This window comes from Nocardia sp. NPDC050175 (assembly GCF_044459885.1).
Lineage (GTDB): Bacteria > Actinomycetota > Actinomycetes > Mycobacteriales > Mycobacteriaceae > Nocardia.
Genome location: NZ_JBITJI010000006.1, coordinates 575727 through 616648 on the forward strand (window position 1 = coordinate 575727; position 40922 = coordinate 616648).

At 64.8% G+C, this 40922-nt stretch carries 22 protein-coding genes and 1 pseudogene; 6 read left to right on the top strand and 17 right to left on the bottom strand.

Going from position 1 to position 40922, the window contains the following annotated elements:
• Positions 1-842 precede the first annotated feature (842 nt).
• Together ACIBK2_RS23655 and ACIBK2_RS23660 are read left to right on the top strand one after the other, a co-directional pair.
• Positions 843-1967, top strand: a complete 1125-nt coding sequence (locus ACIBK2_RS23655) for an FAD-dependent oxidoreductase (protein WP_396969822.1) — start codon at positions 843-845, stop codon at positions 1965-1967.
• Between the two features lie 55 nt (positions 1968-2022).
• Entirely contained in the window at positions 2023-3042 is a 1020-nt protein-coding gene (locus ACIBK2_RS23660; protein WP_396969824.1) for a GlxA family transcriptional regulator, read from the top strand.
• A 150-nt stretch (positions 3043-3192) separates the two neighbouring features.
• On the opposite strand, the gene ACIBK2_RS23665 is transcribed toward ACIBK2_RS23660, so the two are convergent.
• Positions 3193-4104, bottom strand: a complete 912-nt coding sequence (locus ACIBK2_RS23665) for a LysR family transcriptional regulator (RefSeq protein WP_396969826.1) — start codon at positions 4102-4104, stop codon at positions 3193-3195.
• A gap of 133 nt (positions 4105-4237) precedes the next feature.
• Between ACIBK2_RS23665 and ACIBK2_RS23670 the strand changes: the two genes are divergently transcribed.
• Positions 4238-5434 carry an FAD-dependent oxidoreductase gene (locus ACIBK2_RS23670; protein WP_396969828.1) on the top strand — a complete coding sequence of 399 codons (1197 nt, stop codon included), beginning with the start codon at positions 4238-4240 and terminating at the stop codon, positions 5432-5434.
• 111 nt (positions 5435-5545) lie between these two features.
• Positions 5546-6565 (top strand): GlxA family transcriptional regulator, encoded by a 1020-nt coding sequence (locus tag ACIBK2_RS23675; RefSeq protein WP_396969830.1) that lies wholly within the window; start codon positions 5546-5548, stop codon positions 6563-6565.
• A 36-nt stretch (positions 6566-6601) separates the two neighbouring features.
• Here the strand turns inward: ACIBK2_RS23675 and ACIBK2_RS23680 are convergent, their stop codons facing one another.
• From ACIBK2_RS23680 to ACIBK2_RS23715, 8 genes and pseudogenes are all read right to left on the bottom strand, one after another.
• Positions 6602-7522, bottom strand: coding sequence for an endo alpha-1,4 polygalactosaminidase (locus ACIBK2_RS23680; RefSeq protein WP_396969832.1), 921 nt, complete (start codon positions 7520-7522; stop codon positions 6602-6604).
• Positions 7519-8820 (bottom strand): alpha-glucosidase/alpha-galactosidase, encoded by a 1302-nt coding sequence (locus tag ACIBK2_RS23685; RefSeq protein WP_396969833.1) that lies wholly within the window; start codon positions 8818-8820, stop codon positions 7519-7521. Before ACIBK2_RS23685 ends, ACIBK2_RS23680 begins: the two co-directional genes overlap by 4 nt.
• Positions 8813-9310: a carbohydrate kinase family protein gene (locus ACIBK2_RS23690; RefSeq protein WP_396969956.1), complete on the bottom strand. Its 498-nt coding sequence runs from the start codon at positions 9308-9310 to the stop codon at positions 8813-8815. The genes ACIBK2_RS23685 and ACIBK2_RS23690 overlap by 8 nt, the downstream gene beginning before the upstream one ends.
• Before the next feature lie 19 nt (positions 9311-9329).
• A pseudogene (locus ACIBK2_RS23695) lies at positions 9330-9752 on the bottom strand (carbohydrate kinase family protein); the annotation flags it as partial.
• Positions 9749-10621, bottom strand: coding sequence for a carbohydrate ABC transporter permease (locus ACIBK2_RS23700; RefSeq protein WP_396969835.1), 873 nt, complete (start codon positions 10619-10621; stop codon positions 9749-9751). The gene ACIBK2_RS23700 and the pseudogene ACIBK2_RS23695, both read right to left, overlap by 4 nt.
• Positions 10618-11430 carry a carbohydrate ABC transporter permease gene (locus ACIBK2_RS23705; RefSeq protein WP_396969837.1) on the bottom strand — a complete coding sequence of 271 codons (813 nt, stop codon included), beginning with the start codon at positions 11428-11430 and terminating at the stop codon, positions 10618-10620. The genes ACIBK2_RS23700 and ACIBK2_RS23705 overlap by 4 nt, the downstream gene beginning before the upstream one ends.
• Positions 11431-11552: 122 nt before the next feature.
• Positions 11553-12851: an extracellular solute-binding protein gene (locus ACIBK2_RS23710; protein WP_396969839.1), complete on the bottom strand. Its 1299-nt coding sequence runs from the start codon at positions 12849-12851 to the stop codon at positions 11553-11555.
• Positions 12848-13669, bottom strand: coding sequence for an endo alpha-1,4 polygalactosaminidase (locus ACIBK2_RS23715; protein WP_396969841.1), 822 nt, complete (start codon positions 13667-13669; stop codon positions 12848-12850). Before ACIBK2_RS23715 ends, ACIBK2_RS23710 begins: the two co-directional genes overlap by 4 nt.
• A gap of 307 nt (positions 13670-13976) precedes the next feature.
• Here ACIBK2_RS23715 and ACIBK2_RS23720 point away from each other — a divergent pair, with 307 nt between their 5' ends.
• Positions 13977-14150, top strand: coding sequence for a hypothetical protein (locus tag ACIBK2_RS23720; protein WP_396969843.1), 174 nt, complete (start codon positions 13977-13979; stop codon positions 14148-14150).
• A 21-nt stretch (positions 14151-14171) separates the two neighbouring features.
• Here ACIBK2_RS23720 and ACIBK2_RS23725 read toward each other — a convergent pair whose 3' ends face one another.
• The 6 genes from ACIBK2_RS23725 to ACIBK2_RS23750 are packed head-to-tail and all read right to left on the bottom strand — an operon-like array spanning position 14172 to position 24314.
• Positions 14172-14474: a hypothetical protein gene (locus tag ACIBK2_RS23725; RefSeq protein ID WP_396969845.1), complete on the bottom strand. Its 303-nt coding sequence runs from the start codon at positions 14472-14474 to the stop codon at positions 14172-14174.
• 26 nt (positions 14475-14500) lie between these two features.
• Positions 14501-15286: an ESX secretion-associated protein EspG gene (locus ACIBK2_RS23730; RefSeq protein WP_396969847.1), complete on the bottom strand. Its 786-nt coding sequence runs from the start codon at positions 15284-15286 to the stop codon at positions 14501-14503.
• Positions 15287-15306: 20 nt separating this feature from the next.
• Positions 15307-17865: a hypothetical protein gene (locus tag ACIBK2_RS23735; protein ID WP_396969849.1), complete on the bottom strand. Its 2559-nt coding sequence runs from the start codon at positions 17863-17865 to the stop codon at positions 15307-15309.
• The gene (locus tag ACIBK2_RS23740) at positions 17858-23440 is read right to left on the bottom strand and encodes a hypothetical protein (RefSeq protein ID WP_396969851.1); all 5583 of its coding nucleotides are present in this window, start codon (positions 23438-23440) and stop codon (positions 17858-17860) included. Before ACIBK2_RS23740 ends, ACIBK2_RS23735 begins: the two co-directional genes overlap by 8 nt.
• 12 nt (positions 23441-23452) lie before the next feature.
• Positions 23453-23947, bottom strand: coding sequence for a YbaB/EbfC family nucleoid-associated protein (locus ACIBK2_RS23745; protein WP_396969853.1), 495 nt, complete (start codon positions 23945-23947; stop codon positions 23453-23455).
• Positions 23948-23987: 40 nt separating this feature from the next.
• A complete protein-coding gene (locus ACIBK2_RS23750) occupies positions 23988-24314 on the bottom strand; it encodes a WXG100 family type VII secretion target (RefSeq protein WP_396969855.1) in 327 nt (108 codons plus the stop codon).
• Positions 24315-24653: 339 nt separating this feature from the next.
• On the opposite strand from ACIBK2_RS23750, the gene ACIBK2_RS23755 reads away from it, so the two are divergent.
• On the top strand, positions 24654-25259 hold the full coding sequence (locus tag ACIBK2_RS23755; RefSeq protein ID WP_396969857.1) for a TetR/AcrR family transcriptional regulator: 606 nt from the start codon (positions 24654-24656) through the stop codon (positions 25257-25259).
• Between the two features lie 10 nt (positions 25260-25269).
• On the opposite strand, the gene ACIBK2_RS23760 is transcribed toward ACIBK2_RS23755, so the two are convergent.
• Both ACIBK2_RS23760 and ACIBK2_RS23765 read right to left on the bottom strand, forming a co-directional pair.
• On the bottom strand, positions 25270-26001 hold the full coding sequence (locus ACIBK2_RS23760) for an SDR family NAD(P)-dependent oxidoreductase (protein WP_396969858.1): 732 nt from the start codon (positions 25999-26001) through the stop codon (positions 25270-25272).
• A 197-nt stretch (positions 26002-26198) separates the two neighbouring features.
• A complete protein-coding gene (locus ACIBK2_RS23765) occupies positions 26199-40439 on the bottom strand; it encodes a C2 family cysteine protease (protein ID WP_396969860.1) in 14241 nt (4746 codons plus the stop codon).
• Positions 40440-40922 lie beyond the last annotated feature (483 nt).

Here is a 40922-nt window from a genome sequence, read left to right on the forward strand (position 1 = left end):
GGGCTGCTCAACCGGCCATCATCGCAGCGACAGGAAGCCGAGGTGTTTCATCACCTACTCCTCCTCACGATTTCGAACGTCGGCAACGACTATCTGCCACCACCTTCGCTCATTGGGCACACGCCAACGCCGCCCGCTTCGTCACTGATTGACACGGACTCCTCGCGACGCGGAAATGTGGGTGTCAGACCGTCTGTACTGAGCAGGCGATCGGGTGTGTGAGCGTGTGAAGGCCCTGGTGAATGCGGGAACCGACAGGTAGCCCACATCATGCGCGACGCACTGGGAGGTAGGTAAAGGGGAGGACCATGCTCCCCGGAACGGCAACCGCGGCTGATCACAGCCCGACCCGCGAAAGCTGTACCGGCACCTCACCGCGATGCCCACTGCCACCCGGGCGCGCTCCGCCTGGCGGTGGCACGCATCTTCGACTGGCTCGACGACACGATCTGACTTGCGCTGCACCGGCGGATCGAAGTCGAGCACCCCGTGCGACAGGGCATCGCGGACCTGCCGGTCACGATAGCTTGACGCGATCTGAGTTCAGCGAGTAGAACTTAGATCGCACTTGACGAACTAAGTTCGTTTCGATGTCGTGGAGGTGAGCGATGCGAGTTTCCATCCAGATGGTCAGCGAAACAGCCAGAGCCGCAACGACTTCGACGCCACGGAGGTAGTGCGAATGATTGCCGGAACCAAGGCCGCGACATCGGAACTCGAGCCCGCCATCCGTGATGCGAGCACATCTTGACTAGTTAATATTAACCATGCAACACTACTGGGCGTCGACTTCGGTCTGCGACCAACGATCAGAGTTCGTTTCGAAATTGTGGAGGTGTGTGATGCGAGTTTCCGTTGTCGGAGCCGGTCTGGGAGGTCTGGCCCTCGCGCAGGGTCTGCGTGGTGCCGGGATCGAGGCAGCTGTGTTCGAGCGCGACCCGGGGATCGTCGCGCGATTCCAGGGTTACCGCCTCGTACTGAACCCGATCGGTTTCCAGGCGGTGCGCGACTGCCTGCCGGAACGCTGGCACCCGCTGCTGGACCAGATCGTCATGGACGCCTCCGCCGAGCAGCTGATCCTGGACCCGCAGCTCAACGAGATCGGTAAGCTCGGCGCGGGCCGGACCGGCATCGTCGTCGACCGCCAAGTACTCCGACACCTGTTGCTGACCGGGCTCACCGTGCACACCGACGCCGCGCTCACCGGCTACGACGTGCTGACCGACGGCACTGTCCAAGCCCAATTCGCCCGCCGCGACCCGGCCACCACCGACCTGCTCGTCGGCGCGGACGGCGTCACCTCCGCGGTCCGCGGGGTCCTCTCGCCGCAGACCACCCCGACCGACACCGGTGTCCGGTTCGTCATCGGCCGCACCCCACTGACCGAGCAGTTCGCCAGCCTGTCCAAGGCCTACGGCTCCAAGATCGCCGGCGACGGCGTCAGCCTGCTGCTGGGCGCGATGCTCTTCCCCACCCCGCCCAAGCAAGCCGCCCAACAACTAGCCCCCGAAGTCACGCTGCCCGACATCGGTGATTACGTGCGCTGGGCCATGATCCTGCCGCCGAACGGCTCGCTGGACGGTCTGACCGCGCAGGACGCCGTGCTGTCCAGAATGCAAGGCTGGCACCCAGACCTGCGTGCACTGATCGAACAAGCCGACCCCGACAACAGCACCCTGCTGTCCATCCGAGTGGTCAAACCCGGAAAGCGTTGGACCCCAGGCCCGGTCACACTCCTCGGCGACGCCATCCACGCCACCTCCCCCACCGGCGGCAACGGCGCCAACACCGCACTACGCGACGCCGATCTGCTGCGCCGCAGCCTGATCGAAGCTGACGAAGGCCGCCAAGACCTGCTCAACGCGGTCGACGACTACGAACGACAGATGTTCGAGTACGGCACCGAAGCCGTGCAAAGCAGCCTCGACAAACTACCCGCCTTCGCCCCGACGGCGAAACTGTCCTGACGCCGCGGCGAAGTCGTCGAAGCTCCACTCCACAAGATCCAAAAGGTGTGAACTCATGTGGGAAGAGGTTGTGCTGTCACCGAAGGCTGCGCATCGGGTCGCGGTCTTGAGCTTCGATGGCATCGGAATGTTCGAGGTGGCGGTGGCGATGCAGTTCTTCGCCACCGCGAACGATCTCGCCGGCACCGAACTCTACGAGGTCGCCGTGGCCGGGCCGCCCGGTCCGACCCGCACGCGGACCGGGGGGGCCACCAGCTATGCGCTGCTCCCGGACCGGTCGCTGGCATGGGCCGAGTCGGCACACACCATCGTCGTGCCCGCTGCCCCAAGGGTCTACGCCCCACCGCCGGAAGTCGCCGCGGCCATGCTGCGCGCGCGAGCCAACGGCGCTCGGATCGTCGGGCTGTGCCTGGGCAGTTTCCTCGTAGCCGCAACCGGTTTGCTCGACGGCCATCAAGCCACGACCCACTGGCATTGGGCAGAGCGACTCGCCGCTGACCATCCGAAGATTCACGTCCACCCCGAGCGCCTGTTCGTCGCCGACGGCGGGATTTTCACCTCCGGTGGCGGTACCGCGGCGATGGACCTGCTGCTGCATCTGATCGACCGTGATCACGGCTCGGCGCTCGCGACCGAGGTCGCCCGGTTCCTGGTCGCACCGATCCGACGCGACGGGGACCAAGCCCAACGCCCTGGCTGGGCCGTTCCCGCGCAGACCAGCTCGCTGGCCGACACCTTGTACTGGGCCGAAGACCACCTCGCCGAGACCTTGACCGTCGCCATGCTCGCCCAGCACGCCGGGATGAGCGTGCGCACCTTCGCCCGGCACTGCCGCGACGCACTGGGTATCCCCCCGATCGAATGGCTGCACCGAGTCCGGCTACGACGGGCCCAAGAGTTGCTGCAACGCACCACCTGGACCGTGCAACGCATCGCCGAAGCCAGCGGTTTCGGCTCCGAATCGGCCTTGCGCTACCACTTCACCAGACTTGTCGAGCTGACCCCAGGCGAGTACCGCAGCCAATTCGGCGCGGCACGGGGCAAGCGGCCCGTGACCGAACGTGTGGTGGCTTGAAGTTCCACAGCTGTGGCCGATAGCAGCCAGCTGCGGGGCGTTCTCTGGCCGATGGCCAGGCCCCTTTCGTGCGCGCGGGCCTTTCAGGGTTTCGCCGACAGGCCATCCCTGTCTGCCTTTCCGCCGACCTCAAACGGGAAAATGTAACTTTCACATCAAGTCCGATATCCCCGGGTGGTCGCGGCGTAGCTGGTCGATGAAGTGCCGGGTTGCTGGGGTGCGGTCGCTGGGGTTGGGTGCGGCGAATTGGATGTGCCGCTGAAGTCCCGGGTCTTCGATGGTCGTGATTCGGAGACGGGGTGTGCGCGCGGCCGCCTGTTGCGCCAAGCCCGCTGGGACGAAACCTATTCCGGCTCCGGCCAGGACCAGTTCGAGGAAAAGTTCCCAGGTGTTGACCTCGCAGTGCGACTGGCGGACAACTCCGGCCGCGGTGAGGGCGGCGTCGATAGTGACGCGCACTGACCAGTCGACGCCGACGTCCACGAAACGCTCGTCGGCGAGATCGGTGAGGTAGACAACGCCGGTGTCGGCGAGGCGGTGGTCATCGCGGATCAGCAGTACCAGTGCTTCGGTGGCCAGAGTGGTGAGCCGCACGTGTGGAGTGGCGGTGGGCACCGCGGTGACGAAGGCGCAGTCCAGTTCGCCCGCGCCGATCATGCGCAGCATGTCCAGCACCGGGGCCTGCGTCAGGTGGATGTCGACGGCGGGGTGCTGTGCCGCGAATTCGGCCACCTGGTCGGCGACGCGAACGACGTGCAGAGCCGAGCCGACGACGCCGATGCGGAGCCGACCGGTGAGCACGTTCTGAATGTCGTGCACGGCTTCGCCCGCGCTCTGGGCCGCCAGCAGTGTCCGGCGGGCCGGTTCTATCAGGGCCGCGCCCGCCGGTGTGAGTCGCACGGGCCGGGTGCCGCGGGCGTAGAGCTCGGCATCGAGTTCGCGCTCGAGCGCCCGTATCGAGTTCGACAGCCCGGACTGCACGATGTGTTCGCGTTCGGCCGCGGCGGTGAAGCTCCGCAGTTCGGCGAGCGCCACGAAATGGCGAAGCTGTCGAAGCTCCACGCGGTCATCTCCTCAGCAGATGGAAGGTATCTGTTCCTAATGTCCCACAGATATTGATGGCGCTATGTCGTCTGCCTAGCCTGGGATGTGGCGCCGAAACCAACTCCGTGTCCTTCGATCGAGCGAGGTCTGCATGCACAACTCCCGAGTCCTCATCGTCGGTGCCGGTATCGCCGGCACCACCCTGGCGTATTGGCTTGCCCGGCGCGGGTTTTCGCCGACGGTCATCGAGCGCGCCGACACGATACGCACCGGCGGTCAGGCGATCGACCTGCACGGCAAAGCCTTACACGTGGTGACGCAGATGGGCCTGCTCGAACAGGTCCGCGCCGCCGAAACCGATATCCAGGGAATGGATTTCGTCGACGCGACCGGCAAGGCACTGGCGCGGACCACCGCGTTCACCCTGACCGGGGGACCCATGGGCGCAGACGATATCGAGCTGATGCGCTCCGATCTGGTGAATATCTTGCTGGCCGAGAGTCGTCACGGTGCCGAGTACATCTTCGGTGACCGTCTGGTCGACCTGGTCGACACCGGCTCCGGCGTCTCGGTGACCTTCGGCAGCGGTACCGTCCGAGAATTCGACCTGGTGCTCGGCGCCGACGGATTGCGTTCCACCACACGCCGACTCGCCTTCGACCCCGACAGCTATCGCATCCACCGCCTCGGCAGGTACATCGCCATCGGCGCGATCCCGAACTTCCTCGGCTACGACCGCTGGGAGACGTTCTACTCCGGCGGACCGGATCGCCGCCTGTGCTACTTCTCCGGCCGCTCGGCGACGCGAGTGATGTTCACCAAGAACGCCCCCGGCCTCGACATCGACCACAGTGACGACAGCGACCTGCGGCAGCTGCTCCGACAGGATTTCGCCGGCGACGGCTGGCAGACACCCCGGCTGCTCGACGAGATCACCGGCACATCGGATTTCTACTTCGACGATCTGCGACAGGTGTACATGGACCGCTGGCACCGCGGCCGGGTCGCCCTGGTCGGCGACGCAAGTCATTGCGCGTCCCCGGCCTCCGGCTTGGGCACCTCGATGGCCATCGTCGGCGCATACGTGCTCGCCGGCGAACTCCAAGCGGCACAAGGCGATTACTCCAACGCCTTCACCCGATACGAACAGCGCATGCGCCCCTTCGTCGCCGCCTGCCAGACCCGCGCCCGCGCCGGCGGCAATCTCTACATCAGCCCCGCCAAGTTCTGGCTGCAACGGCAACAGATCCGCCTGTCCAACGTCTCCGTAATCCGAAAGGCGATGGCCCACAAGGCCGCCGGCGACAAAGCGCGCATCGCCGATGCGATCGAGGTTCCGGCCTACTGATGGTGGCGCGGACGTACCCGGGCCTGGCACCGCTGTGCAAGTTCGTCTGACTGGTTTTGAGCATGCGCGGTGCAGGACCGCGTCCTGGTTCCGATCCAAAGGAGTGCACTCATGTGTGAGGTTGTTCTGCCACCGGACACCACCGCGCACCGGGTCGCGGTCCTGAGTTTCGATGGTGTCGGGACGTTCGAGGTGGCGTTGGCGGTGCGGGTCTTCGCCACGGCGAACGATCTCGCGGGCACCGAACTCTACGAGGTCGCTGTGGCCGGACCGGACAGGCCGACCCACACCCGGACCGGGGGCGCCACCAGCTATGCGCTGCTCCCGGACCGGTCGCTGGCATGGGCCGAGTCGGCACACACCATCGTCGTGCCCGCCGCCCCAAGGATTTACGACCCGCCGCCGGAGGTCGCCGCGGCCATGCTGCGTGCGCGAGCCAACGGTGCCCGCATCGTCGGGCTCTGTCTGGGCAGTTTCCTCGTGGCCGCGACCGGGCTCCTCGATGGTCGTCAAGCGACCACCCATTGGCACTGGGCAGAGCAGCTCGCCGCTGACCATCCGAAGATTCACGTCCATCCCGAGCGCCTGTTCGTCGCCGACGGTGAAATCTTCACCTCCGGTGGCGGCACCGCGGCAATGGACCTGCTCCTGCATCTGATCGACCGTGATCACGGCTCGGCGCTCGCGACCGAGGTCGCCCGGTTCCTGGTCGCACCGATCCGACGCGACGGTGACCAAGCCCAACGCGCGGGCTGGGCCGTTCCCGAACAGACCCGATCCCTGGTCGACACGTTGTATTGGGCCGAAGACCATCTCGCCGAGGCACTCACCGTGACCATGCTCGCCCAGCACGCCGGGATGAGCGTGCGCACCTTCGCCCGGCACTGCCGCGACGCGCTGGGTATCCCCCCGATCGAATGGCTGCACCGAGTCCGGCTACGACGGGCCCAAGAGTTGCTGCAACGCACCACCTGGACCGTGCAACGCATCGCCGAAGCCAGCGGTTTCGGCTCCGAATCGGCCTTGCGCTACCACTTCACCAGACTTGTCGAGCTGACCCCGGGCGAGTACCGCAGCCAATTCGGCGCAGCGCGGGGTAAGCGGCCCGCGACGGAACGCGTGGTGGCTTGAAGTTCCACATCCGTGGCCGATAGCTGATGGGCCGTATCACGGTGTGCCGCAGGTTTCGCGGAAATAGCCCCGATCGCCGCGGGGCACGAGGTTCCGATCCCGACGGACGATGCTTACTTTGTCGGCCCAGCCCCGGCAGGCCCTTTCCATCCCCTGGGCGGTGTACTCGATCACGATCATGTGGCTATCGAAGGCGGCGACATAGTCTCCACATTCGTTGTACTGGCCGCATTCCTCGACGACGGCAAAGTCGACGCCGACCTCTTTGCGCGCAGCAGCCAGCTGCGGGGCGTTCTTCTGGCCAATGGCCAGGCCCCTTTCATGCGCGCGGACGGCGAGCAGGGCGAGGAACGCCTTCGCGTCATCCGCGGTCAGCAGGCCCTCGGGCACGCGGGTGTAGCTGTCGTAGTTGTCCGGATCGATGGCTTTGTAGCCCTTGGCCGCGCAGTTGTCGATCCAGGTGGTGACCTTTTGCGCAATCCGCCGGCGCTTGGCGTCGGTGTGGACGTCCAGCATCGCCTCCCCCCATTCCTTGTCCATGACCACCGCCCCCGTTCGGTCGCGCAGCAGCAGATCAGCGTCCCATTCGTGTTCCGCGCCAGGCTGGGCCTGGAAGGCGTTGAGATAGCAGATGTTGTAGATTCCCGGGGCGGGCGGCGCGGTGTGGTCACGGGCGACGACGGACACCCCGGCCGGCGGGGGGTACGGGGTGTTGAGCTGGTAGTCGAAGCCCGCTCGCACGGGAGGCACCGCCACCGTGGGCGCCCCCTCGGCAGGCGTCGCAGGCGCCTCGTCGGACACCCCGACCGAGGTCGACGAGGGTGGCACATCCTCGGGTCCGCCGCCCGAACAAGCGGTGGTGAGCAGCGAGGCCACGGCGGCCGACGCGGCGAGCGGCACAACGCACCGACGGAGGAACGATGTGCCGCCACAGTCTGCGGAATAGTCCGAGTTCATGGCACCAATGTTGCGCGCAACGCGGGTTGCAGCAGACCGGAGTGAGCCTGGACCATCTCATCGCACAGGGCCCAGATCTGCTCCACCGTCAACGTCGCCGCAGTGGCTGGATCCATCATCGCCGCGTGCCGGATGTGGCGAGGTTCGTTGTCGACCGCGGCGGATACGACCAGTCCCGTCATGCTCAGATAGGCCCGGTTCAAGGCCGCCAATTGCGGCGGAAGTGAACCGATCGGCTGGGGGTGAACGCCGGACCCGTCGACGACGCAGGGAACTTCGACGATGCCGTCGGGCAGGTTGGTGATCAGGCCGCTGTTCGGGACATTGCCGTACACGGTTCGAGGTGTGTCGCTGACGATGCTGTGAATGATCTGGGGCGCGTATTCCATCGTGCTCTTCACCTCCAGCGGTTTACCTTCGGCCAGCAGACGCCGGGTGCGTTCGTATACCGCGACGTTGTCGGCCACGATGCCGAGGTAGTCACCGACAGGTATCCGCAGCTCCTCGACCTCACTGCGATGGTGCAGGTACCAGGGCACATATTCAGCCGAGTGCTCGCTGGTCTCGGTCGGGTAGTAACCAAGCCGCCGGTACATGTCGACGCGCACGCGGCGACGCAGTTCTGGATCATGCGCGATCAACGCGTCGAGGCGGCCGTACAGGTCCTCGCCCGCATGGGTGAATTCCAGCACCCAAGCCTGATGATTCACCCCGGCCGCGCGGTAAGAAACCTCCTCGAACGGCACATCGACCAGCTCCGCGAGTCCCCGCATGGTCCAGTACACCGAGTGGCACACCCCGACCACGCGGGTCAGGCCGGTGACCTCGCGCAGATACTGCACGTTCATCACCATCGGGTTGGTGTAGTTCAGCAACCACGCTTCCGGGCACACTTGCGCGATGTCCGCGCCGAGCGCCTGCAGGAAAGGAAACGTGCGCAGGCCGCGGAAGATACCGCCGATCCCGAGGGTGTCGCCGATCGTCTGGCGCACGCCGTAGCGGGCCGGGATGTCGAAGTCGATTTCGGTGGCCGCGCCCATGCCGATCTGGACGGTGTTGATGACGAAATCGGCGCCTTCCAGCGCAGTACGCCGGTTGATATGCGCGGTAATGTTCGGGGCGGCGTCGCAGGCCTCGGCGATGAATTTGGCGGCCGCCTCGGCAGTTTCGAGGCGTTCCTGGTCGATGTCGTGCAACGCGATATGCGCTTGCTGTAGTTCGGGAAATGCCAGCAGATCCGCTAGCAATCCCTGAGTGAACTCGACGCTGCCCGCGCCGACGAATGCGATCTTAGTCATGGGTTCTTTCCATTCCGTGGCACGTCGCCATCGCTTCGTCCCAGGTCGGTTGGGCGGTCGTGCCGCCGATGCCGCGCGTGGACAGTGCCCCGCAGATCGCCGCGATCTCGAGCGCCCGCTGTGCCGTGCTGCCTGCGAGGGTTGCGGCGACGAAGCCCGCGTCGAAGCTGTCGCCGGCGCCGACACTGTCCACTGCTATTACAGGTAATCCTTTGGTTCGCAACAGATTCCGGCCGTCGTAGGACAGCGCTCCGGCGGCACCATCCTTCACCACCACGGTCGGGCCGTGCCCGGCAAGCGCGACAGCCGCAGCTTCGACGGTGTCCGCGCCGGCCAACCGCATAGCTTCGGCGGCATTGGGCAAAAGAAAATCGACCTCGGCGTACATTCCCGGCACCTGCCACCGCCCGGCCGGGTCGTCGTTGGTGTCGAGGGACGTGGTGTGTCCCAGCGATCGGACTTCGGCGAACAGCGCCGGAAGCTGGGGCAGCCAGTGCGGGCATCAGGAAGTACGACGCGGCATGGACGTGCCGGCAGCTCCGCAGCAGCGCGCGCGGCACATCGGCCGTGGTGGTCGCCGACAGCGTTCCTGGCGCGGTGACGATCGCCCGGTCGTCGTCCCGGGTGAGCACCACCGTGAGCGGAGTGGCCAGCTCGGGGTCGGTGATCAGGCCCGAGGTGTCTACTCCGTGCGCATCGAGGGAATCTCGCACGAATCGCCCGCTCTCGTCGGCCCCTACGCGGCCGGCGAAAGCGACGGTCAGTCCGAGGCGAGCGGCACCGCAGGCCATGATCGCCCCGGAGCCGCCCAGGGTGAACACCCCGGAGGATGCAAGCTGTTCTCGCTGACCGAATTCCAGCGGTCCGGCCAGCGGTCCGATGATCACGTCGGGGTTGGCATCCCCGATGACCAGCAGGTCGATCATGGTCATCCTTTCAGCCCACTACCGGCTACGGATTGGATGAACGCCTTCTGTGCACCGAGGAACGCCAGCAGCACGGGCGCCACGGTGATCACGTTGCCCGCCATCACCGCAGACCAGTGCGTCTGATGCTGTCCGTGGAAGGTCGTCATGCCAAGCTGCAGGGTGTAGGTGCTGTCGTGGTTGAGGGCGATCAATGGCCAGGTCAGGTCGTTCCACGTGGTCAGGAAAGTCAGCACGGCGACGGTGCTCAGCGCCGGGCGCGAGAGGGGCAGCACGATTTGCCACAACACGCGCAACGTCGAGCAGCCATCGATCCACGCTGCCTCTTCCAGCTCGCGCGGCAGCGACAGGAAGAACTGCCGCATCAAGAACACCGCGAACGGCGTGACCAAGGCCGGCACGATCAGCGCGCCGAGGGTGTCGATGAGGCCGAGCCATTTCATCACGATGAAGGTCGGAATCATCGTGAGCTGGAACGGTACGATCAGCGTCGCCAGCATCAGCACCAGCATCGTTCGTGACCCGAGGAACCGCATCCGAGCGAACGCGTATCCGCCCAGCGTTCCGAAGGCGAGATTCGACACGACCGCGGTACCTGAGACGATCAACGAGTTGACGAACCAGGTGGGGAACTTGGCGTTCGACAACACGAACCGGTAGCCGTCGAGATGAACGCCGGAGGGCCACAGTGTGGGCGGGAACTTGTTGATCTCCGCGTCGGTCATCACCGAGCTGAGCGTCAACCAGATCAGCGGCACCGCGAAGAGCAAGGCTAACGGAGCCAGCAGCAAGTGCCACGCACTGAACGGCAGCCGGAGCCGACGAACAGCACCGTTGGACGAAAGTCGAATACGACTGTGCGCGTGGGCGATCACCGCACATTCCCTTCCGGAGAGCGGCGACGCGCCATGAGCCGCCGTGCCAGGCCTAGTCCCAGCAGGACAACCGCGAGAACATAGGCCGCCGCGGCACCGTAGCCCGCCGTGAAGTTACGGAAAGCCTGCTGCCAGATGAAGAAGACGATCAAGGTCGTCGAGCCGAGCGGGCCGCCTTTGGTCGATACGTACACCAGGTCGAACACCTGTAATGCGGTGATCGTCTGCCACACCAGGAGGAACATCGTCACCGGCATTACCGTGGGAAACACGATGTGCCGCAGCAGGTTCCAGCGACCGGCGCCATCGAGACGCGCGGCCTCGAGCAAGGTCTGCGGCACATCCTGCAGCGCGGCCAGATACACCACGACGCAAAACCCGGACCCGCTCCACAAGGTGATCGCGATCAGGACGAACAGTGCCTGTGCGGGGTCGGTGAGGAATCCCTGCGGAGACAGCCCCACGCGGTGCAGCAACGAATTCACCATACCGACCTGCGGGTCGAGCATGAAGGAGAACAACACGCCCTGAGCGGTCGCCGACACGACGAACGGCACGAAGAACAGCGTCCGATACAGGCTTACGAACCGTAGGCGTCGATTGAGCGCCAGCGCGAGCGCCAGCCCGAGGGCGATGCTCAACGGCACGAACAACACCGTATATATCAGCGTATTCCGCACAGCCTGACCGAAATTCGGATCCTGGAACAAAGCGCTGTAATTGTCCATCCCGACCCAGCGACTCGGTGTAACCAAGTCGTTGGCTTGGAACGACAACAACAGCGACCAGATCACCGGAATCAAGCTCAAGCCGAGGATGATCAGAACAGACGGTGAGATGAACAGCCACGCGGTCCTCGACTCGCGCCGACGTCGGCGCATATCCCGCGGCCGCGGTGTCAAAGTAATAGGAACGGGAGACACGGGACTCCTCAACGGGGAATGTGCAAAGCGGCATCGGCCTCGCGACGACAACGCCGCAACGCCTCCGCTGGACTACGTCGGCCGTACAGAACAGACACAATCGCCTGGCCCAAGGCCTGAGAGATCTGTGGATAGGCCGGATGCACCGGACGGGCTCGCGCATACGCCAAGGCGCGGGTGAACACCTCGAGGCCCTTGATGTCTTCGACCTGGTGCTGCCATTCGGGCAGCGCCTGCGCCGGCCGACTGAGCGGCAGGCTGCCTGCCCCGATATCCCAGCGCACGTCCTGCTGAGGATCGTTGAGCCAATTGACGAATGTCCGTGCGGCGTCGACCCGGGCCGTGCCGTTGTCGAACAGTGTCCAGGTGTCCGGACCCGAAATCGTTATCGGTTTACCGCTGAAGCTGGGCATCGGCACGACGGTGTAGTCCACCTTCGCCTCGATGACCTCGGCCAGCTGCCACTGTCCGGTGATCACCATGCCCATCAGCCCGGACTTGAACACCTGATACATCTGGTCGGTACCCGGTTTGGCGTCGATATAGGCGCTCTTGTCCCGGGCGAGATCGGCAACCACCTGTAGCGCGCGCTCGCCGACGTCGGCGAACCCGACGGTCTTACCGTCGGCAGCGATCACGTCGCCACCCAGATCCCACACCATCGGCCAGAGCCGCCATGTAGTGTCCTCGTCGCCGACGCCGGGCCAGCCGGTCCCGAAGGTGCCGCGGTCGGCATCGGTCAGCTTGCGGGCGGTGTCGGTGAAGTCTTTCCACGACCACCCCGGGACCGGCAGTGCGACACCAGCGTTGGCGAATACCGCGTTGTTGCAGACCACCGCGAGGGAGTCCGTCAAAGCGGGAGCGGCACGCACCCGGCCGTTGAGGGTCAGCGCGGTCTGCACCGGCTGCCAGAGGTCGTTCCATCCAGGCAATGCGTCGGTGAGGTCGACGACGTTCGGGCTGCGGGCGATGCTGGCCAGGTCCGAACCGAAGATGTAAGCGATGTCCGGGAAGGCTCCGGAAGCCAAGGCCGCCAGCACCTTTTGCAGCATTTCGTCGGCGACCACGCCGCCGCCGCCCAGGTCGATCCGGATGTTCGGATATGCCCGTTCGAAATCAGCGACCAGTTCTTCGACCACCACCCGGTTTCGTTCGTTCTGCCCGTGCCAGAGCTGGATTGTCACCCGACCGTCCGGCCCGACACCGCCTTTGGATCCGCCACTACACGCCACCGACACCATGCCCAGCGCCAGCGCGGCGCCGCCGCGAAGTGCAGTGCGACGAGTCAGCGTGGTCACTGAATTCACTTACGGCAGGTTTCGCGGACATATTGGCCACTATTGGGCGCGGTCACCTTCTTGTCGCGCCGCACGATACTAAGCCGGTCCTTGAAATCCGCACACGCATCCGTCAGACCTTTGGCGGAGTATTCGATGACGACCACATGATCGTTGAAAGCCGCCGCATATTTGTCGCATTCACCGAACTGCCCACATTCTTCGGCGACGGCGAAGTCGAGGCCGTTCTTTCGGGCGGCGCCGAGGAGATCGGAGGTGTTCTTCTGTGCGATCGCCAGACCCTTATCGTGTGCGTGCGCCGACAGCAGCTGAATGAACAGCTGCGCCTCGTTCGCGGAGAACAGGCCTTGCGACCGTTCGTAGCTGTCGTAGTTATCGGGTTCGACACCCTGGAAACCCTTGGCGGCGCAGATGTCGATCCAGCCGTTGACCTTCGCGGCGATGCGCTTACGCTTGCCGTCCTCGCGCACATCCAGGATCGCCTCACCCGGCCATCCCTCATCCTCGACAACCTCACCGTCCTCGTTGCGCAGCAGGAGATCTGGATCCCACTGCCCCTGGGCGCCTTCTTGGGTTTGGAATGCGTTCACATAGCAGATGTTGTAAACGCCGGGCGCCGGATCCTTGGTGTAGTCACGCGAAATCACGCTGACGCCGGGAGGCGGGGTGTACGGCGCGCCGATTTGATAATCGAATTCAGCATGCGGCGTCGGAAGTTGCACGGGCGGCGCAGCCGATGCCGGCCCGGCCGAAGCGAGGAGGTTGACCGATACGCAAGCCACAACCAAGGCCATTGCGGCGGACACTCGAACACGATTGATGCTCATCTTGATTCCCATTGACTACTGCGGGTGGCGACCCCGCCTCGGACGGAATCAGAATCCGTCCTGGCGACTGGGGCCGGGCTCAGGTTGTTCACCTATTACCGGCTGGGCGCACCTCGGGCGTCGAATACCGCTCGACGCCCCTGGAGTCAAACAAAGATTTCCGCGTGCGTCAAGAAGCTACAGAATCACATTCGAAAATTGATCGAATCCAATCAACCAACCACCGTGCACGATCAGGACAGCACACCGTCCTCGGTGTCGATCAGGCCAGCCGCGCGGCAGAGACCAGCGCACGCAGCAGTCGCAGATGGTCGGCGTCGGCCACAGCGCGCTCTACCGGTGGGTCAAGAACCGCGACGAGCTCGTCGATCTCCTCAGCGAGATCGTCGTCGAGCGAATCCTGCTGCGAGCCAACGCCGGAGACCTCGAATGGCGAGCCTGGCTCACCCGGCTCGCGTGGACGATGCACGTACGACCGTGAACCGTTGGGTCCGCACGGTTATCACCGGGCGTCCATGTCGTCCATTTTGGCCGCGGCGTCACTCATGCCCTTGCTGAACCTGCCCGCCGAATCGACCATGTTGTCGCCGCCAGCGAGCAGGTTCTCTTCGGACTTCGCATAACCCTTGTCGCCCTTGACGAACTTGTCGCCATAGTCGTCATGGCCCCACGGATTACCCTGCGCCTGGATCGCGTTCTTCAGCGTGGTGACGATGTCCTTCGCCTTGTCACCGAGCTCGTCCATCCCGCCCGCGGCCTGCCGCAATCGACTGGTATCTACGCGGACCCTGTTGTTTCCCACCATGACGGTCTCCTAGTTCTGCTCTGAATTCAATACCGGTCTTCGGGACGCCCTGGTTCCCAATGGGTTTCCAGACGCTGCATCAAAATGTCGATATCCTGCTGAATCCGCTCGACCAGCATCCGGCGATTCGTGCCCACCGCGAACGGCGGCTCGTCCAGCGACATCACATACCGGCCGTCATCAATCACATCACGCCACATCATCGTCGTCTTCCGAATCCCGCGCGGCCCGTACTTCGACCGCCCCTGCGCAACCACGATCGAGCCCGTGCAATCGGCAGGACGCTGAAAGAACTGCTGTGTCCGATAGACCAACTTGTCTTCCCGATCGTCACGGATATAGCTGCCGCCCCAACTCGGTGCGACATCCTCGGCGGAGTCGGTGACGATCGGAATACCCGGCAGACGACCGGCCTCCACCCGTGGCAGCAACTCCTCCACGGCGACGGCCAGCCTGCGTGGATCACACTCGGTCACCGTGAACGCGACGGTGTCGTAGGTGAGCGGCCCGGGCGCCTGCTCGAAGACGAACGCGATAGCGCCTGCGCGAGCGGCATATACGCGCAGCGCCCGCGCCGAGTTGCGCATATTTCGTTCGTCCCAACTCGACACCTCCACATACAGCTCGGGGGCGCGCAGCACCTCGATCGCGCCGTCGAACCAGCCGTCCAGCCGCTGGCGCAGATCCTCCCACGCCGCACGTTTGCGGCGCTCCAACTCGTCTGCGAAGACCACCTCGTCGCTCTCGAGCCAAAACGGTTTGGGCAGCAGGCCTTGACGATGCCGCTCACACAGCACGACAAATTCGAGCACCGTGAATTTCCACTGGTGCGTCACGGCTCGATCACCGGTTTCGACTGCTCGAGGCCCTCACCGAGCAGACCATCCAGATAGACTGCCGCATCCAGATACTTGGGTCGCTTGTACTCATTGCCGGCACCACCCTGTGCTCCGGGGCCGGGCCCAGGGCCCATCGGCATTCCCGAACCGGCGGGACCGGTACCTCCCGCCTGCATGGCCTGAATCTGTGCATTGTCGAACCCGCCCGGCGCCGACGCCCGCGGGAACAACTTCGACCCCACGTTGGCATGGGCGCTGAGCGGCGTATGCGGTGCACCACCGCCATCCCCAGGAATTCCGGCATGCCCAGGGCCAGGGCCAGGGCCACCGAGGGCAGCCGCGATATCTTTCGGAATCGCACTGCTGTCGAAACCGGGGATATCGAGACTCTGCAGATCCCCCAGTCCCGGAATACCGACCATGCCATTGGGCGCCAGACCGGCGAGTACCTGGGTGCCGGTCTTCACCACATCGGTGAGCGCCGAGGTCACCCCCTTGAAACCGTCGACCAACGTCTTCACAAGGTCGGTGCCGCCCGGAGTCTGGGCCAGCGTTTGCCCCAGATTGCTCAACGTCTCCGGGCTCAGCTTGCGCAGCATCTCCGGATCCAGCTTGCTCAGCGTGTCCGGATCCAACCCCTTCAGTCCATCCGGGCCGAGACCGCCGAGGAGGTCGTTACCGAACTTCTTCAGATCCTCGGGACTCATGTGCTGCAACAGATCCGAGCCCAGCTTCTGCAACGCCTCCGGGCTCATGTTCTTCAACAGATCCGGGTTCAGGCCACCGAGCAGATCCTTACCGATCTTCTGCAGTGCGTCCGGACTCAGATCCTTGAACGGATTCTCGCCGTGCATCAGCTTGTTGATCAAATCCTGGGGCGATTTCGGCGGCGTCTGCTGCCCCGGTTTGTTGCCGGGCAGGGGCGTGGGGTTGAGCGGCTGATAGCTCGCCGGATTGGTCTGCGGATAGTTGGAGTTGTTGGAGCCGTCGCCGCCATTGTTGCCGCCACCGCTGTTGTCCCCACCGCCCTGGTCTCCGCCACCCGGGGAATTGACTTTGGGGGAGTTGGGCGGATTCGAGCCACCGGTACCCTTCGAACCGTCGCCCCCCTGGGAACCGCCATTGTTCGAGCCGTCGCCGGAGCCCCCGGACTTACCCTGGTTGTAGCCGTCCTGAAATCCTCCCTTGTAATTGGGGCTGTTCTTGTCGATGTTGCCATTACCGCTGTTACTGCCACCGCCGTTGTTACCGCCAGCGTTGTTACCGCCAGCGTTGTTGCCGCCAGCGTTGTTACCGCCAGCGTTGTTACCGCCACCAGCGTCCTTCTTGCCCTGGTTTAAGCCGTCCTGATATCCGGCCTTGTATTCAGGGCTGTTCTTGTCGACGTTGTTGTTCCCACCGTTGTTGCTGCCGCTGTTATTGCTGCCGCTGTTATTGTTCCCGCTGTTGTTGTTCCCGCTGTTGTTGTTCCCGCTGTTGTTGTTCCCGCCGTTGTTGTTCCCGCCGTTGTTGTTGCCACCCGGCGGCGGGGTCGGCGCGGCACCGGTGACGGCCACCATGGGCATGGCCTTGACTGCGTTCTCGATACCGGGCATATACGCGCTCTTGTACCGCTCACGCCAATCGCCTAGTTTCTTCATCTTGTAGCAATATTCGGACCGGTCGTTGTCCCAAGGAAGCGACGGTATGTCCTGACGCATGTAGTTCAACCACTGGGCGCAGTAGAGGAGATCGCTCCCCAGGTTCTGCAGCGCTTTGGCGAAGGAGTCCGAATTGTCGGTGAATCGCCCGATAGCCTTGACGGCCTGGTCCGCGCCTTCACCGGTCCACATCTCGGAGTTCACCCGCTTCAGTGCCGCGTTCAGGTCCGCGAGATCACGCGAGAGGTTTCCGCTCATCCACGTGTACCGGGTGCCGACATCGTATGCCAGCTGATCATGTTTTTTCAGGGATTCACCGAAATAATAGTATTTGTCGTACGTCCACAGGTCGGCATTCTCGACGTCAATCCCCTTTTCGTTGCCCGCCCCGGCCGCGGGCTTCAACGGGTTGGGCTTGTCGGAGAGTGACGACATCGTCGTAATCTTCGCTGGATCGCCCTTCGGCGGCGTCTTGTTCGTCAGCGCGGCCTGCAGATCGCCGACCTGGTTGAGCTTGGCGAGATCGTCGGAATTCTTCTTATCGGTCCGGAGATAGCCGCCGCCGGCGCTACGGAACGTATCGCCCATGTCCTCGAGGATCCGCTTCATCGTATCCATAGTCGCGATGATGTCATTGCCCTTGGTATTGAACCGGCGAGTCAGCGCCATACCGCCGTTCTCATTGGACCATACTTCCATGTCGTTCATATGATTTTCTTTGATGAAGTCCTGGTACCACGTCAGGTTTTCGATCATGTCGTGGCACCGCGATACGCATTCGACCGTCGCCTTGATATCGAACTTCAGCCCGTCGATCCCCAACCTGCCGTGGTCCGCGTTGGAGCGGTTCTTTTCCCAGTCGTCGTACGTCGCCTTGGTCGTGTCGTCGATCTTCGGGGGATCGTCAGCCATCTGCGTTACTCCTCATGGTCTTCGTGGTGGGCCGCTTCTCAACGACCGGTTCGGTTGCGGATATCGAAGCCCCCAGAAGGAATCCGACATCGGTCGAGTCGCTCGTTCCGGCGCGCTGCTCGGACTCCTCGTCCGGCGAGGGCATCAGCACCGATCGAGGCTTCTTCCGCGGCTTGTCGTCCTTCTTGCGATTCCGAGGCGACTGTTTCTTCGGCGGCCCGGCAGTATTGCCGGGCGCTGCTCCCGGTTGCGCTGCTCCCGGCGGCGCGGCTGCGGGGGCAGTGGGCGGCGCGGCGGGCGCGTGCCCGTCCGGCATAGTGGGTGCTCTTCCCGGCGTGGACGGAGACGCGTGCGCATTTGGTCCGGAATTCTCTTGCTGCCCAGGGGTTCCCGCATGCAGCGGGTCCGCCGGATGGCTTCCGGATCCCGGTGCGCTCTGCTGGTCGCCGGAACCCGCGACACCTGAATCGCTCCCAGCGCCGGTCCCATCGGGGGCGTGCTCGGAGCCCGGCGCATCCGAATCGCCCCCGACACCAGTACCGTCCGACGCGTCTGCGGAACCGTGCACGCCCGAATCGCTCCCGACACCAGTACCGTCCGGCGTGCGCTCGGAACCCGGCGCACCCGAGTGGTTCTTGGCGCCCGACGGATCCGTGAGCGAGCTCGAATCGTTCTCGTCACCAGCGGTATTCGAGACCCCAGGCCGGACTGGCGGCCGATGGCCGTCCGAGTCCCGCGATGCGCCTGAAGCAGCCGAGTCCTCCGCTGCCCCCGGCCGATCCGGCGAACCCAGGTCACTCGGCGCAAGCGGAGATCGCGGCGGTTTCAGCAGATCTCGAATATTGAGAGCGGTGGGTTGATCGAGGCTGTTCTGCCCCGCCCGTCCCAAGCGATCCCCGCGCCGGGCGTCCAGGTCCGATCCTCCGGTGTCGTTCGGGCCGCCCGGCGGGTTCGCCCCAACCGATCCCGGTCCGCCGAGCGGTGTCGGCAGGCCACCGCCCAGGTTCCAGAAGTCCGGCGACGGCTCGCCCTCGTGTCGCTCGCCCGCACCGCCCTCACCCGGTGACCGGAACGAATCATCCGCGTACGGCGGAGGTTCCAGATTCTCCGCGGCATGCAGATTCTGGAGCATCCGCGCCAGCATCGCTGGATCCGGTCGGGGTGGTGGCGGCCGGTGTGCGGGCGGCGGCTGCTGCCGATCATTGCCCGGGGAGTCGTGCCCGCCGGCATGGCCGCCGCTCTCACCGGTGCCACCCGATCCATTGGGGTTGCTACCGAGGCCGCGATCGCCGAACCGTTGGCCACTGCCCGGACCGCCGGAGTTGTCACCCTCACCGGAATCGCCAGGGCGGCCGCCAGCGCCGGAACTGTTGGAGTTGCCACCGTGACCAGGACCGCCGACGTGCCAGCCGCCGGAACTCCGATCATCGTCGTCCGGACCGGGATTCGGTGGTCCCTCGTCGTAGAAATCATGATGATCCGGCGGCGGCCAGTAATCCGCATGCGGAGACCCCGAGCCGTACCTGGGATCCCAATACCCCTCCGGCGCAATTCGTTTCGACGCATTCTGGACGTCATACCCTGGCGGAATCCAGTCGTCGGCAATCGGCGCGATCGGCGCCTGATACCCACCGAGGGGTCCATCGTCTCGCTTCGGCAGATGCGGCTTGATCTTGGCGGTCAGCTGGTCGCCGGCGACGTAGGGACTTCTCGGGTCGACCGGCGGCGCGACCGTCCCATCCGGCGCGGAGATGTGTACCTTGTTGTTCTCGTCGACCTTCCACGTGGTGCCGTCTCCCCTGCTGCCCCAGGCCGTCTCATCCTCCGCGGTAACCCGAACGGCCCCGTCACCGCGAACCTCCCGCACTGGCCCGCCCTCGAGGTTCCCGACGAAAGCCGTACCGTCCGTGCGGGTCCCACGCACCACCCCATCGCCGTCGGTGAAACGCGCACCGTGCGGACCGATCTCCGACACCGACTCGTCGCCGTGCACGACCCGGAACCCCTTCGGCGTCGTCTCCAGTTGCGCGCCGTTGGACAACGCGATCGGCTCGTTCATCGGCCGCGATTCGGTGTGCCCGTTGGGCGCGGTCACCCGTACCGACTGACCCGAGCCCCGCTCGTAGGTGGTGCCGTCCTCGAACACCTTGATGCCTTTGGGCGAGGACTCGAAGCCGATCCCGTCCGGCCGATCCATCTGGACGACACCGGGTTTGCGCGGACCGTCGCTCAGGTCATGGTGGATCACCGTATGGTCGGGATGCTCGGTCCGCCCGCCACCCCGCAGATCCGCGGCATCGAACACCACATGCTTGGTGCTGTCGGGATGTTCGACGGTGACCGCGCGGTTGGGCTCGACGGTCTGCCTGGTCTGGTCGGGCCCGGTGATCACGGTGGGTTTACCCGGCCCGGACTCGATTACCGTGCGGTCGGCCTTGTGCACGGTCGTGTCGCGGGTAGGTGAGGCGAATTCCGTTGCCCCGTCCGGTCTTACGGTTAGGGTCCAATCGTCGCGAGACTTCGTCCGCACCGAACCGTCGCCCAGTACCGCGTGGGAGACGCCGTCGGGCCGGGTGAACGTCGGCGACTGCACCCCGGTGCCCTTGCCGGGGGTCGCCGCCGGGCCGCTGCCGTCCGGTCCGACGAACACGATCGCGTGATCGGCATCGATCTTCATCAACTGCGGATCATCGGGACGCCCCACCAGGATGGTCCGGTCGCCGCCGACGACGTGTCTGGTGCCGTCCGGAGAGGTGACGACCAGGTTGCCGTCCGCATCCCGTTCACGGCCGATCGTAACGATGTGCTCGGTGTCGTCGTGTGTGGTGATCGTGGCCGAGTCCTCGAACCGGGTGTGGGTGGCCGTTCCATCCGGCTCGAATACCGTGCGGTCGTTCCACGGCGAACGGAGTTCCGCTGCGCCGCTGCCCTTGACGATCGTCGTCGACCCGTCCGGGGACTTCGTCCGTACGGATCCATCGTCGAGCACCGTGTGCTCGGTGCCGTCATTACGGCCGAAGCCGAACTCTCCGTCCCGGCCCGGTCTACTCGGCGCGTCGGCCCGCGAATTCGGTGCTGCACCAGGTTCATTGCCACTCTTGGGCACGAATTCGACCGAGCGATCCGGACCGACCTTGACCCATGCCGAATCCTCGGGGCGCCCGAAGAAAATGTTCCCGTGCTCGTCCACCCGGTGCTGGGTGCCGTCGGGCGAGGTGACCACCACATCGCCGGACTCACTGCGCGACCAATTGGGATGCTCCTGATCACCCCCGAACGTCTGGACACCAGGTTCGGCGCCGTCGTGCCCACGCTTCCCGTCCGGACCTGAAGGCCGGTCCGGCGCAACCGATCCCCGTGGCGGTACCGCATCGGACTCCGGTGGCCGCTGCCGCGCCGGCGAGCTACCACCCGAATCCGGTACCGGCGTGTGCCGTGGCGGCGGCTGATCCCCGGAACCAGCACCCGACCCGGAGGGCCGCGAAACCTGCGGCGGCCCATCGGGGGTCAGCCGCACCGGGCGACGCTGCGGCGACTCCAGTTCGCTCGAACTCGACGACCCCGGCCCCGAACGACCCGGCGGCGGCTGCGAGTCGTTCGAACCCAACGGCGACACCGGGCGACTCGGCAGTGGCTGCGAGTCATTCGAACCCAACGACGACACCGACCCCGAACGACTCGGCGGCGGCGATTCGCTCGAACTCAGCGACGACACCGACCCCGAACGACCCGGCGGCAGCTGCGAACCAGCAGACCCCGTGGCCGACACTGGCGTCGATGGACGCTGCGATTGTCCCGCAACGATATTCGAGTCGGGTACCTGACGCGACGGCGACTCGAGGCCGCTCTTGGGCGGTTGCGACACCGAACCGTCGCTCCCGGGGAACGGGCGTGTGCCGGGCGGACCGCCCGCAGGCCGGTCGCTCCCCCCACCGGTCACCGACGAGCCGCGTCCGTTCTCGGACAGGTTCGAGGACGGCGCTTTCGGCGAGGACGATGGGTTCGCGCCGGACGAACTTCCGTTGTTGCCGGAATGACTCGCGGACGCCGGGGACTCGGTGCGGCCGCCCGCAGCCGCCGAACCGTTCGACGAACCCGAACTGCCGTTCGACGACGCGTTCGACGAGTGCGAGCCACTATTCGAGACCGGTTCGTACCGACCGGAATTGGACGAGGCGTCCGACCCATTGCCGGTGCGGCTATGCTCCGTAGCCGGAGACACCTGCGGTCTCGTATTCGGATTGCCCGAATCCGAGCCGCCCGCACTACCGTGGCCGAACCGCGAGTTACCTTGCGTCACCGGCTCTTCCGGAGTACGGCCCCCGTTAGACGAGGCCGGGTGCGTGGCCCGCGGACTCTGCCCGCCCTCGGACGATCCCGACCTGTCGCCGGACGAATGGGAACCATCGAAGACGTCCCGATCACCGCCCCGCGATCCGTTCGATCCGTTCGATCCGACCGGCCGATCCTGACTTGTGGCATGCTCGCCACCGAATCCTTTGCCGTCGAATCCGTTCCGGGAACCGTGGGATTCGGCCCCGCCCGGATCGAAGGAGAACCCGTCCCGCCCCGGATTGCGCACCGACGCATCCCCGGACAGCTTCCACTCGACTTCGAAGCTCTTGTTACCGAACTTGTTGTGGCCGAAGTAGCCCTTGGCCCCGCCCACGAGCCCACCGTGTGCCAGACCGCCGACCCAGGCGTGCGGGTTGCCGAGGGTCTCGGACCAGTCACCGCTGACAACGCCTGCGCCGATCCCACCGAAGAGGCCGAACACCGGGCTGGAACCCATACCGACGATCGCGCCGTTCCCGAACCGGACCCACGGATTCGCCAGCTTGTTGCCGAAGAATTTCGTCGTGTACTTGTTGATCCAGTTGCCGGCGGCCCCGCCGAACGGTGCGCCGAGGCCGCCCGCGGCCACCGAGGTACCGAATTCCTTCCAGTTGAAATTCTTCCGATGCCCACCGGGTCCCATCTGGCTGACCTGGACCACCGCGTCCAGCCCACCGGAGATGAGCGCTCCCTCCAGGATCTTCATCACCCACCCCTTGCTGAGGTTGGCGAACTTCTCCCCGAAAACCGACAGCACCTTGGCCACGATTCGTTCCTGGATCTGCAATTCCAGGCGGCGCACCACGATTTGGGTGGCCGCTTCCTCGGCCGCCTGCTGGGCCGGCGCGGTCGGCGGGAATGCCCACGCCCAGGCGATTTCGATGGCCAGCGCCGCCAGCGAAACAATGGTCATCAGTTTCGCGGCCTGAACCGAAGTGCCGAAATCCTCGGTCGCGTCGAACATCTGGTCCATGAAATGCGCCAGCGAATCCATCGACTGGCCACCGGTCAGCAGCTGATCGAACATCGTGCCGATCTTGTCCCCGCCGGCGCCCTCGGGATATGCGGAGACCGAGACGCGTTTCACGTCCGCGATTTCCGGAGTCAGTTTCCGCAGCGCCGCACCGGCGTGCTTGTAAGCATCCGAAACCGCCCAGACCTTGTCCTCGTCACCCTCGGGCCACGCACCGCCCGCGATCCATCCCAGCCAGCTCAGTTCCGGCGGCAGATACAGACTCATCCCGCAGCGACCTCACTCGTCGTGGTCTCTGACCATCGACCGGCGTCCGTAGGGCTCGGCATCGCCGGAACCCGCGTCCTCGTCGTCGTATCGGCGCTCCGGCGAGTTCGGGGGCGCGATCGACACCGGCGGCGGCACCGGAATCACGGACCGGAAATCCGGCATGTCCTCGAGGAGTTCCGTCAGGTGCGGCAATCGGTCCTTGCGGGCCCGCAGCGGCGCCATCAACCGACGGCCCCGCTCGCCGACCTGCGCGGCCGCTGCCTGGACGGCCTCGGTGATAGCCGCGGCGATCTCGTCGTAGGACAGGTCGCTCACATCGTCGGCGAACCGGGTCTCGATGAGGATGCCGTCGGCATTGACGGTCACACTGATTCGCTTGTCGCATGCGGTGACCGTCGCGGTGAGCCGCGCCCGATCACGCTGGATCTTCGCGATACCCAGCATTTGTTCGGACAGCGCTTCCATCATCATCGCCGCGTCGGCCTGCAGCCGCTCATTCACCACCGGAGTTCTCCGCATCGTCGGTCGAGTCGCATTTCGTACATCACCGCGACTGCGCCCTCTCGTTCTCCTCGAAAACCGTCGCGCCGTCTCGCAGATTCTTCGCATTCTGCGCCAACACATCGACGAGCTTGGACAGGGAACCGAAGTTGTTGTCTCTATTGGCTTTGTAACCCTCAGCCCCGTCGGCGAACTTGTCCCCGGCTTTGTCGTGCCCCCAGGGTTCGCCCAGGTGACCAGTGGAATTCATGAGACTTTCCCTGATCTTCCCGACCCGGTCGGCAACCTCCTCGAACCCCGCGGCCGCATCCCGCAGTCCGTCGGGATTCAATTCGATGCGTCGATGCATTACTTCGATGCGTCGATCCATTACTCTTCCTATTCACAGAATAGAGATCAGGCCGTAAGCGACGGCTCCGGACATCATTACCGGGACGTTATGAGAGGTTCGCTTTCCTGCTGATATGCTGATCGTCAATGGGAACAATTCCGGCGGGCATCCGCCGTGGCCGGCAGGAGAGGACATCGGACGAGGCCGACATCAGCTACGCCCGCCGAGGGCACCGCGCCCAGGCACCCGGCCCGACCGGCAGGGGCCGTGGCAACCGGCCTCACAACTTGGGTTGATCACTAATCAAATGACATGACTGAGAGTAAACCAGAGCATATGGCAGACGTCAATCGAGCGCAGCGTGTCTACCGTTCCCCCGTGCGCGAGGAGGCCGCGCGCCGCACTCGCGACATCGTGGTGCGGGCCGCGGCGGAGGTGTTCGCGGAGCGCGGATACGCAGGCGCCACCATCGATCAGATCGCGACCTGCGCCAGTGTCTCCCGCCCCACCGTCTTCGCCGCAGGCAACAAGGCCCAACTGTTCGCCCTCGCCCATCAACACGTGGCCAACGACAGCGGCGCGACCGAGCCCGGCGAGACGATCGCCGAGATCCTCACGATCGCCGACCCTCGGCTACTCCTCGAGCAGTTCGCGGCCCATACCGCGGCCGTCATGCGGAGCCTGCGCCCACTGCAGGCCGTGCTCGAACAAACCGCGGGCACCGATCCCGACCTGGCGGACCTGTTGCAATCGCAGAAACTCAAGCTGCTCGAGGCCGCAGGCCGCGTCGTCGCCGCCATCGAGGCGATGGGCTCGCTGCGGCAAGACATCGAAACCAAGGCCGCGACCGATGTGCTGTGGCTACAACTGCAGCACACGAACTATCAGCGCCTGGTCGACGACCGCGGCTGGAGCCATCAGGATTTCGAACACTGGCACGCCACCGCGATGATCACCACCCTGCTCGAACCGAAACATGAATGACCGCAGCGCCTTACGCGGGTGAGGAAGACCATCGGCAACACGCGGCCGCGAGTTCGCCGTCATTCATGGTCAATACAGCGCCCTGGATGGAGGCCGCTCGCGGTGAGGCCAGGAATCGGATGGCCTCGGCCACCGCGACGGACCCACTGAGTTGCGCGGCGAGCGCGCCGCCGGGGTCCACGAAATTGACCCGCACGCCCCTCGGTCCGTACTCGGCCGTCCACAACCTGGTCAACATGACCAACGCCGAGGTCGCCGCCTGCACCACGCTCTGCCCCGCGGCCCCGGTCACCGGGCCCGAACTACCCACGTTGACGATCGCCCCCCGGCCGTGCTCGGCCATGCCCGGGGCAAACGCACCGGTCAACAGCAGCGGCACCTTCACATTCAGCGCGAAGACCGTGTCGAACACATCCTCGACCGGCCCGCAGCCCGCCTCACCGGCGTTGTTGACCAGCACCGCGACCGGAGCACCCTCGAGTAGTGCGACGGTTTCGGCGATCAACCGGCGCACGGCCGCGGAATCACCGAGATCGGCCACCACCTCCACCGCCCGCCCGCCGGTCCACTCGATCAGCTTGCGCGTCTCCTCCGCACCGGCGCCATCGCGACCGCACACCACCACCGAATAGCCGTCCTCGGCCAGCCGCAACGCGGCCTCGCGCCCGACCCCGCCCGTCGAACCGGCGACCACCGCCCAGACCTCGCGCCCGCGGCCATCCCCCGCCGTCTCGTCACTCATCCGGTGTCATCTCCTTCGCAGAGCCGCGTGGAAAGTGCCCCCAGGTTAGGATTTACTAAGAATCAACTGATTTGTCTTGGAGTAAATCAGAATGTGACGCAGCCGTCAAAAGCGAGTCATCGAACGGTTCCACGGCCAGGCGCCGCAGCTCCGCGCTATGCGCGTGTCGCGCGCCGTCGGGTCGCCGTGCAGCCTGGCTATTGCCGATCGTTGGTGTCCGGGAGCGGATTCCAGATCGGCGCGGGGCGGTCGTCGGCATCGGACGGCGCGCCGATGCGAGCATCGCCGAGAACGGCGGCACCGTTATCGGGATAATCCGCGATGGTCTGCGGGCTCCCATCTGTGCCGTACACGATCACGAGCCATGCCCGAACCTCGGGGAAGGAATGGTGTTCCAAGGGGTGATCGCCGGTCTCAGGATCGTAAACCCACAGCGCCCCGCCCCGGTTGTACATCACGACGGAACGGGCGCCGAAACCCCGCGCATCGACGCTGGCGTGCACGCCGACCACCAAACTCAACGAGCCATGACCGAACGTACGAAGCAGCCCGATGACCGGACCGAGGGTATCGACGTGTTGCAGTCGCGCCCTGGCATCGAACTCGAACTGCGGACCGGTCATACCGAACAATCCAACCGACCCCCCCGACAACCGAATCCGAGCACCCGGATTCAGACGAGCGACAAATTCGAGAGCCAGCGTTCCACAGTCCCCCCGCGACATTCTGACCGGACTACCGACACGCGGACCCGAATCGGAAATCACCGGACCGACCGGCCCCGAGCCCGGAGTATCTCCCGGGTGAACGCTACTGCCGTCGCCTGGCCCTTCGTCCACCACGCGCATGCGGGACGGCAGAGGCGGCGCCCTCCACTGCTGGGCGCCACCGGAGTTCCGGAACTCGGCGAGAGCCTCGGGACCGAGCCGCCCCTCGAGACTGCTTGCGAGCGCTATGAAAGTCTGCCCGAAGTTCTTCCGCCCACGCTCGTCGCGTATCCACTTGTCACTGGAAATCCCGACCCGCGCCAATATCGACATCATGGAACGCCGCACCGTTTTACTCGATACCGCGAGAGCGGTGCCAACCTCTTGGTAGAAGTCAACATTGCTTACACGGCGACCCGGCCTACGGAAAGCATAGTCGAAAACGTCTATATCCAGCTTGCTCAACCACAATGGGAGCCCATCGAGTGTTTCTTGGTTGATCGACTCCCGGTAGCTCTCGATAAACGCCTCGCGTAGCCGCATCTCCCCATCTCGGGCCTGGCTTGTGATTCCTGCCGAAGCGTAGAGGGACTTGACACGGGAGGAGACTCCCGCAGCAGACAGATGAGGGAACCCATTCTGGCCGAGGAGTTCCCGAATTTCCCCATTCGTGTAGCCTTTGGCGACACCGTGAATTACCCAATACTCCTCGTCGAGAACGCCGTCGAGCCGGCCGACGGCACCGGTCGACGGCAGCGCGCTGAAGCCCCGTGCGCCGACCGGATTCGTGACCGCAGTGTCGCGGCCGGCGCGCTGTGAATGTTGTTGTGCCGTGCTGGCGTCGGACGCTCGCGGTTCGGGACGGCGGAGTTCGCGGTCGAATTCCTCGAGTGCGTCCGGGGTCAGGATCTCGGAGGTCTCGATGGTCACCGGCGTCGGCGTGCCGGACTGCCCGCGCGGCGGAGCCCTCGACGCGTTCAAGGCGATGCGAACCTCCTGCTCGCGCAACGGGGTTCGGCCCAGCGCCGGATCGAATACCTGCCAGCCGGGGGTACCTCCTTGGACGGTGTAGACGAGGTTGGCGACATACCGTTGCACGGGCACCTCATGACGCGAGCCGTCCGGCAGGGTGCGGGTTATCCGCATGCCCTCGCCGCTGACGGTGATCCGGCGCGGGTGAGCGCCCCACCGGACCAGTGCCAACGCCATCAGGTGCGCTCGCTCGGCGGACCCGGCGTCGAGCTGAGCCTGGGCGCCCGTCCGATTCTCGAATGGCATGTCGCCGAGGGTCCGGATCCAGTCCAGCGCCGTGTCCTCCAGGACCGGGGTCGGTACCGCATCCGGCTCCCCCGCCGCGACCTTCGCCGACGGTTCGGCGAAGACGTGGTCGATGTAGTCGTGCTCGTCGGGAAACGCGCGGCGCAGGTCCGCGATCAGCTCACGCCCCCCTGGTTGCTGCCGGTAGGCGTCCCGCACGGCCCACAGCGTCGGCAGGTCCCGATCCAGCCGCGCCGTCAGCGCGAGCGCAGCCTCGGCCCGGGTCTCGTTCCACACCGCCCGCGCGTACTGCTCCACCTGCGGCAATTGCTCCGGCGCCGCACCCGGTCGAACGGCGACGGAGGGCGGAGCGGGTGCGTCGGCAGGCAATTCCTCCGCCGGTTCCCAGCCAAGCAGGCGCGCCATCCGCAACGCTTGCGTTTCGGGAAAACGCTTCTGCGCCACGGCTTCTCGGACGATGTCCCGCAGGGTCCCACCGAACGCCGCTTCCAGTGGGCGCGCGTCCTGTGCGGCGTTGGTGTGCCGCAGGATGGTCAGCACCTGGGCGAAGTCGACCGGACCGGGCCCACCCAGCACGGCGCTCAGGGCGCGCGCATACGGACTGATGATGTCGGCGACCGACCGGGCCGCCGCCGCAGGACCGCTGAGCGATCGATCGGCGCCGGGGAAGTCGTTGTCGCGGAGGAGGGATCCGGCCGTGCGGTTCGAGGTGGGCGCGCCGGTCTCCGGCTTCGGCCCGTCGTTCGACGGCGGTATGGGCGAGTCCCCGAAGGCGAAGCGGGTGCCGGCGCCGCGGATCGACAGGAGGCAGAACTTGGTCAGGTGCGCGGCGTCGAGGGTGAGCGTGCCGCCTGAGCCGTAGGTGAGTCCGTCCATCTTCTGCGGCACATTCGGGTTCGAATCGTGCGGGTTCTCCAGCACGAGATCGAGACCGCCGTCGACGCGGGGACGCACGTCCGAGACCGAATAAGCATGTGTTTCCACCAGTCCCGGATTCTCGTCACCGAACTTGCGGGTGCTCAGGATGATGGTGTCACCGCGACCACGGAGGAACCGGAACAGATCGGCGAAGTGTCGCAGGACAACGGAACTCGTCAGGGTCTCCCGAGGATCTCCGACCTGCTCGAGGTAATCGAGCACGGCAGCGATCTCCTTGCGCCACTGTGTCCGCTCGTCGGGCTGTAGATGGTAGTTCAGGAAATTCCGGAATAGTTCTACCGGCTCTACAGCATCACCTGATGCTCTGACATTGATCATCCATTTCGGCTCCAGTTCGCCGAGCCGCCGCGCGAAGTCGAAGACGGAATCCCGGTCCGCATCGTCGCCGACCTGCTCGACCACCAGTTCGTACAGCGTGTCGACACCGAACCGCATCGGATGCAGGAACGTCTGCAGGTCCAGGGCACTCACCGGCTGGTGCACGGTTCCGGAGTCGTACGCCTTGTACGGCGGCAGCAGTTCCCGCATCGTCCTCCCGGGGTATTCGCCTTTGATCGCCGCGAAACCGCCCCTGCGCCTCGACGCGTATCCCTTCTCGGCCAGCGCGGGCCATAATGCGCGCCTCGCGTCATGAGCGGCATAGATCATGCACCCGTCTGCGTCGGCGTAGAACTTCCTGTTCACTCGCACCCACCGCGGGGCACCCCAGCTGGTGAAGGACCGCACAAGGACGGTGCCGTCCCGGTATAGCGAGAACATGGCACGGACCTCTGGCGGGGATTCCTTGGAAATGATCTCCAATGGCGCCAGCAAATGACAGTCCCCGAGACTGCCCTGTGCCACGTCCTCCGGCACGGGTCCGGCCTCGCCGAACACGGGGCCGGACGCTGTCTGGATCGTGTAACCGATCTTCTGCAGCGCCCCCTCCGTAATCTGCGTATCCCCGCCCAGTAGCAGCTCGCCCCCGTTTCCGACATCCAACGATATCGACGAGTCAGCCGGAATATGCGTACGACCGGAATTCGACAGCATCAGCCGCAACCCCAGGAACTTGTATGCGGCAGTCGCCGGCGACCAGGAGGCCGGTGTCGTCCAGTGATACCGGTCCTTGCTGTCCGAACCGAACACAGTCAGCTCGCCAAGCAGGTCACGGTGCACCACATGGACCGGGGACACCGGATCCGCACCGATCATCACCTCGAGCAAAGTCGGATCCTGCGGGTGTTCGGTGCCGTGCAGCGTGTCACCCGGCCGGACACTCAGCACCCCACCGTCTACGTCCACGATGGTCAACCGGTCGCGCGGCACCGCGATCTCCGTACTCGGCATCGGCCGGATCGGTGGCGGCTGGATCGGCTCGCCGAACGGCCGCGCCGACACCGTCAGATCGGACCCGATATCGAATCCCAGCATCGCGAACGCCTTCTGCGCCAACGGCGCCCACATCGGCTCGCCGTCGGTATGCCCCGCGTGCATCGGCGATCCCGACGAGTCGTGCAGCAGGCGCCGATCCACCGGCACCACGAACGGCACGCCATCGATGAAGAACCGCACCTCCACCGTCCCATCGGGCAACTCGCGGAACATCTCCACCAGCCCGTGCGGATCCAGTGTGGCGAGCCTGCCGAGATTCGTCATGAGCCCGCTATAGTCCCCCCACGCTCCTTCCCGCGCATCCGACTCGCTCGGCAGCGCCGAGAACAACGGACCCTTGTGCTCGACCATCACCTGGGCGGCCGCCGATCCACCCATGCCCAACGCCAGCACAGCCTCCCGTGGAATCACGACCCGCGAGAACAGCGCGGGCCTATCCGCCCTCGGTCCCACGGCGAGCGAAACCAACGACTCGATCCGCACCGAGCCATTCGATTGCCGCCACGTCGGCACCAAGTCGCCGACACCCAGTTGCACCGCCTTCTTCACATCCGAGTCGTAGAACACCAACCGGGTGGCGGGCCGCTCCCCCCTCGTCAGGCTCTTCCACCCGCCGCTCTCCCCGTCCTGGATCCAGTCGAGGTGAGCGAGCAGTTCCCCGTGTACTCGATACGGCACATCGGGATTCGAACTCAACCGGATCCGAGCATTGCCGTTCACCTCGTGCCCGTCCCACAGCACGCTGTCCCCCGGCCCGATCACCACCGCCCCGTTCCGGGCGATCAGCACCGTATTCCCCGTATCCCCGATCGTGTCCACCTGCTCCACCGCCAGCTTCCACGGTGCCGCAGGGGAATCCGTCCTACCCTCGGCAATCGCCGGCGGGGGCTTCTTGCGCCGTTCGTACTCGGTCAGTCCGGGCACCGAGCCTTCGTCCTCGGGGAAGTCCTCCGGTTCGGCAGCGGAACGTGATCCGGCAGCGTGGTCGTCATCGTCGGCCGCATCCCGATCCGTCGGTAGGGAGATCGCCGGGGCGTCGGCCTGCGAGACCGGTTCGCGGCCGGAATCGATTGCGGCAGACCGCGGGGCATGCGCTGCGCTGCCGTCGAACTCCTCGAGGGTGCCGTGCAGTCGGCGGGCCTCCGGTGATCCCGGACCGTACGAAGCGCCGCCGTCGTGGGCGTGTGCGGGGAGGGCAGCGGCTGCGGTGCCGGACAGGTTCAGGTGTGGTCGGTCGGGGTCGATGCCGTTGACGCGGAACCGGTTCAGCACTTCCCCGTGGAAGCCCTCGATGTTTCCGCCCCGATGCACGCCCAACGCCGAGAAGATAATTCGGGCCCGTGACCAGCCGAAACTCTCCTGCGGGCGTTCGGCGGCGAAGCCGACACCAGCCAGTACCTGTTCGGTCATAGGCGGGACGTCCCACAGGAAGGAGTCGGCATCAGTGCTCTGCACGTCCCGCAGCCACTCGATCACCCGGTGTACCGCTTCCTGGTCCCGCAAGTAAATGACCAGACCATCCACCCGGCGCTCCAGCGGGCCGGCCACCTTCGCCGCGTACACCCCCGGGAACCGGTCGGGGTCATCGATCACCTCGCGCACGACCCGGGCCGTCACCCCGGGCCGAGCAGAGCCGGAGGTATTCACATAAACCTTGAAACCGATCTCCTCCCCGCGCATGCCACCGAGTGCCTGCACCCGGTTGTACTGAACGAATGGGATGTCTTCGTACGTCCAGTGGTCGGCATCGTCCGCCGTGAGCACACGGTCGTAGCCCGGCACGATGGCCTCCCGAGCAGGTCCGGGTGCGCGGCTATCGAGGATTTCCATGAGCGCGTCGAGGTAGACGTACTCAACCTCAGCCCGCTCGCCGGCCCCACGGTCGGAGTACAAGTCATAGATCTCGTCCGCGCTGTGGATCGACTCGCGAATATTCCAGATGTCTCGCAGGAAGCTATCGAGGTTTTCCCTCGATACCGTCGGGCGCGCCGGCGAGCGCAAGGCGCCTTCGGACATCTCGCCGGTGCGACCTGGTGTGTCGGTGAGAGGCAGGTGCCGACCATAGGGCAGACCGGAACGGACCGCGGTGCGGGACACTGGGGCGGCCGGGTTCGGGTTGCCGGGCCTGTCCGTGATACCGGGCTCGGTGGTGGTGCGGCTGGATACGGCAGTGCGGGGGAGGCCGATCCGGGTGTGCGGGATGGCGGGTTCGACGTGGGCGTACAGGACGGTGAGGTCGGGGTTGCTCTGGTCGAATCCGGTGATCCGGTAGCTCGTGTCACGGGCGAGCAGGAGTTCGTTCTGATGTGGGAAGTAGCCGTCCTCGCCGATGTAGACCCCGCGCGCGCCGGGCGGAACAGTAAGGATGAGAAGGTATTCGATCTGTCCCTCGATATCGGCCGGCTCCGCGGTGAGTGACGTGGACGGGTAGGCGGGGTCCTGTTGCCGGACGTTGAGCACCAATCCGAGGTCTCGCTGTCCGTTCAGGGTGTTGCCGTGCTCGTCGATGGCCATGAAGTCGATGTGGTCGAGGGCGCGCAGCACGCGGATCGGTTCGGTCAGTGGCAGTGGATGGTTGGCCGCCTCGTCGAGTAGCGCGACATGCATGCGGAAGGTGTCGGCGTTGAACGGGACGCGGAAGTGTTCCTGATAGTGATCGTTGATCCTGCGGTATTCGTCGGCGTCGTCTCGGATCTGCTGCCAGTAGGCGTCCGGATCCGGATCGCCGAGGATGCGGTCGAGGGCTCGCAGCTCGCGTGCTTGTGCTGGAGTGGGGTTGTCGATGCTGCTAAGGGTGGAACGATGCGCTATGACTGCGTCGAGATCGGGATCGGTGCCGAGCGCGTGGAAGACTCGGCCTTCGATTTCGTTGCTGCCATGGAGTTCTGCCCAGAGTTGGTCGAATGCTTCTGGTGTGCGTAGTCGCAGGAATCGGTTGGGTACCTGCCATTCCTCGTGTGCGCGCAGGGCTGTGCGGACGCGATCGCGGAGGTTGTCCCAGATACGTAGGTGGTGGAAGCCGTAATCGGCGCCGGCGTCGTCGGTGTCGAAGACACGCACGCCGTTTTCATCGATACGACCCTTGTCGTGAACGCCGTAGGGCCTGCCGACGACACCTGTCGGCGGTGGCGCGCTGGGGCCGCCGAACAATTCACGCAGCGAATCCTGCTCGGGGGCGTCCAGCAGAGCGGGTACTCGCTCGACGGGCTCGTCGAAGAGGGTACGCAGCACATTGTCTTCGGCACCGTCGAGCGGCCGGTCCACCCGCTCCGGTCGGTACAAACCGTACGCCCCGGGACCACTCATCCCGATCGCGCTGAATTTCGCCACGTGCTCGAAGTCGACCGCGATGATGCCACCGCGACGCATGTCGGTTGGATCCGGCGGATCCTCGCGGTCGGGGTCGGGGATCCAATCGGCATCACCCCGCCGCTTGATGTACTTGCGGCCACCCCGGCTCGTCGAGAATTCCGTGCCATCTTTCGTGCTGCGGTATCTCTTGCCGTCGGCATCGGTGCGGTGGAACGTCTTGTCCTTGGCGGTGTAGATGCGGCTGTTTCCGGCGAGCCCGTAAACGGCACCGTCGGGACCCGGATCGATGCGGTATTGCTTGCGGTTGGCCCGAGAACCTTTGGTGATATATCGGGTGCCGTCCTGCGACGTCCGGTCAACTCTTCCTTCCCCGCTGTAATCGATGCCACGGGGGTCCAGACGATTTTCGATACCCGCGATCGGAACGAGGTGCGCGTGAAGGTCGTGTGGATTCTCCAACAGCATGCGCACCGGTGTGCCGGTCGAATCGCACTCAATCCTCAGAAACGTGTAAGCGTGACCCGGAACCAGGCCCGCTACCGGATTCCCGTTATCCGCCGGCCAAGAATGTGTCGCGATTGTCAGCCTGGTACCGCGTCGGTGCGCCCACTCCAGCATTCGACCGATCGCTCGAGCCGCTACCATGGATTGGGCGGACAGCAGTCTGTCCTGCGCCTGCCCGCCGTATGTCTCCTGGAAATATCTTGTCAGAGCATCCTTTTCGCGCTCCCATCGGTTCGGGTGGAGACGGTCCAAGAAGCGACGGAAACCAGTGGGAGACGCGGGATCTTCGGTGCGCAGGAACTCTTGCCAGGCGTTGTCCAACGCAACTTGATCGCCCCGGTGCACACGTTGGAGACGCTTCCACCCCGCGTCTCGCGGCGCGCACCACTCATCGTAGGTCTCGGCGAAAGCGCGAGAGAACTCTATATCCGGCTCGGAACTCCCCTGGTCTCGAAGGACGTGAGCGCTGACCAATTCGTGCAGCGTGGCGAGATCGAACCTGAACGGATTCAATATTTCAATATTGTGCACAGCGTGGACCGGTTGCCGGAGGTATCCCCCCGGAGCCAGATGGAAGCCCTTGCCGAAACGTGACGCAGCCAGGGCGAGTGGGGCCGAATGCACCACCAGGTAACCGTCGGCGCCGCCGAAGAATTGGGCATAGGCCTTCTCGATCATGGTGGCCCACAACGGTTCCCCAGGCGAATGACGGATGAAGTATCCGGTCTCCGTGCCCGGTTCGACATAGATCAGCTTCTCCGCTCGCACCCACACCGGCCGAGTATTGCCGTCGTTGTTGGGAAGCAGACGGACGAACACGGTGCCGTCACCGTTGTCGTGCAACATCTCCTCAATCGCCTGCGGATCATGTTCGGCAAGCCATTTGAGATCGGCCAGCAGCGAGCAATTGCCGGCCAGACCCTGCCCGACGTCGCCCGGCTTGGGCCCATCCGGCCCGTACATCGGATCATGCCACCGGCGCGCGAGAGCGGGTAGCGCCGGAAGCACATCGTGCGGAGCGTTGATACGGACGAATCCGTCCCAGTGGGGCATCTTCACCCACCGCCACGGCCAGGACCCGTGCTTCACCACCAGCTGACTACCGTAGTCGAGCGGTTCCACGATCGGGTTGTTCCCAGCGTCAAAAGCGAGGAATCGAGCCTGACCACCCGGCACATCCCAGCTGAGCAGGCCGATGCTGCCACCGCTCGGATCACGCTCGAGTTTGAAATCCCAGGCCAGATTCTCATGAACGTATCGAATCGGCTCGTTCGGCGGCATGATCGTGTAGTAGCCGGGTCCGTTGCCGTGGCGGACCAATTCCGCCGGGACCTTCTCGCCCTTGGCACCCAACCGCTCCACTCTGCCGTGCGCATCGACCAGGGTGAGCAGGTTCGGGCCGGCGGGGCGGGGCAGCCGCATCGGCACGCCAGGAGTCGGCATGGCCCGCTCCCGCTGCGCGTCGGTCAGCTTCGGCAACCAGTGCCAGCGCCGCAATCGCGGCGGATGCAGGTTGGCCTGGGTGAAACGCTGCCGACGGATTCGGGTCGGACCGCCGAGCTCGACCTCCTGCTGCTGCCCCAGGCCGGGTTCGAGGCCCGGATGGGTGTAACGCGAATCCATCGGAACGGTGGTGCGCAGAGCCGGGAAATCGGTCAGCAGACGGAGCTGCTCGGCACGGGTGAGATTGTAAAAATCCAGTTTGTTCCACCAACTTTCACCGACATCCCGCCACCACGTCTTCGACGTGCCGAGGCCGGCAGGCGGCCGCCGCCGCCGCGAATCATCCGCGCGATCTACGTCACCACCGCTTGGTGGCGACACATGCAGAGCGGTCGATGTCGGCGCAGCGATGGGACGCTCGGGTCCGTCGTTCGCATCCCGATGCGCCGGGCGACCGATCGGGGCACCCGTGCCGCCCTGGTCGGAGTAGTCGGGCACGTCCTCGTATGCGGCGCGCCCGGCTGGGCCGATCAAGGTGATGCCGCTGAATTTCACTAGGTGCTTGAAATCCACGAAGAGAATGCCGCCTCGGCGTGGGATGGTGATGTCGTCGGGTGGGTCGTCACGAGTGTCGGGTGACCAGTCGGTGTCGTGGCGTTGTTTGCGTTCTTTGGTGCCGTCGGGCAGGGTGCGGTATTCGGTCCCGTTGCTTGTGCGCCAGTATCTTTCGCTGGTGGGATAGCGTTCGTGGCGGGTGCCATCGGAAGTTTCGCGGTAGGTGGTGGCTTCGCGGGTGATGCCGTATTCGGTGAAGCCGTTTCCGGTCGTGTCGGGGTCTCGACGATAGACGGTGCCGTTGGTGTAGGTGCCGTAGACGGTGCCGTCGGTGGTGGTGCGGTGGCTGCCGTTCTTATCGGTGATGTAGTCGACCGTGCCGCGGGGTGCGGGGTCGAGCCGGTATTCGATGCCGGCGTCCGGAAGGAGATAGGGGCCGTGGTGGTCCCACGGGCTCTCCAGCAGGATCCCGCGGGGTTCGGTGCCGATGACTCGATAGGAATGGCCACCGACCAATCCCGGCACCGCGGTGATGCTTTCGAAGTCCGGCCCCAACCCGTTCATGCCGAGTATGACGGTGGTGTCGCGTTCGTGTGCGTAACGGATCAGTTCGCTGATCGCCCGGCCGACGATATCCAGATAGGGGGCGGCGAGGAGCCGATGCTCGGCCGGGCCCTGGAAGACGGTGTCGAAGTATGTTGCGAGAGTGTCTTTTTCGGCGTCCCATCGATTCGGGAACTGCTCGTCGAGGTACGTTCGGAAGCCCGGTGGCGACCCGATGGACTCCGAATTCATGAAACGATCCATGGCTTCGCCGACTTCGTCCATGTCACCGTTATGGATGTCGACGAGATGCTCCCACATCTTCTCGTTGCGCGTCTTCGCCTCGCGCACGAAGTTGGGGAAGGTATCGGCGAGGTTGCGGGAGAACTCGAGGTCGCCGCCCACCACGGCATGCAGGGTGTTGATATCGAACCGGAGCGGATTAAGGAACGACGCGCCATCGACATTGGCGATCGGTTGCTGCCGCCAGCCTTCCGGGGCGCGGTAGAAGCCGGGGCTGAGGTGCTCCCCAGCCTGGCGGGCATAACCCTCCTTGGCGAAGATGAGGTGTCCGTTGCCCTCGCCGAATTGCAGTGCCCAGGCATTGACGATCATGCTGGGCCACTGCGGGTCTCCGGGTTCGTGCCCGATGATGTGCCCGCTGGTGGTGCCGGGTGTCTGGAAGTAGCCGAGTAGGACGCGCTGCCATTTCCATGTCCATTTTCCGTCGACCTCGACCTTGAGCAGGACCGCGCCGGTCCCATCGCCATAGTTGTGAATGATGGCGTGGATCATCTGCTGGTGGCGGTCGGCTCGATCCTTGAGCGGTGCGACCAGCCAGCAGATGACGCCGAGCGTCTGGCGCGCGTCCTGCGAGCGCGCTCCGCCTTCGGCGAATATCGGGTCGTCGGGGCGAGCGACGAATCTCGGAAACTCGGGCAGAACACTGGTGGGTGCGTTGACACGGAACCACTTGGGACCCTCGTCGCTCCTTATCCACCGCCATGGGCCGTCTCCGGGTTTCCCGACGAGGCGGTCCCCGTAGAACATCTGCATATGTGCCAGCCCGGTCTCGTCGAAGGCGTAGCACCGCACTAGACCGTCGGGCAGGTCCCAGCTCAACGTACCGAGGCGGCCGTCCGGATCGCCCGGATCGACATCGAAATCGAAATCGGCCGCCAGCTCCACGGGGATGCGCTGCTTTCCCCGGACCGGATCGTCGAATTCGTAGTAGTCGTGCCCGTCCCGGTCGGCCATAACCACCTGTTCGTTGCCGTGGGTGGGCAGGTCGGTCACGTCGCCGTTGTAGTCGACGAGGGTGGAGATCTCACCATCCCAGCGTTTCGGGCGCAGGAGTGTCGCCGGTACGACCGGGATCAGTTCCTGTCTCTGCGCGTCGGACAGGTTTTCCAGGCGTTCGTGATCTGCCAGTGGGGCGGGCCTTTCCAACCACTTCTCGTCGAAATGTGTTCGCGGGACGGTGACCCCGGGGATTCCAGCCCTTTCCAGTTGCTTCAGCAGCTCCTCGAGGAGTTCGACCTTCCACGGGTTATTCCGGCGTTCGGCCTCTTCCAGCTGCTCCAGAAGTTCGGCCTTTGCCGGTTTCTCCAGGAGGTTACCGAAGTACGTGTCGCCCTCGCGCGGCTCGAATGCCGCGGCATGATCGGCGGGAGTCTCGATGCCGTGTGCTCGCACCAGCGTGACACGTTCTACGCCCATAGCCGTGTGTTCGGCGAGAAGGTGGTCCCAGAAGTCTTCGATGGTGTGCTGTGTTCCATTGGCCAGTACTGAACGACTATCGGACTGATCGGTCCGTCGATTCGTTCCGGTGGGTTGCCGGTCATCGTCGGAATGCAGTTCTACGTGTTGGTTTCTGAAGGTGGCGCGTATGTCTCCGGTCGAGGCGTGTAGATACAGCTCTGTCCCGATCGGATATTCGGCGCCGAACTGCTTCGACAGGAACTTGGTGATGTCGAAGTTGCGGGATGCGTGAACTATGTCGCCGAGGAAGGAGACGTTGCGGTTCAGTACGCGGTCTATCGCGTCGGCGTCCGGTGCGACCGGAATGCTCTGCAGTTCTTGGCTCAGTGAAAGGAGCGACGTGTTTATTGTGTCGAGGTCGAGTGCGGCATACCAGCGTCGCACCGCTTCGGCCTCGGGTGTGGCGTTATGGTGTAGCGCTTCGTGTATGGAGTCGACGATCGCGGTGTGGACCGAATCGAGTCCCTTCGCGTAGCGACTGCTCATGACGCTGTTGTCGAGTAGCACAGTGGGTGCGAGTTCGGGGTTCTCGAAGACTTTCCCCCAGCCGTGACGAGGCGGAGCCTGCGGGTCGGCTTGGAAGTCGTTTTTCCGGTCGTAGCGGAATCCCGTGACGTCGATGTTGACGACTTTGTTCCGGTCGTAATCGCCGCGGACGACCAGCATGTTGTCCGGGCCGAGGTCGGCGGACTCCCCCAGGGTCAGTCTGGTCAGCAGTGCCGCGAACAGGCCGTCCAATCCCTTTTCTCGTAGCGTGGCGGTCAGTGCCTGTTGGCTCGCGCGAAGGTTATCGGGGTCATTGATCTGCGAGACGATATTCTGTGCGCGTGTGAGGTCGTCCGATTCCACCGGTGTTCCGGCGGCGGCTTCCTTGATCAGCGCAGCAGCATGCTTCGCGTCCGTGAGCGATACATCGGGTGGAAGAAAGTGCCGGGTCAGGAAGACGTCGAGCGGCGTGGCGTCCGGGATGAGCCGGGATCCGATCAAGATGTTGTCGGGCAGGACCAGCAGGGACGAGTCCGGAATATGCTCCGCGGCGAGGTAGGTGCTTTGCATGGCGTTGACCAGGTGTTGTGCCGCAGCCACGTTGATGACGTCGAAAACAACCGGTATGCCGAGCGCGGTTCGCAATCCAAGGTCGGCGGCCAGGGTTGCGTGGATATCGCTGACGTCGCCGATACTCAGTTCACCCGTTTTCGCCTTGCTGACCAGGCTTTGACCTTTATCTGTGCGGATAAAGTCACCGAAAGCATCGGTCAGTGCTTGCTTCCGTTCGGCTTTCTCGCCGCTGTTGGTAAGCCGGACCGAATCATTGACGATGTAGCCGAGGAGTTTGTTCGCTTTGTCGATCCGGCCGTGCGCGTAATGGTCGACGGCTTGGCCGAGCTGGCTTCGTGAGATTCCGGTCTTGACGAGGTGTTCTTCGCCGCCGATCCTTCCGATCATTCCTACGTCACTGCCACCCAATGCCTTCTTCGACCGCGAGAAGACCACGCCATCGGTGGCTGCCTGCGGTGTCGGCCGAGCGTCATCCGTACCGTCGTCGGTCGACAGGAACGACAGCTTCCTGATAATCGAGGACATGTCCGGGGTGGAGTTCGTGATGCTGTCGGGTCGATCGGTGAAGGCGTCGTTCCGGTTGTTCGCGCCGATCCGCACGTTGCCGAGAACCTGGATGCCATGAGTACCGCCGACGATCTGCGGGGAACCGTCCGAGGCATACACCACGCCAAGAACCGCACCCCCATCAATCGAAGGATGCTCACCCACCGGGTAGCGACGCCCGGTAGCCGGATCGTATACGAATACCGTCCCGCCCTGATTCTCGAAGACAACAGCATGCGCACCGATCCCGAATACATCGGCGGGGTTGTCGCGGATGTCGATGAAACTGTTATAGACATCGACGACGACAGAGATTGCGCCATCACCGAGTCGCTCGAGATGTCGGGTGATGTCGGAGTGGCTGTTGAAGGTCCGCAACTCGGTGCCGGCATAGTGTTCGAATTGTTGGCCGCTCATCCCGCCGAGTCCAACAGTATCCTCGGTTGGCCGGGTGATCGGAGCTTCGGGGTTCCGGTCGGCCGTGTAGTTCACAGCCGAGACCGCGCAACTCGCAGGACCCATGTACTCGTCGACGTCATCGATCGCCGGTGGAGCCGAAGGCCACGCCCCACTGCCATCCCGAGACGAAGACGCCCCCACCACGTCAGCAGCGGCCTCGGCATAGAAATGTTGCTGCAAGTCGCGGTCCACCGCAGCGAGCATCTCAGCATAGAACGGATCCAGCGCCGGGCTATCGGATGCACTACCACCCGCTTGCGCGTGAGATTCCGCGGCCGCCGCCGCGGACGACCCGTCTCCTGCCCGGCGGTTCCGGAAATCGTGGATCCTCGTTCTGTTCAGACGTCCCTGCCGTATCAACTCTGGAATGCGCGCCACTACAGCCTCCCTGAAATCACCCTCCATCGACCGACCACCAACAGCCTCCGGTGCCTCGTACGT

Excerpts from the sequence above, each read along its gene's own strand:
- ACIBK2_RS23655 (WP_396969822.1), top strand. The coding sequence starts at position 843 with ATGCGAGTTTCCGTTGTCGGAGCCGGTCTGGGAGGTCTGGCCCTCGCG.
- ACIBK2_RS23660 (WP_396969824.1), top strand. The coding sequence starts at position 2,023 with ATGTGGGAAGAGGTTGTGCTGTCACCGAAGGCTGCGCATCGGGTCGCG.
- ACIBK2_RS23670 (WP_396969828.1), top strand. The coding sequence starts at position 4,238 with ATGCACAACTCCCGAGTCCTCATCGTCGGTGCCGGTATCGCCGGCACC.
- ACIBK2_RS23675 (WP_396969830.1), top strand. The coding sequence starts at position 5,546 with ATGTGTGAGGTTGTTCTGCCACCGGACACCACCGCGCACCGGGTCGCG.
- ACIBK2_RS23680 (WP_396969832.1), bottom strand. The coding sequence starts at position 7,522 with ATGAACTCGGACTATTCCGCAGACTGTGGCGGCACATCGTTCCTCCGT.
- ACIBK2_RS23685 (WP_396969833.1), bottom strand. The coding sequence starts at position 8,820 with ATGACTAAGATCGCATTCGTCGGCGCGGGCAGCGTCGAGTTCACTCAG.
- ACIBK2_RS23715 (WP_396969841.1), bottom strand. The coding sequence starts at position 13,669 with ATGAGCATCAATCGTGTTCGAGTGTCCGCCGCAATGGCCTTGGTTGTG.
- ACIBK2_RS23720 (WP_396969843.1), top strand. The coding sequence starts at position 13,977 with ATGGTCGGCGTCGGCCACAGCGCGCTCTACCGGTGGGTCAAGAACCGC.
- ACIBK2_RS23725 (WP_396969845.1), bottom strand. The coding sequence starts at position 14,474 with ATGGTGGGAAACAACAGGGTCCGCGTAGATACCAGTCGATTGCGGCAG.
- ACIBK2_RS23735 (WP_396969849.1), bottom strand. The coding sequence starts at position 17,865 with ATGGCTGACGATCCCCCGAAGATCGACGACACGACCAAGGCGACGTAC.
- ACIBK2_RS23740 (WP_396969851.1), bottom strand. The coding sequence starts at position 23,440 with ATGAGTCTGTATCTGCCGCCGGAACTGAGCTGGCTGGGATGGATCGCG.
- ACIBK2_RS23750 (WP_396969855.1), bottom strand. The coding sequence starts at position 24,314 with ATGGATCGACGCATCGAAGTAATGCATCGACGCATCGAATTGAATCCC.
- ACIBK2_RS23760 (WP_396969858.1), bottom strand. The coding sequence starts at position 26,001 with ATGAGTGACGAGACGGCGGGGGATGGCCGCGGGCGCGAGGTCTGGGCG.
- ACIBK2_RS23765 (WP_396969860.1), bottom strand. The coding sequence starts at position 40,439 with ATGAGCGGCCAACAATTCGAACACTATGCCGGCACCGAGTTGCGGACC.